Source organism: uncultured Thiodictyon sp., assembly GCF_903946935.1.
In the GTDB taxonomy this organism is placed as follows: domain Bacteria; phylum Pseudomonadota; class Gammaproteobacteria; order Chromatiales; family Chromatiaceae; genus Thiodictyon.
This window is the reverse complement of record NZ_CAJAXH010000071.1, coordinates 1-57,671: the sequence shown is the minus strand read 5'-3', so window position 1 is coordinate 57,671 and position 57,671 is coordinate 1. Positions and strand designations below refer to the sequence as shown.

The 57,671-nt window shown below is 65.6% G+C and carries 45 protein-coding genes, 1 pseudogene and 1 CRISPR repeat array; of the genes and pseudogenes, 29 read left to right on the top strand and 17 right to left on the bottom strand.

What is annotated here, in order from left to right; translation table 11 throughout:
- The first annotated feature begins 125 nt into the window (after positions 1-125).
- Positions 126-1,169 carry a peptidylprolyl isomerase gene (locus QZX93_RS06295; protein WP_295393135.1) on the top strand — a complete coding sequence of 348 codons (1,044 nt, stop codon included), beginning with the start codon at positions 126-128 and terminating at the stop codon, positions 1,167-1,169.
- A gap of 153 nt (positions 1,170-1,322) precedes the next feature.
- A complete protein-coding gene (gene clpB / locus QZX93_RS06290; protein WP_295393134.1) occupies positions 1,323-3,932 on the top strand; it encodes an ATP-dependent chaperone ClpB in 2,610 nt (869 codons plus the stop codon).
- Between the two features lie 115 nt (positions 3,933-4,047).
- Here clpB and QZX93_RS06285 read toward each other — a convergent pair whose 3' ends face one another.
- Both QZX93_RS06285 and QZX93_RS06280 read right to left on the bottom strand, forming a co-directional pair.
- Positions 4,048-4,623 carry a flavin reductase family protein gene (locus QZX93_RS06285; RefSeq protein ID WP_295393133.1) on the bottom strand — a complete coding sequence of 192 codons (576 nt, stop codon included), beginning with the start codon at positions 4,621-4,623 and terminating at the stop codon, positions 4,048-4,050.
- A 21-nt stretch (positions 4,624-4,644) separates the two neighbouring features.
- Positions 4,645-5,361 carry a transposase gene (locus QZX93_RS06280; protein ID WP_295393132.1) on the bottom strand — a complete coding sequence of 239 codons (717 nt, stop codon included), beginning with the start codon at positions 5,359-5,361 and terminating at the stop codon, positions 4,645-4,647.
- Positions 5,362-5,502: 141 nt separating this feature from the next.
- On the opposite strand from QZX93_RS06280, the gene prfB reads away from it, so the two are divergent.
- The 6 genes from prfB (at position 5,503) to QZX93_RS06250 (ending at position 15,604) form a co-directional block, all read left to right on the top strand.
- Positions 5,503-6,601, top strand: a protein-coding gene (gene prfB, locus QZX93_RS06275) for a peptide chain release factor 2 (RefSeq protein WP_295393131.1) whose coding sequence is annotated in 2 segments (ribosomal slippage) — positions 5,503-5,577 and positions 5,579-6,601 — 1,098 coding nt in all. Because the reading frame shifts where the segments join, the coding sequence is not laid out codon by codon here.
- Positions 6,602-6,620: 19 nt separating this feature from the next.
- Positions 6,621-8,156 (top strand): lysine--tRNA ligase, encoded by a 1,536-nt coding sequence (gene lysS / locus QZX93_RS06270; RefSeq protein WP_295393130.1) that lies wholly within the window; start codon positions 6,621-6,623, stop codon positions 8,154-8,156.
- Positions 8,157-8,360: 204 nt separating this feature from the next.
- A complete protein-coding gene (locus tag QZX93_RS06265; RefSeq protein WP_295393129.1) occupies positions 8,361-9,017 on the top strand; it encodes a histidine phosphatase family protein in 657 nt (218 codons plus the stop codon).
- Positions 9,018-9,168: 151 nt separating this feature from the next.
- On the top strand, positions 9,169-10,830 hold the full coding sequence (locus QZX93_RS06260; RefSeq protein WP_295393128.1) for a carboxylesterase family protein: 1,662 nt from the start codon (positions 9,169-9,171) through the stop codon (positions 10,828-10,830).
- Between the two features lie 23 nt (positions 10,831-10,853).
- Complete coding sequence (locus QZX93_RS06255) at positions 10,854-12,107, top strand: DNA repair exonuclease (protein ID WP_295393127.1); 1,254 nt, start codon at positions 10,854-10,856, stop codon at positions 12,105-12,107.
- Entirely contained in the window at positions 12,104-15,604 is a 3,501-nt protein-coding gene (locus QZX93_RS06250; protein ID WP_295393126.1) for a YhaN family protein, read from the top strand. The genes QZX93_RS06255 and QZX93_RS06250 overlap by 4 nt, the downstream gene beginning before the upstream one ends.
- A gap of 172 nt (positions 15,605-15,776) precedes the next feature.
- On the opposite strand, the gene QZX93_RS06245 is transcribed toward QZX93_RS06250, so the two are convergent.
- The 8 genes from QZX93_RS06245 to QZX93_RS06210 all read right to left on the bottom strand — a co-directional run bounded on the left by QZX93_RS06245 (position 15,777) and on the right by QZX93_RS06210 (position 23,199).
- Complete coding sequence (locus tag QZX93_RS06245; protein ID WP_295393125.1) at positions 15,777-16,805, bottom strand: HAD family hydrolase; 1,029 nt, start codon at positions 16,803-16,805, stop codon at positions 15,777-15,779.
- A gap of 80 nt (positions 16,806-16,885) precedes the next feature.
- A complete protein-coding gene (locus QZX93_RS06240; RefSeq protein ID WP_295393124.1) occupies positions 16,886-18,862 on the bottom strand; it encodes a sulfatase-like hydrolase/transferase in 1,977 nt (658 codons plus the stop codon).
- A gap of 111 nt (positions 18,863-18,973) precedes the next feature.
- Positions 18,974-19,633 (bottom strand): response regulator, encoded by a 660-nt coding sequence (locus QZX93_RS06235; RefSeq protein ID WP_295393123.1) that lies wholly within the window; start codon positions 19,631-19,633, stop codon positions 18,974-18,976.
- Positions 19,630-21,114 carry an ATP-binding protein gene (locus QZX93_RS06230; protein WP_295393122.1) on the bottom strand — a complete coding sequence of 495 codons (1,485 nt, stop codon included), beginning with the start codon at positions 21,112-21,114 and terminating at the stop codon, positions 19,630-19,632. Before QZX93_RS06230 ends, QZX93_RS06235 begins: the two co-directional genes overlap by 4 nt.
- A gap of 9 nt (positions 21,115-21,123) precedes the next feature.
- Positions 21,124-21,498 (bottom strand): response regulator, encoded by a 375-nt coding sequence (locus tag QZX93_RS06225; protein WP_295393121.1) that lies wholly within the window; start codon positions 21,496-21,498, stop codon positions 21,124-21,126.
- 280 nt (positions 21,499-21,778) lie between these two features.
- A complete protein-coding gene (locus tag QZX93_RS06220; RefSeq protein WP_295393120.1) occupies positions 21,779-22,027 on the bottom strand; it encodes a YfhL family 4Fe-4S dicluster ferredoxin in 249 nt (82 codons plus the stop codon).
- Positions 22,028-22,195: 168 nt separating this feature from the next.
- Positions 22,196-22,672: a pantetheine-phosphate adenylyltransferase gene (coaD, locus tag QZX93_RS06215; RefSeq protein ID WP_295393119.1), complete on the bottom strand. Its 477-nt coding sequence runs from the start codon at positions 22,670-22,672 to the stop codon at positions 22,196-22,198.
- 119 nt (positions 22,673-22,791) lie between these two features.
- Positions 22,792-23,199: a hypothetical protein gene (locus QZX93_RS06210; protein ID WP_295393118.1), complete on the bottom strand. Its 408-nt coding sequence runs from the start codon at positions 23,197-23,199 to the stop codon at positions 22,792-22,794.
- A gap of 76 nt (positions 23,200-23,275) precedes the next feature.
- Here QZX93_RS06210 and QZX93_RS06205 point away from each other — a divergent pair, with 76 nt between their 5' ends.
- The 8 genes from QZX93_RS06205 (at position 23,276) to QZX93_RS06170 (ending at position 32,052) form a co-directional block, all read left to right on the top strand.
- On the top strand, positions 23,276-24,457 hold the full coding sequence (locus tag QZX93_RS06205) for a glycosyltransferase (RefSeq protein ID WP_295393117.1): 1,182 nt from the start codon (positions 23,276-23,278) through the stop codon (positions 24,455-24,457).
- A gap of 114 nt (positions 24,458-24,571) precedes the next feature.
- Entirely contained in the window at positions 24,572-25,315 is a 744-nt protein-coding gene (locus QZX93_RS06200; protein ID WP_295393116.1) for a metallophosphoesterase, read from the top strand.
- 236 nt (positions 25,316-25,551) lie between these two features.
- On the top strand, positions 25,552-26,850 hold the full coding sequence (gene urtA / locus QZX93_RS06195) for an urea ABC transporter substrate-binding protein (protein ID WP_295393115.1): 1,299 nt from the start codon (positions 25,552-25,554) through the stop codon (positions 26,848-26,850).
- Between the two features lie 122 nt (positions 26,851-26,972).
- On the top strand, positions 26,973-28,589 hold the full coding sequence (gene urtB, locus QZX93_RS06190; protein WP_295393114.1) for an urea ABC transporter permease subunit UrtB: 1,617 nt from the start codon (positions 26,973-26,975) through the stop codon (positions 28,587-28,589).
- Between the two features lie 72 nt (positions 28,590-28,661).
- Positions 28,662-29,747 carry an urea ABC transporter permease subunit UrtC gene (gene urtC, locus QZX93_RS06185; protein ID WP_295393113.1) on the top strand — a complete coding sequence of 362 codons (1,086 nt, stop codon included), beginning with the start codon at positions 28,662-28,664 and terminating at the stop codon, positions 29,745-29,747.
- Positions 29,747-30,556, top strand: a complete 810-nt coding sequence (urtD, locus tag QZX93_RS06180) for an urea ABC transporter ATP-binding protein UrtD (protein ID WP_295393112.1) — start codon at positions 29,747-29,749, stop codon at positions 30,554-30,556. The genes urtC and urtD overlap by 1 nt, the downstream gene beginning before the upstream one ends.
- A gap of 4 nt (positions 30,557-30,560) precedes the next feature.
- On the top strand, positions 30,561-31,256 hold the full coding sequence (urtE, locus tag QZX93_RS06175; protein WP_295393111.1) for an urea ABC transporter ATP-binding subunit UrtE: 696 nt from the start codon (positions 30,561-30,563) through the stop codon (positions 31,254-31,256).
- 274 nt (positions 31,257-31,530) lie between these two features.
- On the top strand, positions 31,531-32,052 hold the full coding sequence (locus tag QZX93_RS06170) for a ferritin (protein ID WP_295393110.1): 522 nt from the start codon (positions 31,531-31,533) through the stop codon (positions 32,050-32,052).
- 100 nt (positions 32,053-32,152) lie between these two features.
- On the opposite strand, the gene QZX93_RS06165 is transcribed toward QZX93_RS06170, so the two are convergent.
- On the bottom strand, positions 32,153-32,719 hold the full coding sequence (locus QZX93_RS06165) for a Uma2 family endonuclease (protein WP_295393109.1): 567 nt from the start codon (positions 32,717-32,719) through the stop codon (positions 32,153-32,155).
- Between the two features lie 82 nt (positions 32,720-32,801).
- Here QZX93_RS06165 and QZX93_RS06160 point away from each other — a divergent pair, with 82 nt between their 5' ends.
- The 10 genes and pseudogenes from QZX93_RS06160 (at position 32,802) to QZX93_RS06115 (ending at position 44,084) form a co-directional block, all read left to right on the top strand.
- Complete coding sequence (locus QZX93_RS06160; protein ID WP_295393108.1) at positions 32,802-33,659, top strand: urease accessory protein UreD; 858 nt, start codon at positions 32,802-32,804, stop codon at positions 33,657-33,659.
- A 265-nt stretch (positions 33,660-33,924) separates the two neighbouring features.
- Entirely contained in the window at positions 33,925-34,227 is a 303-nt protein-coding gene (gene ureA / locus QZX93_RS06155) for an urease subunit gamma (RefSeq protein WP_295393107.1), read from the top strand.
- Positions 34,228-34,246: 19 nt separating this feature from the next.
- Positions 34,247-34,567 carry an urease subunit beta gene (locus QZX93_RS06150; RefSeq protein WP_295393106.1) on the top strand — a complete coding sequence of 107 codons (321 nt, stop codon included), beginning with the start codon at positions 34,247-34,249 and terminating at the stop codon, positions 34,565-34,567.
- Positions 34,564-36,267, top strand: coding sequence for an urease subunit alpha (gene ureC / locus QZX93_RS06145; protein WP_295393105.1), 1,704 nt, complete (start codon positions 34,564-34,566; stop codon positions 36,265-36,267). The genes QZX93_RS06150 and ureC overlap by 4 nt, the downstream gene beginning before the upstream one ends.
- Positions 36,268-36,270: 3 nt before the next feature.
- Positions 36,271-36,714: an urease accessory protein UreE gene (gene ureE, locus QZX93_RS06140; RefSeq protein ID WP_295393104.1), complete on the top strand. Its 444-nt coding sequence runs from the start codon at positions 36,271-36,273 to the stop codon at positions 36,712-36,714.
- Positions 36,704-37,378, top strand: a complete 675-nt coding sequence (locus QZX93_RS06135) for an urease accessory UreF family protein (RefSeq protein ID WP_295393103.1) — start codon at positions 36,704-36,706, stop codon at positions 37,376-37,378. Before ureE ends, QZX93_RS06135 begins: the two co-directional genes overlap by 11 nt.
- 18 nt (positions 37,379-37,396) lie before the next feature.
- Positions 37,397-38,032: an urease accessory protein UreG gene (ureG, locus tag QZX93_RS06130; RefSeq protein WP_295393102.1), complete on the top strand. Its 636-nt coding sequence runs from the start codon at positions 37,397-37,399 to the stop codon at positions 38,030-38,032.
- Positions 38,033-38,149: 117 nt separating this feature from the next.
- Positions 38,150-39,337 (top strand): annotated as a pseudogene (locus QZX93_RS06125) (CHAT domain-containing protein); the annotation flags it as partial.
- A 2,062-nt stretch (positions 39,338-41,399) separates the two neighbouring features.
- Entirely contained in the window at positions 41,400-42,476 is a 1,077-nt protein-coding gene (locus QZX93_RS06120) for an AI-2E family transporter (RefSeq protein WP_295393101.1), read from the top strand.
- A gap of 219 nt (positions 42,477-42,695) precedes the next feature.
- A complete protein-coding gene (locus QZX93_RS06115) occupies positions 42,696-44,084 on the top strand; it encodes a C1 family peptidase (protein ID WP_295393100.1) in 1,389 nt (462 codons plus the stop codon).
- A 76-nt stretch (positions 44,085-44,160) separates the two neighbouring features.
- On the opposite strand, the gene QZX93_RS06110 is transcribed toward QZX93_RS06115, so the two are convergent.
- The 4 genes from QZX93_RS06110 to QZX93_RS06095 form a co-directional block, all read right to left on the bottom strand.
- Positions 44,161-45,150 (bottom strand): 2OG-Fe(II) oxygenase, encoded by a 990-nt coding sequence (locus QZX93_RS06110; RefSeq protein WP_295393099.1) that lies wholly within the window; start codon positions 45,148-45,150, stop codon positions 44,161-44,163.
- 93 nt (positions 45,151-45,243) lie between these two features.
- Positions 45,244-46,812 carry a hypothetical protein gene (locus tag QZX93_RS06105; RefSeq protein ID WP_295393098.1) on the bottom strand — a complete coding sequence of 523 codons (1,569 nt, stop codon included), beginning with the start codon at positions 46,810-46,812 and terminating at the stop codon, positions 45,244-45,246.
- Between the two features lie 45 nt (positions 46,813-46,857).
- Positions 46,858-47,559, bottom strand: a complete 702-nt coding sequence (locus QZX93_RS06100; RefSeq protein WP_295393097.1) for a hypothetical protein — start codon at positions 47,557-47,559, stop codon at positions 46,858-46,860.
- Positions 47,556-48,206: a hypothetical protein gene (locus QZX93_RS06095; protein WP_295393096.1), complete on the bottom strand. Its 651-nt coding sequence runs from the start codon at positions 48,204-48,206 to the stop codon at positions 47,556-47,558. The genes QZX93_RS06100 and QZX93_RS06095 overlap by 4 nt, the downstream gene beginning before the upstream one ends.
- Before the next feature lie 19 nt (positions 48,207-48,225).
- Here QZX93_RS06095 and QZX93_RS06090 point away from each other — a divergent pair, with 19 nt between their 5' ends.
- Positions 48,226-48,474, top strand: a complete 249-nt coding sequence (locus QZX93_RS06090) for a hypothetical protein (RefSeq protein WP_295393095.1) — start codon at positions 48,226-48,228, stop codon at positions 48,472-48,474.
- A 28-nt stretch (positions 48,475-48,502) separates the two neighbouring features.
- Positions 48,503-52,588, top strand: a complete 4,086-nt coding sequence (locus QZX93_RS06085; RefSeq protein ID WP_295393094.1) for a translocation/assembly module TamB domain-containing protein — start codon at positions 48,503-48,505, stop codon at positions 52,586-52,588.
- Positions 52,589-52,603: 15 nt separating this feature from the next.
- Here QZX93_RS06085 and nadA read toward each other — a convergent pair whose 3' ends face one another.
- Positions 52,604-53,650, bottom strand: a complete 1,047-nt coding sequence (nadA, locus tag QZX93_RS06080; protein WP_295393093.1) for a quinolinate synthase NadA — start codon at positions 53,648-53,650, stop codon at positions 52,604-52,606.
- Between the two features lie 227 nt (positions 53,651-53,877).
- Between nadA and QZX93_RS06075 the strand changes: the two genes are divergently transcribed.
- Entirely contained in the window at positions 53,878-54,177 is a 300-nt protein-coding gene (locus QZX93_RS06075; RefSeq protein ID WP_295393092.1) for a hypothetical protein, read from the top strand.
- Positions 54,178-54,686: 509 nt separating this feature from the next.
- Here the strand turns inward: QZX93_RS06075 and QZX93_RS06070 are convergent.
- Entirely contained in the window at positions 54,687-55,307 is a 621-nt protein-coding gene (locus QZX93_RS06070; protein WP_295393091.1) for a hypothetical protein, read from the bottom strand.
- Between the two features lie 647 nt (positions 55,308-55,954).
- A CRISPR array of direct repeats spans positions 55,955-56,657; the repeat unit is 29 nt; unit sequence CGGTTCATCCCCGCGGGCGCGGGGAACGC.
- Positions 56,658-57,671: the final 1,014 nt, after the last annotated feature.

Sequence of the window (57,671 nt, the reverse complement as noted above, 5' to 3'; positions counted from 1 at the left end):
AAGCCTGTCAACGTGTTGGCGCCGCCGATGGGGATGACTGGGAATGAAAAAACAGCTTTCGCCCGGTCATCTAAGATTGTTATAGTTATGGTTTACCAATGCCCCTTGCCATGGAGATTTCCCGCATGCGTTCCACCACCGGATTGATTGCAGTGACCGCCTTGACGGCGACCCTGAGCGGCGCAGGCATCGCCGCTGCCGCCGATGCGCCGCCTAAGGAGGCGGTTGCGGCCCCTGCCGCGGCGCCTGCCGCACCCGCCGCGCCGGCGGCGCCTGCCGCTGACCCCGCCCAGGTCATAGTTACGGTCAACGGCGCGGCGATTACCCGAGCCGAACTGGACCGTGCCACCGAGGCGCTGCTGGGTCAGTCCCACACGCAGGCCCCCACAGACCCCGCCCAGAAAAAGAAGATGGAGGAGGCGGCGCTCAACCAGATGATCTCTGAGGAACTGCTGTATCAGGCGGCCAAGAAGGAGTCGCCCGCCGACCTCGACAAGAAGGTCGAGGATCAACTGGCGGCGGCCAAGGCCCAGTTCCCCAGCCCCGAAGAGTTTGATAAGGCACTCGTCGCCAACGGGATCACGGAGCAGGACCTCAAGGACTTTATGCAGCGCGATGTCGTGATCAGCTCATACATCGAGAAGGAGGTCTCTTCCAAGATCACGATCACCGAAGAGCAGGCGAAGAAGTTCTATGACGAGAATCTTGACAAGTTCAAGACGCCTGAATCAATCCATGCCAGCCATATACTAATCGGGGTCGATCCCAAGGCCACGCCCGAAGAGAAGCAGAAGGCGAAAGAGAAGGCCGAGGGTATCCTTAAGCAGGTCACTGGCGGTGCCGACTTTGCCGAACTGGCCAAGAAAGAGTCCAGTTGCCCCAGTGCCCCACAGGGTGGCGATTTGGGTGAGCTCGCTCGGGGCCAGACGGTCAAACCGTTCGAGGATGTCGCCTTTACCCTCAAGCCGGGTGAAGTGAGCGGTGTCGTTGAGACTCAGTTTGGCTATCACATCATCAAGACGACGGGTAAGACCGCGGCCGGTGTCCTGCCATTCGATCAGGTCAAGGGTAAGATCGAACAGTATCTGAAGGATGTGCAAACCAAGGAACAGGTCATGGCCAAGGTGCAGGAATTAAAGAAGACGGCCACGATCGAGACGCCCAAATAAGGGCCGCCCGGCCTGGAGCGTCGAGTCGGCACGCTCGACGCCCAGGCCGTCTCTTCGCGTTGATTCGCGTTGATTTGCGGACGTTTTTTTTGCGTTTTTTGCGTTCATTTGCGGACAGAGATTCTTTTCAGGTTAAAGCTCCGGAGACAGTCGATGCGCATGGATAAACTGACGGCGAAATTTCAGATGGCGCTGGCGGACGCCCAGAGCCTGGCGGTGGGGCGCGATCATCAGTTCATCGAGCCCATTCATCTGATGACGGCCCTGCTGGATCAGGAGGGCGGCACGGTACGCCACCTCCTGGTGCAGGCGGATGTGAACGCCAACCGGCTGCGCTCCACCCTGGGTGAGGCACTGGATCGGTTGGCGACGGTGCAGGGGGGGGCGGCTGGCGATGTCCATGTCGGCAACGATCTCAACCGGCTGCTCAATCACACCGACAAGCTGGCGCAGCAGCGCGGCGATCAATATATTTCATCCGAACTCTTCGTCCTGGCAGCCTTGGAGGATAAGGGCGTACTCGGCACTGCCCTGCGCGAGGCGGGTGCCAGCAAGGGGGCGATTGAGAAGGCAATTTCTGCGGTACGTGGCGGTCAGGCGGTCAATGACCCGAACGCCGAGGAGCAGCGCCAGGCGCTCGAAAAATACACCATCGACCTGACCGAGCGGGCCGAGCAGGGCAAGCTAGACCCGGTGATCGGTCGGGACGACGAGATCCGCCGGACTATTCAGGTGCTGGGACGGCGGACCAAGAACAACCCGGTGCTGATCGGCGAGCCCGGGGTGGGCAAGACGGCCATCGTGGAGGGGCTCGCGCAACGGATCGTCAACGGCGAGGTGCCCGAGGGGCTCAAGAATAAGCGCCTGCTGTCGCTCGATATGGCCGGTCTGATTGCCGGGGCCAAATTCCGGGGCGAGTTCGAGGAACGGCTCAAGGCCGTACTCAACGACGTCTCCCGCCAGGAAGGCAACATCATCCTCTTTATCGATGAATTGCATACCATGGTCGGCGCCGGTAAGGCCGAGGGCGCCATGGATGCGGGGAATATGCTCAAGCCCGCGCTGGCCCGCGGCGAATTGCATTGCATCGGCGCCACCACGCTCGATGAGTACCGCCAATATGTCGAGAAGGACGCCGCACTGGAGCGGCGCTTTCAAAAGGTCCTGGTGGAAGAGCCCAATGTCGAGGACACCATCGCCATTCTGCGAGGTCTTAAGGAACGCTATGAGGTCCACCACGCGGTGGAGATCACCGACCCCGCCATTGTGGCCGCGGCGACACTCTCGCACCGCTATATCGCGGATCGCCAGTTGCCGGATAAGGCGATCGACCTGATCGACGAGGCCGCCTCGCAGATACGCATGGAGATCGACTCCATGCCGGAGGAGATGGATAAGCTGGATCGTCGGCTGATCCAGCTAAAGATCGAGCGTGAGGCACTCAAGAAGGAGCATGACGAGGCCTCCAAGAAACGCCTGGCGGACCTGGAAGGCCAGGTCGAACGGCTGGAGCGTGAGTTCGCGGATCTGAATGAGATCTGGAAGTCCGAGAAGGCGGCGGTCCAGGGTAACGCCCATATCAAGGAAGAACTCGACCGGGCGCGTATCGAGATGGAGACGGCGCGTCGCGCCGGCGACCTGGCCCGCATGTCCGAACTGGCCTATGGGCGCATCCCTGAGCTGGAGAAGCAATTGGCCGGCGCCGCCGAGCTGGAACAGGCCGAGCAGGGTGAGCCCCGCTTGCTGCGCAATAAGGTCACCGAAGAGGAGGTCGCGGACATCGTCTCCAAATGGACCGGCATCCCGGTCTCGCGGATGCTGGAGGGTGAACGCGCCAAGCTCCTGCGCATGGAGGAGGAACTGGGCAAGCGGGTGGTGGGGCAGGGGGAGGCGGTGCGGGCGGTGAGCGATGCCATCCGTCGTTCCCGGGCCGGACTCTCGGACCCCAACCGGCCGATCGGTTCATTCCTGTTCCTGGGTCCGACGGGCGTGGGCAAGACCGAGCTGTGCAAGGCCCTGGCCACGTTCCTCTTCGACACCGAGGAGGCGATGGTGCGAATCGATATGTCCGAGTTCATGGAGAAGCACTCGGTGGCACGGCTCATCGGCGCACCGCCCGGCTATGTGGGCTATGAAGAGGGCGGCTATCTCACCGAGGCGGTGCGCCGCCGCCCCTATAGCGCCATCCTCTTGGATGAGGTGGAGAAGGCCCACCCGGATGTATTCAATGTGCTGTTGCAGGTGCTGGACGATGGGCGGCTGACCGACGGCCATGGTCGTACCGTGGATTTCCGCAATACGGTGATCGTGATGACCAGTAACCTGGGCTCCGACATCATCCAGCAGCGGGCGGGCGAGGCCAACTATGCCGGGATGAAGGAGGCGGTGATGGAGATCGTGCGTCACGCCTTTCGACCCGAGTTCATCAACCGGCTAGACGAGATCGTGGTCTTCCATTCACTGGACGCCACCCAGATCCGCGCGATTGCCGGGATTCAGGTCCAATATCTCCAGCACCGTCTGGCCGAGCGGGATATGAAGTTGAACTTCAGCGAGGCGGCCCTGGACCACCTGGGGGTGGCGGGGTTCGATCCCGTCTATGGTGCGCGCCCCCTGCGGCGCGCCATCCGCGACCAGTTGGAGAATCCCCTGGCGCAGGAGATCCTGGCCGGTAAATTCGGCCCCGGCGACCTGATCGAGGTCGGCTTTGCCGGCGGGGGCTTGACCTTCGAGCGGGTGCTTACGGGGCAGTTGGTCGATTGAGTCTAGTCGGCGAGATCATCGCGACCGTCGCGTAATCGACCGCTTCATGCCGGGCGCTCCCCCACCCCGCCCCACAAAAAAGCGGGGGGATTGGAGCGCGCTCCCGGCGCGACTCTCACGGTGATCCCTTGGCCTGGCGCCAGGCGCGGATGGCGGCGGCGTCGCTGGCGGCATCCACGGCATAGAGTCGATCGAGCGTTGCGCGCTGCGCTGGCGGGGCGGCGCGCAGCAGGTCCGCGACGCCAAGCACCGGTGCCTCGCCGCACACCTCGCCCCCGGTGACCTGGGCCAGATAGACGCTGCGGTCGCCGATCTCCAGACGCTCCTCCACCCGGCAGTCGAGCCAGGCCGCGCAACCGGGGTAGCGGGGGTTGCCGTCGGGCGTGTTGAGCGTCGGCAGGTCCGCGAACTTCTCGACCTGATGACCGCTCTGGAGACCGAAGCGCCAGACCGCGTCCAGATCGGACTCCGCCAGCAGATGCAGTGCAAAGCGCCCGCTGGCCTCGATGAGGCCCCAGGTGTGGTGCTGCCGGGCGATGGCGATCAGCATCCGCGGCAACTCGGCGACGATGGACGCGCGTACCGCCGAGGTGGCGATCAGACCGCCCCGGCGGCCGGCGTGACTGGCGGTAACCAGCCACAGGGGCACGTCATAGAGGTGGAAGACGGCGGCGATCGCCTCGGGTGTCATGACGCGGTTCCCCGGGCTCGCTCAGGCGCGCCCGGCGGCCTCCCGGTAAGCGGCGGAGCGCCGGTCGCCGCCGCGTGCCCGGGGGGTGGCGCGCCGGTTCAACCGCTCCTCCACCAGGTTGCAGAAGGCGGGATCGCCGAGCACCCAGGCCTTGTTGGTCGCGTCGCGGATGCGGGTCAATCTGGGCTCGTCCAGGGGTGTCTTGAACCCCTTGGCGTAGGCCGCCTGGCGCGTTTTCGGGCTGCGGCCCAAGCGCTCATAGGCGGCGTGTGGGGTTACCATGGGGTCCTCGGCGCCGTTGGCGTTGGCCGCGAAACTGGACCAGGGGTAGTCGGCGGGGTCGCTGACCAGTCCGGCGCGCACCGGGTTGTTCTCCACATACTGGCTGACCGGGATCAGCCAGTCGGCGGGGTCGAGCAGGGTGGCGCGATAGCGGCCCTCCCACAGGGTGCCCGTGCGGTCGTTGCCTTCGTTGAAATACTGGACATAGTAGCGCCCGACATACTGCATCATCTTGCCGATGCCGTCCTCGCTCAACGGGGTCAGGAGTAGATGAAAATGGTTGGGCATCAAGACATAGGCGTGAATTTTACAGTCAAATTTCGCCGCGGCAGTGCCGATCTTCTCCCGCAGAAACCAGTAGTCCTCCTCCTTGAACAGGATCTGCTGGCGATTGTTGCCGCGTTGGATCACGTTCTGGGGGAAGCCGGGTAGGACAAAGCGAGGTAGGCGTGCCATGATTAGGGTCGGATACGGTTGATTGGCATGGGACTGAGTATAGCCGACCGTGGCACTCTGTCGGTTTAGTGTTGGCGCTTTCCGTGGCGCGAAACCACTCGCTGCACGTATACTTAGCGGTTCGACCCACCGGAGTGAATCATGCTCGACATCAACCCGATCGCCCACCAGATCAATGACCTGAAGGGGCGCGTAGCGTCCCTTAGGGGGTATCTTTGACTACGCGGAACGCCAGGAGCGGCTGACTGAGGTCTTGGGCGAGCTCGCCGACCCCCAGGTCTGGAACGATCCCGAGCGCGCCCAGACCCTCGGCCGGGAGCGCGCAGCCCTGGAGGCGGTCGTGCTGACCGTGGACGACATGGAGGCCGCCCTAACCGATGCCGATGACCTGTTGGCCCTGGCCGCCGAGGAAGACGACGAGGCGACCGCGACCGACCTGCTCCGCGACCTGGACCGCTGTGAGGTGCGGGTGGCTGGCCTTGAGTTCCGTCGCATGTTCTCAAACCCCATGGATGACAAGAACGCCTATGTCGACATCCAGGCCGGCTCCGGCGGGACCGAGGCCCAGGACTGGGCCGAGATGCTGCTGCGTATGTACCTGCGTTGGGGCGAGCGGCGCGGCTTCAAGACTGAACTGCTGGAGGTTTCCGAGGGCGAGGTGGCCGGCATCAAGTCCGCCACCATCCACTTCCAAGGGGAGTATTGCTTCGGCTGGCTGCGGACCGAGATCGGCGTCCATCGTTTGGTGCGCAAGTCGCCCTTCGACTCCGGCAACCGCCGTCACACCTCCTTTGCGTCGGTGTTCGTCTCCCCGGAGATCGACGACACGGTGGAGGTGGAGATCAACCCGGCGGACCTGCGCATCGACGTCTACCGGGCAAGCGGGGCCGGCGGCCAGCACGTCAACCGCACCGAGTCCGCCGTACGCATCACCCACAACCCGACCAACATCGTGGTCCAGTGCCAAAACGAGCGCTCGCAGCACAAGAACAAGGACCAGGCCATGAAGCAGCTCAAGGCCAAGCTCTACGAGTTCGAGATGCAGAAGCGGCGCGCCGCCCAGCAGATCGTCGAGGACAGCAAGTCCGATATCGGCTGGGGTAGCCAGATCCGCTCCTATGTGCTGGATCAGTCCCGGATCAAGGACCTGCGCACCAATGTGGAGATTGCCAACACCCAAGGGGTGCTCGATGGCAATCTCGATCCCTTTATTGAAGCAAGCCTGAAGAGCGGCCTGTAACCGGACGGAGTGAGTGGCGATGCATGAGGAAATTGACGCAGCGGCAACCGCGGCGCTCGCGGCGGAGCACGGCCAGGACGACAACAAGCTGATCGCCCAGCGGCGCGAGAAGCTCACCGCGTTGCGGGCCAGCGGTGAGGCCTTCCCGAACGATTTTCGGCGCGATGCGCTGGCCGCTGATCTCCATGCCGAGTATGAGTATTGGCCGGCCGGGGCCGCGAATGATACGCCGGTGCGGGTCGCCGTGGCCGGTCGGCTGATGAGCCGCCGGGTGATGGGCAAGGCGAGTTTTTCGCACCTGCAGGATATGTCCGGGCGTATCCAGCTCTTCGTGACCCGTGAGGCGCTTGGCGAAGTGGCCTATGCCGGCTATAAGCACGAGCTCGACATCGGCGATATCGTCGGCTGTGAAGGCACCCTGTTCAAGACCAAGACCGGCGAGCTGTCGGTGCGTTGCGAATCCATTCGCCTGCTCACCAAGGCCCTGCGGCCGTTGCCTGAGAAGTGGCATGGGCTGGCGGATATGGAGACCCGCTACCGCCAGCGCTATGTCGACCTGATCGTCAATGAGTCCACCCGCGCTACCTTCCGCACCCGCATTGCTATCATCGCCTATATCCGCGGCTATCTCAATGAGCGTGCCTTCCTTGAGGTCGAGACGCCGATGATGCACGTGATCCCGGGTGGCGCCGTTGCGCGTCCCTTCGTCACCCATCACAACGCGCTCGACATGAAGCTGTATCTGCGGATTGCGCCGGAGTTGTATCTCAAGCGGCTGGTGGTCGGCGGTTTCGAGCGGGTCTATGAGATCAACCGCAACTTCCGCAATGAGGGGCTGTCGACCCGGCACAACCCCGAATTCACCATGCTGGAGTTCTATCAGGCCTATGCCGATTACCGCGACCTGATGGATCTCACCGAAGACCTGCTGCGCGGCATGGCCGAGACGGTCATCGGTAGCACCACCTTCAATTACCAGGGCACTGCCTTCGACTTCGGCCAGCCCTTCGAACGGCTGACGGTGCGCGAGGCGGTCCTGCGCTTCAACCCGCAGTTTACGCCGGCGGACATCGACGACCTGGACGCCGCTCGCCGCAGCGCCGCGACCTTAGGGATTAAGCCCAAGGACGACTGGGGGCTTGGCCGCATCCATATCGAGATCTTCGAGCAGACCGGCGAGCACCAGCTCATTGCCCCCACCTTCATCACCGAATATCCCACCGAGGTCTCACCGCTGGCGCGTCGTAATGACCAGAACCCGCTGGTAACCGACCGCTTCGAGTTCTTCATCGGCGGACGCGAGATCGCCAATGGCTTCTCCGAGCTGAACGACGCCGAGGACCAAGCCGAGCGCTTCCGCGAACAGGTGGCGCAAAAGGATGCCGGCGATGACGAGGCCATGTTCTATGACGCCGACTACATCCGCGCCCTGGAATATGGCCTGCCGCCCACGGCGGGGGAGGGCATCGGCATCGACCGGTTGGTGATGCTCTTTACCGACTCGCCCTCCATTCGCGATGTCCTGCTCTTCCCGCACATGCGGCCGGAGGATTAGTCGCCGCAAATCGTCCACCGTGGGAGCGGCTTCAGCCGCGACGCGCGGCAGTGCCGCGCCCCGTCGCGGCTGAAGCCGCTCCCACGAGGTCGCTGCGCGACCTGCATGCAACAGTCGAGGCTTCAGCCGGAGGGGGTGGCAACACTGCATGGCGGTCATAGCCGTCCGCCCAGCAAAGCCTTACACTTGCCCACCAAAATCGCCATGTCCACGCGGCCTTCCCAACCGGTCCCGACGCGTCTCTGCATCATCCGCCACGGTGAGACCGAGTGGAATGCGCAAGGGCGCATCCAGGGTCATACCGATATCCCGCTCAACGCCGCCGGGGGCGCGCAGGCCCAGGCGTTGGCCCTCAAGCTGGCGCACCAGCGCTTCCACGCGATCTACAGCAGCGACCTGGCCCGGGCGACCGAGACCGCGCAGGTGCTGGCGCACCGCGAAGGTCATGCCGTGCGGTTGCTGCCCCAATTGCGCGAGCGCCATTTCGGCATCTTCCAGGGCCTCACCGCAGCACAGGGGGCCGAGCGCTATCCGGGCGCCTATCTACACTACCTGGCGCGCGATCCCGAATACGACTTTGAGACCGGGGAGTCACTGTGCCGCTTCGCCGCGCGCGTGACCGCGGGGATCGACTGGCTGGTGCTGCAACACCGCGGGCAGACGGTCGCCGTGATGTGCCACAGCGGTGTGCTCGACGTGGTCTATCGCCGCGCCACCGGCCGGGTGTTGAGCGCGCCGCGCGATTTCAGGATTCCCAATGGGTCGCTCAATTGGTTCCATTGCGACGGCGAGGGTTGGCACCTCGAGACCTGGGGCGAGGGTGCAGGCCCGGGGTCAGTGCTCACGCAGCCACCGGAGTGAGGGGGGCGGTCGGCACGACCGTCCACCCGGGGATGCCCATGGCGGGGCAGCTTTTTTAACCCGCCACTACCAATCGCGCTGACCTTAGGGGCATTGTCTGTTGTCGTCGGCGTAGACTAGGCGGCAACTTCGATGCCCCAGGAGTCCCGATATGCATGACCCATCCGGTTTAAGTCGAGCGGCCCAGACGGCCTTGGCGGCGTGTTTGCTGTTGACTGGAATCCTCGGTGCGCATGCGCAAGACCCCGGCGCGGTCCCGGCGGACCCGTCGGTGGTCGTGACCGATACGGGCGCCGTGGCGGGGACCATCGGCGCCGGCGTCCGCGAATTCAAGGGTATCCCCTTCGCGGCACCCCCGGTGGGCGAGCGGCGGTGGGCGCCGCCGCAGGCGCTCGCGCCCTGGTCGGGCGTGCTCGACGCCACGCGCTATCGCGGGCTCTGTCCCCAGGCGGCGCGCTATGGCATTCCTGAGGACAGTACCGACGAGGACTGTCTGTATCTCAACGTCACGACGCCCGCGCCCGGCGGACAGGTCCCGGCGGGTCGACGGCCCGTCATCGTGTGGATTCACGGCGGCGCCTTCGTCGGCGGGTCCAGCGGGCTCTACGACCTCAGCGCACTGGCCAAGACGGGTGACGCGGTGGTGGTGTCGATGAACTACCGTCTCGGGGTCTTCGGTTTCATGCCCCACCCGGCATTCGATCCCGACACCGACGGGGCCTATGGTCTGTTGGATCAACGCGCCGCGTTGCGCTGGGTCCAACGCAACATTGCGGCCTTTGGGGGCGATCCGGACAATGTCACCATCGCCGGCGAATCCGCGGGCGCGTCCAGCGTGTGCATGCACTTGATGGCGCCGGAACAGACCCAGGGACTGTTTCACAAGGCGATTATCCAGAGCGGCGGTTGTACGCACCGGCTGCGTCACGTCGACGTGGCGGCCCAGAGCGTCGGCCGGCGGGTGGCTGAGATCCGCGGCTGTACGGGCGATGGTGTGCTCGCCTGCCTGCGCCAGCAGCCGGTGGCCGACCTGCTTGCGGCCGGGACCGCGGCGGCGGGCACTGACCTCTTGGCCTTCGCCCCCGTCTACGGGACCCGCTCGCAGCCACTGCAAGGGGACGAGGCGCTGGCCACCGGCCGGTTCGTCCGGGTGCCCATGATCCAGGGCGGCAATACCCAGGAGCAGCGACTGTATGTCGCCTATGAGCTGATCGCCGGCCAATTGACGACCCGCGACAATTTCGCCGCACGCCTGGCGCAGACCTATGGCGAGCGCAGCGAGCGCGTCGCTGCCCAATATCCATTGGACAATCGCGTGTCCGCGGCGTCCCAGCTCGGGTCCATGCAGTCCGACTTCAATCCGTCGGTTGGGCTCAACCACTGTATCTATCTGCGCACGGCGCAACTGGCCGCTCAATACGTCCCTGTCTATGAATACGAGTTTGCCGATCCCAATCCACCCGACGTGGTGGCCAACCCGGGGATTGCGATGGGCGCGGTGCATTCGTCCGAGTTGCCCTATCAGTTCCCCGGCTTCTCCAATACCATGAAACGCGACGCCGCCCCGCTGACTCAATCGCAGCAGGCGCTGGCTGCACAGATGATGGCCTATTGGACCAGCTTTGCCCGTACCGGAACCCCGTCGGCGGTCGGCGTCCCGCAGTGGACGCCCTTTGCAGACGCAGACGCGGTCTTGCGGCTGGAGCCCTATAAGACCGGCTGGTTCGACGCGGGCCAGGCGCACCGGTGCGGCTTCTGGCGGTCGGTCTATCCGGACCTGCTCGACCGAACCTATCCTCAGCCGGGCCATTAGGGGCTGGTGCTCAGGCTGAACCCATGCGCTTTATCCACGCCGCCGACCTCCACCTCGACAGCCCCTTGCGGGGCTTGACGCGCTATGCGGGCGCCCCGCTGGAGCGTCTGCGCACCGCCACCCGCGGCGCACTGGAGCGACTGATCGACCTGGCCCTGGCTGAACCGGTGGACTTTGTGTTGCTCGCCGGAGACATCTATGACGGCGATTGGCAGGACTTCCACACCGGGCTCTTTTTTCGCGAACAGCTCGTCCGATTGGATCGGGCCGGCATCCGGGTCTTCATGGTCCAGGGCAATCACGATGCCCAGGGAGTCATCTCGCGTCAACTGACGCTGCCGCCCAATGTGATGGTGTTTAAGAGTCGCGGCGCCCATACCGAGCGCCTGGACGCACTAGGGGTGGCGATCCACGGGCGCAGCTTCCGTGAGCGGGCCGAGGATGCGGACCTGGTGCCCAGCTATCCGGAGGCCGTGCCGGGGCTCTTCAACATCGGCCTGCTGCACACCAGCCTGAGCGGGCGGCCCGGCCACGACACCTATGCTCCCACCACCGTCGACACCCTGGTCGCCAAGGGCTACGACTACTGGGCCTTGGGCCATGTCCATTGCCGCGAGCAGGTGCTGGAAACCCCGCGGATCCTCTACCCCGGCAATCTCCAGGGGCGCCATGCGAATGAGACCGGCACCAAGGGCTGCGAGCTGGTGCGGGTGGAGGCGGGGCATATCGCCGCCGAATTCGTGCCGCTGGACCTGGTGCGCTGGCATCGGCTTACGCTGGACCTGACGGGCATGGAGGGGTTGGAGTCCGTGGGCGCAGCCTTCCGCGAGGCGCTGGCCCCCCGCTTGGCGGGCGCCGGTGACCTGCTGCATGCCGTGCGTGTGACGCTCACCGGCTGCACCGGGCTCTATGCGTTGGAGGCCGACCGCCCCGGCACCCTGGACGCCGCCATCCGGGCCGCCGCCCAGGACGTGGCCGCGGCCGAGGTCTGGATCGAACAGGTCCGCCTGGACCTGACCCCGCCCCTGGACCGCGACCGGATTGCCCGGCGGGAGGATGCGATGGGCGAATTGGTCCGGCTGGTCGATGCGCTGCATGCCGACCCGGCCGCACTGGCCGAGCTGGCGCAGGCGCAATTGGGCGGCCTACTCAATGCACTGCCGCCGGAGGTGACGGGCGAGGAGGTCCCGCGGCTCGATCGTGGCGCCGATCTGCACGAGCTGCTGCGCGCGGCCGAGGCAACCGTGTTGGCCCGGCTGGCGGGGGCGCAACCATGAGACTCGTGCAACTGCGGCTGCATGCCTTCGGCCCATTCACCGACTGCGTCATCGATTTCACCGGCACGCCCGCCAATCTGCACCTGATCTATGGCCCCAACGAGGCCGGCAAGTCCTCGGCGCTGCGCGCAATGACCGACCTGCGCTTCGGCATCCCGGCGCAAAGCCCGGACGGATTCATCCATCCATACAAGCAACTGCGTATCGCCGGGGTCTTTGTTGACGATGCCGGACGCACCCTTGGGCTGCTGCGCCGCAAGGGCAACCGTGCGACCCTGTCGCGTTTCGACCCTGCGGCCGATGCCCCGGGCGAGCCGGCCGAGGCCGGATCGGAACTGGAACTGGCGCTCACCGGCGGTCTCACCCGGGCCGACTTCGAGTCGATGTTCGGCCTCAACCACGAACGCCTGCGCGCCGGCGGCGACCGACTATTGAAGGGCGAGGGCGAATTGGGGGCGGCGCTGTTCGAGGCCAGCGCCGGCACCCGCGACATCAGGGCCGTCCTGGCTGGCCTGGAGGCGGACGCCAAGGAGTATTACAGCCCCCGCTCCGTGAACGCCGTCATGAACGAGGCGAAGCGGCAACTCGATGAGCAACGACATGCCTGGAAACAGGCGCTGACCAAGCCCGCCGACTGGCAGTCGCTCAAGCGTACGCACGATGGCGCGTGCGACTCCCTGGCCGCCATCGACCAGGCACTCTTGACCCAGCGTCGGCGCGAGAACACCCTGACCGAACTGCGCACCGTCGCCCCGCTGTTGCGCGACCACGACCGGGCGGCGGACGAACTGACCGCCCTGGGCCAGGTCCCCGACCTCCCCGAGCACGCCCGGGAGGAGCGCTTGGCCGCCGAGCAGGCGCTCGGGCGCGCCAGCGAGGACCTGCGGGGCGCCGAGCTTGAGCTCAAGCGCTGTGCCGATGCCCTGGCTGGCCTCAAGATCGAGGCGCCCCTGCTGGAACACGCCCAGGCCATCGAGCGCCTGGCCGCCCGGTTGGAGAGCACGGCGCAGGGCCGGGTCGAGGCGCGCCGACAGGGGGCGCGTGCGGCGCAGATCGCCCAGGAGCTCGCCGCGCGGGCCGAGCAGATTGCCCCGGGCGAGTCGCCGGCCGACCTGGTCAAGGCGGCGCCCGCGGCGGCCGACCGTATCACCCTGGACGGCCACCTGGGGGCCATTGCGCTCTTGGGCGAACGCCTGGCCAGCCTGCGCGAGCGGGCGGCCGAACTGGCGCAGGCCGGGCCACAGGAGCAGGGGCCGCCCCCGCCGGACGCCCAGACCCGCGAGGCGCTGGGGTTGGCCTTGCGCCAGGCCCAGGGGCTGGGTGACACGCATCGGCGCGGCGCCGATCTGGATCAGGGCATTGCCGGGCTCAGTGCCCACCTCACCCAGGCCCTGGCCGATCTCGGCGCGGGCAGCGTCGACGCCCTGCGGCAGGCCCGTCCGCAGCTCACGACCGCCATCGCGGCGGCCCGTGCGGAGCGGATCGGGCTCGACCAGGCGGAGTCCGCGCTGCGCGAGGAGGACCGCCGACTGATCCAGGATATGGACGTGCAGCGGCGGCGCCAAGCGACCCTGGCCGCCGCCGGTGAGGTGGTCACCGCCGCGACCCTGCGTCAGGCCCGCGAGCGCCGCGACCAGGGGTGGGGGCTGATCCGCCGCGCCTATATCGAGCGCAGCGCGCAGCCCGGCGTGCTGGGTCCGGTCTTCGACCCCGAGCGGCCGCTGCCGGAGGCCTTCGAGTCCGCCCAGGAGCAGGCCGACCGCCAGGCCGACCTGCTGCGCGCCGACGCGGCGCGTGCGGCGACCTATGAAGAATGCGTCGGGCGGCTCAGTGACATGCAGCAGCGGCGCCAGGCGATCGCCGCGGAACTGGGTGTGCTCGGCGGGCAGCGGCAGGCACTGCTCGCTGACTGGTCGGCACGCCTGGTGCGTGCCCAGTTGCCGGACCTGGACCCCGATGCACTGCTGGAGTGGCAGGCGATGCGCCAGAGCGCGCTGGAGGGTGCCGAGCGGCTGGCGCAGGCGCGCACCGAGCGCGCGCAGTGGCGAGCCGATCTGGACGGCGCCCGCACGGCCCTGGCCGCGGCCCTTCAGTCCGCTGGCGAGAGCGTCCTGGGTGCCGAGCTCGCTGCACTGATCCAGCGCGCCGCGGTCTGGGAGCGGGGCGCGACCAAGGCCGAGGCGCAGCACGAGAGTCGACTCAAGGCGGCACGCCAGCGCCAGTTGGAAGCGGACAAGGTGGCTGGGTCGATCCAACCGGCTGTGGCTGAACTCGCTGGGCACCTGGCGGCGGTGCAGGTCTGGTATGGACGGCTGCGACTGGCCCCGGGCAGTCCCCCCGCGGCGCTGAAGGCCCGGCTCGACGAGTTGGATGCCCTGGGGCGCCAGTCCGCCGAGCTCGCGGAGGCGCAGCGGCGCCAATCCGAACACTTAGCGCAGGTGGACGACTTCGCGGCCCAGGCGGCCGGACTGGCGGCCGTCTTGGGCGAGGCCGCGCCGGGGCTCCCGGAGGACACGGCCGAGCGCCTCAAACAGCGGCTCGCCGACTCCCGCACCCAGGACCAGCACAGGCTCACGCTCACCCGCGAGCGCGCCCGGGCACTGGAGACCCGGCAGCGGGCGGCCGCCGAACAGGATGCCCAGACCGCCGTTCTACAACGTCTGTGTAACCTGGCCGGCGCAGCGCAGGTCGCGCAACTGCCGGCGATCGAGGACAGCGCCGCGCGCAAACGCCTGGTGCGCGCTGCCCTGGAGCGTCAGCGCGAGCAATTGGCCCTGGCCTCACCGCGGCCCGAGGCAGCACTGCGTGCGGACCTGAACGACCAGGACGGCATGGCCATCGACGCGGAGCGCGAGCGTTGCCAGGGCGAGATTGCACGCCTGGAACGGGAGCAGGCCAAGGCCCGTCAGGCCGAGGTTGCGGCGCGCCAGGCGCTGGAGGCCATCGACGCCTCGGATCGGGCGGCGCGTGCGCGCGAGGCGATGGAGTCCGCCGCCGCCCGCTACCGCGGTGCCATCCGGCCGTGGGCGCAACTCAAGCTCGCCCACGCGCTGCTCGCGCAGGCCTTGGAGCAGTTCCGCGAGCGCGCCCAGGCGCCCATGGTCGCCTTGGCCTCGACCTATTTTTCACTCATGACTGGCGGCCGTTATGTCCGGTTGGTGGCGGACGAGGGCAGTGAGCGCGCGGTGCTGCGCGCCGTGCGGGACGATGCCGTCGCGCTGGGGGTGGAGGCACTGAGCGAGGGGACCGCCGATCAGCTCTATCTGGCCCTGCGCCTGGCGGCGCTGGAACTGCGGCGCGGCTCCCACCCCCAACTGCCGCTGATTCTGGACGATGTCCTGGTGACCTCGGACGACACGCGTGCCGCCCAGTGTCTGGCGGCGCTCGCCCGGTTCGCCGCGGGTGGCCAGGTGCTGCTCTTCACCCACCATCGGCACCTGTTGGACTTGGCGCACGACACCCTGGGCGAGCGGGGGCTCATGACCCACACACTCTGATCGTCTCGGCCAGCGTCGGCGCGGTCGAAAACAGCGCGCTCGCCAATACCGAACCCGCCAACCACCCAACTGTCGCTCTTGTGTATATTCGGTGTTATCGTCGATTGGGTCGTGTCCTTCGGATAGTAATGGCGCAATTGCTGGTAGGCCTGATATTGCTTGCCCCCCGGCGTTATTGATCAAAAACGAAGACGCGTTTCCAATCGTTCTTGATGCTGATGACCGTCCAGCCCGCCTGCGTCGCCTCGTCATACAGCGCCTGACTGAAGCTGCCGACCTTGGTATCAGGCAGCCCTTGCGCCGGGCCATAGGCATATTCGCGCGCGGCGTCGTCGTGCAACACGAGCATGGATAGCCGCGCCCCGTCACCGGCCTTGGTGTATTCCAGCATCTGGCGGTCGCCGGTGGAGTTGCCGAAGGCGGCATGGGGACGCTGGCCGATCATGAGATGAATGCCCTCGGGCTTGCCGGCATGGTCGTCGTTGAGCAGGAGCTTGGGCTCCTTGATCAGGAACGGCCTGCCGTCTTTGTCGTATTCGTATTTGGTCACACCGGCGCTGCCCACGACCTGTTCCGGAGGGATGCCGTAGACCGCATCGGAATAGACGCGCACAAAGTCCTGACCGCCGCCGGTGACGATGAAGGTCTTGTAGCCATGATCGCGCAGGTAGTGCAGAAGCTCCTGCATCGGCTGGTAGGTCAACGCGGTGAAGGGTCGATGCCAGCGTGGGTCGCGGGCCTTGGCGAGCCACGCCTTCACCTCGGCCTGGAACGCGTCGGTCGACATGCCGGTCAGCGTCGCGGCAAGAATCGTTTCGAGGTCCTTCATCGGGAGGCTCGCGATGGCCTCACGGTCGCCGGATAAGACGGTCTTGAACGGCTCGATCTCGCGCAACGGGGGTTTTTTCTCGACCAGCTTGGGGACTTGATCCAGGCAATACATCACCTGCGTGTAGATCGGGTGCGAGACCCACAGGGTGCCATCCTGGTCGAAGGTGGCGATGCGCTGCGCGGGCGACACGAACGTCGCACTCGACTGGTCGGTGGTCTCATTCACGAAGGCAACGATGGCCTGTTTAGCGGGGCCATCGTTCCACGAGGGTAGCGGATCGGTCGCCGCTTGGGCGCGGGCTGCCAGGAGGAGCAGAGCGCCCAATGCCAAGAGGCGCGTGAACGCGGCCAGGGTGGGTATGGGTTTCATCGGTGGTCTCTCCGCTATAGGTGACAGCGGGCGACCCGTGCGGGCCGCCCAATCCCCGAGGTGCCAGGCACTGCCTGCGACTATTCCCCCGCGTGGCTGATGTGCTTTGCCTCCTTCATCGCCTCGATCACCTGATCAAGGTTGTAGCTCGCCGGCGTTTGCAGCGGCGGAAACGCCCGGTAGGTCTCCAGTTCCTTCAGCCACATCAATTGCCCGATGGGCAGCAGGTTCCAGTCATAGATATAGGCCGTGCTCGGCGCGGCCAGGGCGCCCCCATAGCCCAGGAGGGTCTTCTGATCCTCGGCGACCGCCTGCTCGAAGGGATCGCGCTTGATGTTGTTGACCTGGGTCCAGTGATAGGTCACGACGCCCGTCAGGCCGCCGGTCGACGACGAGGGTGCCATCGTGTAGTAGAACTTCCAGTTCTTGTAGCGCACCGCGGACGGATGCACGCCGGTGTAATAGAAGAAGTAGTCGCGTGCCGAGTCGCCCTTGCCTTCCAGATAGTCGCGCTGGTCGACGCCGTCGAGCGTCGTCTTGACGATACCGGGGTACTTGCCGGCCTCGATCTGCTTTTTCAGTCCGTCCCCCTTGGGGCCGCCCGCGATATCCACGAAGGTCGGCAGCCAGTCGAGCGCGGAGACGATCTGGTCGTTGACCGTCCCGGGCTTGATGTGTCCCGGCCACCGCACCACGAGCGGGGCGCGCATTCCGCCTTCCCAGGTCGTGAGCTTACCGCCCCGGAAGGGCGTGACGCCGCCGTCCGGGTAGGTGATGGCCTCGGCACCGTTGTCGGTGGTGAAGACGACGATGGTGTTATCGAGCTCGCCCATCTCCTCTAGTTTCTTCAGGACATAGCCGATATTGTCGTCGAGTTGCTTCATGCCGACTTCGTTGATGCCCCAGTCCTTGCCGCCCTGCTCGCCCAGCATCGCCTCGTACTTGGGCGAGAGCATGGTGGTGATGTGCATACGCGCCGGGTTGTACCAGACGAAGAAGGGCTTCCCGGTCTTCTTGGGGTCGTTACGCTCCAGATAGTCGATCACCTTGGTCGAGATCTCCTCGTCGACGGTCTTCGATCGCTCCAGCGTCAGGGGCCCTTCATCCTTGCAGCTCTGGTTCTTTTCCGTTCCGTCGGACGACTTGCAGGCGATGATGGGCCGCGGCGGGGTCAGGCAGAGGGTGGTCCGCGGATCGACCGCGCCGGGCGGGTCGGCGAGCACGGGGACCGGGCTGTTCTTACAGGGCGGCACGACCGTCTGATCGGTTGGGGATTTGTTGATGTCGGGGAAGCTCACCCCCTGCATCGCATCCAAGTGATAGAGGTAGCCCCAGAACTCCTGGAAGCCATGCGCCGTCGGCAGCGAGGCCGTTTTGTCGCCTAAGTGATTCTTGCCGAACTCGCCGGTGTTGTACCCGAGATCGTGCAGGAATTTGGCCAGCGCCGGCGTGTCGGGCAGCAGGGAGCTCGTGGCACCCGGCAGTTGGGGCATCACCATGCCCGCCCGCAGCGGGTGCATGCCGGTGAAAAAGGCCGTGCGTCCAGCCGTGCAGCTCTGTTCCGCGTAATAGGTCTGGAACAGCGCGCCCTCCCGACCGATGCGGTCGATATTGGGCGTCTCTCCAACCATCAGCCCGCGGTGATAGGCGCCGACGTTCATAATGCCGATGTCGTCGCCCATGATGAAGAGGATGTTGGGCTTCTTCCCGTCGCCCGCGGTCGCGACGCTGTGCGCAACAGGGGCCGCCTCGGTGGCGGTGCCGATGACCAGCTTCTGCCCCTTCCTGACCGCGTCTGAAGACAGCTTGTTCTGCGCCTTCAGATCCGCGACCGGGATCTCGAAACGCTCGCTGATGACATCGATCTCGTCGCCGTCGACCACCGCGTAGGTGGCGGTGACAGTGTCGTAGGCGCCGCGGGCATGGCGGCGCGCGCCCTGGTCGGCGGCCTGGGCGCTGACGGCGCTCAGACAGACCGTCAAGGCAAGGACCGAGCACGCCGTCCTCAGCCCGGGGGTCAAGGCCGATTCAACGACCGATGGTTTCTTGCGTTGCATACACGCGTTCCTCAAACAGATGGAGTGGCATGGCCGTGAGAGTTTGCAGGCACGTTCAGCCGGTTCAGCCGGCGCCGCTCCTGGCAGCCTAGCCGCACGCCCGCGCTGCGACTACTGCCCTTTAGGGCAGGTCGGCGGGTGCTCCACTAATACACCCAACTCCTGGACCAGACGGGTCAGCTCGGCCACCGAGCGCAGCTGGAGCTTGGTCGTGATGGCCGTGCGATGTAGCTTGACGGTGCGCTCGCCGATCCCGAGGTCGGCCGCGATCTGCTTGTTCAGCCGTCCCCGCACGACGTGCTGTAGCACCTCGTGCTCGCGCAGGCTGAGGGTAGAGAGCCGGGCGCGCAGCGCGCGCAAACGGGCGCCTTCTGCACGCTGGCGGGCGTCGCGGGCGATCGCCCGGTCCACGGCGGCCAGCAGGTCCTCCTGAGGCGCTTGCTTGGTGAGGAAATCCTCGGCACCGTGGCGCATTGCACGCACACTCGTGGGGATATCACCTTCGCCGGTCAGAAAGATCACCGGCAGCGCATTCGCCTGCCGCAACAGCGCTTGCTGTAGGTCGAGGCCGTCCATCACCGGCATCCGCAGATCGGCGATGACACAACCCGCGGTGTCACCAAGCTGGGCGAGCAGCTCGGCGGCCGAGGCAAAGGTCCGCACCGTGCAGCCCGCCGCCCGCAGCAGGCGCCCGACGGCGACCAGAAAGGAGGCGTCGTCGTCAACGACATGGACCACCGGCCCGTGGTCTCTCGCGCTGGGGTCGTTCACGGTGCGGTTGATTCCTCCACCAACGGGAGCGTAAAGCGGAAGGTCGCGCCTGCCGAGGTGTTGTTCTCCGCCCAGATGCGCCCACCGTGGGCCTCGATGATGGTGCGTGAGATTGCGAGCCCGATGCCCATGCCATGCGGCTTGGTGGTAAAGAACGGCTCGAACAGTTGCCCGAGTTGCTCTGGCGCGATCCCGTGCCCGCCGTCACTGACGGTCATTTCAAGGTCGCGCTCGTCGCGGCGTTGCGCCCCCACCGTGACCTGCCGCCGCTCGGCGGGCAGGTGTCCCACGGCATCCATCGCGTTGAGCACGAGATTCAGCAGCACCTGCTGGATGTGTACGGCATCGCCCATGACCAGCGGCAACCCGGGGGCGGCCGCGATCTCCAGGCGGGTCTTGCGTGCCGTCGCATCGCCGCGCGTCAGTGCGGCAACAGTGCTCAACAGGTCGCCCACCGACAAGGCGCAGGGGGCGAGGCTGCGGCGTTTGAGCAAGCTGCGCAGCCGCTCGATCACGCCGCTGGCGCGCAGGTCGTCCTGGCGGATGTCGACCAGTATGGCACGCAGTTCATCCAGATCCGGCGGTTCCTGTGCCAGGAATAGTTCGGCAGCCTCGGCGTTGCGCAGGATGGCCCCGAGCGGCTGGTTCAGCTCGTGGGCGAGCGCGGAGGCGAGCTGTCCCAACAGCGAGACACGGCTGGCGTGGGCCAACTGACTGCGCAACCGTTGCAGAACCATCTCGCTGTCCTGCAATCGGGAGGCAAGCTGTGCCGCCGCCAACACGTCGGCGTGCAGTTCGCTGGCCATCGCCACCAGGATGGCGAGATAGGCCCAACTGATCAGGTAGGGCATCTGCACGGCCCCCGTTTCGATCAAGGCTGCCTGGCCGCCGCCCACCAGGAAGAACACCACGACGGCGCCCCCGACCACCGCCGCGCGCCAGCGCCCGCCGCGGCGCCACAATCGCGCGGAGGCATCCACCACGAACACGATCAGCACCAGGACCGCCAGATAGGGGAAGACATTCCAGGGGTTTGGCACACCCTCGGCCAGGTTGAAGGTGACCCCGCCGAAGGTCTCGACCGTTCTGAAACCGGTGATCTGCTGGTAGGTCATGCCCGACCCGGGCCCCGATCCGGACAAATAGTCGAACGCCAATCCGACGGCATAGAGGCCCGGTACGGCGAGCGCGAGCCACGTGTTGCCAGTGCCGAAATAGACCCAGATGAACGCGGTGAGCGAGACCATCATCACGCCGACCGCGATGTCCAGCCAACGCATCAACGGCCACCAGTCGGCCAAGCTGTCGGCGCGCGTCAACGCCAGCTCCAAACCGGCAATGCCGGCGACGGCAAAGGCGCTGAGCGCAAACAGCAGGCGGGCCGCACGCGGCGGTTGAGTCAGGCCGATGCGCAACTCGATCAGCCCCAGTGTGAGGCAGGCGGACGCTACCATCGGCCAGGCAATGGTGATCCAATTCATGGCGGAATATTAGACGACGCGCCGAATGGCGTCGAGTAGAGCGCTCCCGGCGTCCGTTTTGCGGAAAAACCCCGCGCACCCGCCGGCCATCGCCTCCTCCCGCGCCCGGGGATCGTCGTGAGCGGTGATAAAGAACACCGGCGTCGCCACGCCCTCCGCCGCCAGTTGCCGTTGCAGGTCGAGCCCGGACATGCCGAGCAACTGCACGTCGAGCAACAGGCACGCAAACCACGGTTGCGGCAGATCCGCGCGAAAGTCTTCGGCGGACGCATAGGTGGTCGGCTGCATCCCGGCCGCGCGCAACAGCCGCGCGAGCGAGCGTCGAGCGCTCTCGTCATCTTCGACGATCGCGACGCGTACTTTGCTCAAGCTGTTCTTGGCCATGGTGCGACAGCGTAGCGATGACAGCGCGGTGGGGGTACTGCCCATTGGGGAAGCCGTGGTCTTTCGTCTGCTTCGCCGCGCCGCCCGCGGTGCGACCTCGCGCTCGACCGCTCGACCCACTGCCCGCTTCGCGACCTCCAACTCCCGTCACGCCTGCATCTAAACCGCGCCCAGCGCGGGATACGTAATTTCTATGATAAAAAAAAGGGCGCCCGGCGGCGCCCCTGGTGCGAGACGGGCGCGGCGCGGGTCCCGCCGCGGGAACCCGCCGCCCGCTGCCTCAGCCCGCGCTGATGCGCTCGAACTTCGCCTTTAACTGCTCCGGGGTCTCTTCGTGGGCCGGGTCCTTGATGATGCAGTCCACCGGGCAGACCTCCTGGCACTGGGAGGTCTCGTAGTGGCCCACGCACTCGGTGCAGAGGTCAGGGTTGATCACATAGGTCTCGTCGCCTTGGGAGATGGCGTCGTTCGGGCACTCGGGCTCGCACACGTCACAGTTGATGCATTCGTCGGTGATCAGCAAAGCCATGAGAAAACTCCTCTCGTTCGGAAGCACGCAAAGCGCTTGATGGTGGTTGGTTGGGTAGTGCAAAAAATAATCGGTGCCGACGCTGGCGCCCTGGCAGTGGGTCGCGCGGGACACTTCGCCGACATTGGGTGTTGCCGCGGGGTCCGGCCGCGCTCCGATCCGCAGATGTTATCCAAATCGTTCGCGTAATGCAGCCTGAACGCTGGGGGCGACGAAGGGCGAGACATCGCCCCGCAGCCGGGCGATCTCACGCACCAGTGAGGACGAGATATAAGAATACTGTTCCGCCGGGGTCAGAAACAGGGTCTCGATGTCTGGGGCCATGCGGCGGTTCATGCCGGCCAGTTGGAACTCATACTCGAAGTCCGAGACGGCCCGCAGGCCGCGCATGATCACCCCGACGTCCATCTGGCGGGCGAAGTTGACCAGCAGCCCGCTGAAGGAGACGACCTCCACACGCGGGTCGCCGCCCAAGACGTCGTTGACCAGGGCGAGCCGCTCTGCGGTCGTGAAGGTCGGGGCCTTGCCGGTGTCCGCCGCGACCGCCACCACGACCCGGTCGAAGAGCCGGGCGGCCCGCATGATCAGGTCGGCGTGACCGTTGGTGATGGGATCGAAGGTCCCAGGATAGACCACACTGCGCACGACTCGTCAACTCCGGATGGATGGCCGGTGCGCCTCCGGGGCCGCAACCGCAAACTGGGGCGCACGATAGCACAGGCGGGCACTCCGGCGCATGGGGTGCCGCCGGGTCAAGCGGACGATTACTTGGGGGCCTTGCCCTTGGTCCGGCTCAGTGAACGGACCAGATTCATGGTGGCACTAAAGAAGTCGTCGCTGGGGCGGGCCTGGCAGCGGGCGCGGATGCTGTTGAGCGCGGCGTCCAGCTCGGCGCCGCTCAGGACGTCGGTGGCGGTCGCCAGGTTGAGTCCGGTGACGAGCCCGGCGAGCCACTCGCGATAGCGCAGATACTCGTTGCCGCCGACCGCGCTCGGCGCCGTGTCGCCGGGGGCGGCGGCCAGAAAGTCGCGGCAGGGCTTGACGCCATAGCCCCAGATGGTCGGGCCGGCGGCGGCGGCGGCAGTGGTCAGGCCGAGGGCCAGGGCCAAGGCGGCGCGGCTGGCGCCGCAGACGGGTTGGGACTTGACTGGAGGGGGCGGCACAGGGGTCATGTCATCATTCCTTCAAGACGGGAGCGGGGGCAAGACGATACCATTAGAAGTTTACCCATGATCGGGGCGTCCCTCCATGCGCGTGTTGATGATCTCCGACGTGTATTTCCCGCGAGTAAACGGGGTTTCGACCTCAATCCAGACCTTTGCCCGCGAGTTTGTGGAGCAGGGGCACGCGGTGACCCTGATCGCGCCGGACTACGGACGCTGCGCGCCCGAGCCATTCGAGGTCCTGCGCATCCCCTCGCGGGCGCTACCCCTGGACCCGGAGGATCGCCTCCTGCGGGTGCGCGCCTTGCGCCGACACCGGCTGGACCTGGCGAGTCGGGGTTTCGATCTGGTGCATATTCATACCCCCTTCATCGCCCACTATAGCGGGGTCGCCCTGGCGCGGCGGCTCGGCGTGCCGACGGTGGAAAGCTACCACACCTTCTTCGAGCAATACCTGGACAAGTATGTCCCCCTCATCCCCCCCGCCTGGCTGCGTTTTGCCGCCCGGCGCTTCTCCGCCGCCCAATGCAACGACGTGGACGCACTGGTGGTCCCGTCCCAGGCAATGCTCTCGATCCTGCAACGCTACGGGGTAACCACCCGCTGCGCCGTCATCCCCACCGGGATCGAGCTGGATCAATTCGGCCGGGGGGATAGGGCCGCGTTCCGCGCCCGCCACGGCATTCCCTTGCAGCGCCCGGTGCTGGTGCATGTGGGCCGACTCGCCTTCGAGAAGAATGTCGACTTTCTGCTGCGGGTGCTGGCACGGGTCAAGCAGGCAATTCCGGATGTCCTCCTGGTGGTGGCGGGCGAGGGTCCGGCGCGGCGTGAACTCCAGGACCAGGCGCAGGCCTTGGGGCTCGCACAGAACACCCTGTTCGTCGGCTATCTGGATCGTAATGGTGAGCTGGAGGACTGTTATCGGGCGGGTGACGCCTTCATATTCGCCTCTAACACCGAGACTCAGGGGCTGGTGCTGCTGGAGGCCCTGGCGCTGGGGGTACCGGTGGTCTCCACCGCAGTGATGGGAACCGCTGAGGTGTTGGTGGAGGGGGCCGGCTGCCTGATTGCCCCGGAAGAGGAGCAGGCGTTCGCCGACCAGGCGGCGCTGCTGCTGGCGGACCCGCAGCGGCGCGCGACCCTGGGTCGGGCAGGTACGGCCTACGCCCAATCCTGGTCCGCGCCGGCGATGGCAGAGCGGTTGCTCGCGTTCTATGCGACCATCGTCGCGGGCCGCCGGCTAGCTGGCCCAGGGCGCACCTCCTAGTCTGGACCGCGAGGGGGTTTCCGCTCAGATCCCACCCCAACGGTCCGCAACCTGATGCAGTGAAACCCCGTGTCGCCTGTCGTACGTCTTGATCTTGCTTCGCATCCTGGCCGCGTGTTCGTACTTGGCGACCTCCACGGGATGGCCCATGCCTGCGAATCGCTCTTGGAGCGCGCCGGCTTTGACCCGGGGTGCGATCTGGTCTGGTCCTTGGGCGACCTGATCGACCGCGGGCCCTACTCTGAGCGGTGTCTCGCACTCCTGGAGCAACCCTGGTTCCGGGCCCTTCGCGGCAACCACGAGCAGCTCATGCTCGATGCAGTCGAGGACCGTGGGGCTTGGCTGCAATGGATCATCAACGGCGGCGACTGGTCCGCCGGTTATCCCTGGGACTCCCCCCAGGTGCGCGCCCAGCTCGCCGCCCTGCCGTGGGCCTGCCAACTGACCACCGGGGTGGGGCGGATCGGCCTGGTTCATGCGGACGTGACCCCGGGCTATGACTGGGCGCAATGGCTCGCGGCCCTGGAGGACGATCGGGGTCAGGCCCGCCAAATCGCCCTCTGGTCGCGCACGAGCGCCAACCAGGCGATCCATGGCTTGCCGGGACGGCAGGTGCCCGGGGTCGACCTGGTCCTGGTCGGTCATAACATCATGAGTCATTGCATTCGCTGGGGCGACTTCTGGTTCCTGGACTCGGGTGCCGTGGTCAGCGACGACCCCAGCGCGGCACTCTCCATGCTGGAGGTCCATCCCCGTCTCAAGCTCTGGTCCCTGTCGACCAATCACGACCCCGTGGCCGATCGCTGGTGGTCCGGGCAACTGGAGCGGATGTCGGCGGTATTGGCGCGGCGGTCGTAAGGCGCATTGCAGCACCCGAACCGAGCGGTCGCACCAAAACAGGGCGACTGCCGCTTGTCCGCCGGACCATTATTCCCGCGAGCCGCTGCGCCTCACCCCAGTATTCCCCCACGAGGGGGGTAGGGTGCAAGCAGATCAGCGGTGTACGCCGATTGGCCCAAGATTTGCTAATTGACTTGGTGCGGGTCCAATTTGCGGCCCCTGTCTTCATCGCCACAACCGGGGGAGTCACATCGATGCGGAAACGCGATTTTATCAAGCGGCTGGTGCTGGGCGCGGGCCTGGCCCTGGGGTTGTCGAGCCTGGTCCCGGCGCAGGCCGCGGATGACACGATCAAGGTCGGGGTGCTGCACTCGCTCTCCGGCACCATGGCCATCAGCGAGACCACGCTCAAGGATACGGTCCTGATGTTGGTCGACGAACAGAATAAGAAGGGCGGTCTGTTGGGTAAGCAACTGGAGGCGGTGGTGGTGGACCCGGCCTCCAACTGGCCGTTGTTCGCCGAGAAGGCCCGCGAGCTGCTGGAGAAGGACAAGGTGGCGGTGGTCTTCGGCTGTTGGACCTCGGTGTCGCGCAAATCGGTCCTGCCGGTCTTCGAGGAGTTGAACGGGCTGCTGTTCTACCCCGTTCAGTACGAGGGCGAGGAGTCCTCCAAGAATGTCTTCTACACCGGTGCGGCGCCCAATCAGCAGGCGATCCCGGCGGTGGACTATTTGATGAGCCAGGGGGTCAAGCGCTGGGTCCTGGCGGGCACCGACTATGTCTACCCGCGCACCACCAATAAGATCCTGGAGGCCTATCTCAAGCAGAAGGGGGTGGCCGCCAAGGACATCATGATCAACTACACGCCCTTCGGTCATTCCGACTGGCAGTCTATCGTCTCGGAGATCAAGAAGTTCGGCTCCGCCGGCAAGAAGACCGCGGTCGTCTCGACAATCAACGGCGACGCCAATGTCCCATTCTATAAGGAGCTGGGTAATCAGGGCGTGTCGGCCGAGAAGATCCCGGTGGTGGCCTTCTCGGTCGGTGAAGAGGAACTCTCCGGCATCGATACCAAGCCGCTGGTCGGGCACCTCGCCGCCTGGAACTATTTCATGAGTGTGGATACGCCGGAGAATGCCGCCTTCATCAAGCAGTGGCATGAGTTCATCAAGGACCCCAAGCGGGTCACCAACGATCCGATGGAGGCCCATATGATCGGCTTCGACCTGTGGGTGAAGGCGGTGGAGAAGGCCGGCAGCACCGATCCGGACAAGGTGGCGGCGGCGATCATCGGGCTGGAAACACCGAATCTGACGGGCGGGATCGCCAAGATGCTGCCCAATCACCACATCACCAAGCCGGTGCTGATCGGCGAGATTCAGGATGACGGTCAGTTCGCCGTGGTATGGCAGACCAAGGGCACCGTCCCCGGCGACGCCTGGTCCAATTACCTGCCGGGCTCCAAGGACCTGGAGGCCGACTGGACCGCACCGATCAACTGCGGCAACTACAACACCAAGACCAAGACCTGTCTGGGGACCAAGGCGAAGTAGGGCGATGGGGCTCGCGCTGCGCGTCCCGTCGCCAGAGCGGACGCGCAGCGCCCGCACGGCATTCCCACGCTGGAGCGTGGGAACGAGAAAGAGCCATTGCGTTTCCCGATTTAGGTCATGCCATGCCACGCAGTCACTGCCGAATCAGTCGGGCCATCACGGCCATAGCCCTCCTTGGTCTGCTCTGGCTGGGTGCGGCGGCCGCCGACACACTGGAAGACGCCTTGCCGGGGTTGGCCGACCGTGCCTTGCCGGTGAAGAAGCAGGCGGTGGCGGCCATTGTTGCGGCCGGTGAGGTGCGGGCCCTCCCGATCCTCGAGGGTCTGCTGGTAGGCGACCTCTATGCCAGGGAGGGCGATCCGCCCGTCGTCCTGGTGCGTTCAGCGGGGTCTGTTGTTCGGTCGATCCACCCCATCACCGGGGCGGACCTGGGAGAGGTCGACCGCGCCTCAATCAAAAAGATTACGCTGACCAACGCGCTGCGCACCGAGCTGCGCGGTGCCATCGCCGCACTAAGCCTGGGCAGTCCCGATCCGCAGGTGCGGCTGCATTCGGCGCGGGCGCTGATGCAGGACCCTAACCCGGCGGCGGTGGCGGCCCTGCGCGCCCGCCTGGGGCAGGAGCGGGACACGCGGGTGCGTGCAACGCTCGACCTGGCGATGGCGGTGGCAGACCTCCAGGTCGGCACCGCCGAGTCTCAACGCGCGGCCATCGCCCACCTGGACGGCAGCCTCTATCCCGAGGCGCGCAATGCATTGGCGACCCTGCTCGCGACCGACGCGCTCGACCCCGCGGTGGCGGTCGCCGCCCGTCAGGCGCTGGCCGGCATCGATGCGCGGGTAGCCTGGAACGCTCGGGCTGAGACCCTCTTCTTCGGCTTGAGCCTGGGGTCGGTCCTGGTCCTGGCGGCCATCGGGCTGGCCATCACCTTCGGCGTCATGGGTGTGATCAATATGGCCCATGGTGAATTGATGATGCTCGGGGCCTATACCACCTATCTGGTCCAGCAGGCGATGCCGGGGCTGCTCGATTATTCGCTGTTCATCGCCATCCCGGCCGCCTTCATCGTCGCCGGACTCTTCGGCGTCGCCATTGAGCGGACCGTCATCCGCTTCCTCTATGGTCGCCCGTTGGAGACGCTGCTGGCCACCTTCGGCATCAGTCTGATCCTCCAACAACTGGTCCGCACTACCGTGTCGGCGCAAAACGTGACGGTGGAGAATCCCTCCTGGATGAGCGGCTCCTGGCAACTCAACCCGGGGCTGGCCCTGACCTTCAACCGGCTCTATATCCTGGTGTTTGCCATGCTGGTCTTCCTGGCATTGCTGCTGATCCTCAAGCGCACCGCGCTGGGGCTCCAGGTGCGGGCGGTGTCGCAGAATCGGGCCATGGCCCGCGCCATGGGGGTGCGCTCCGCGCGGGTCGACGCCCTCACCTTTGGGCTCGGCGCCGGGATCGCAGGGGTTGCCGGGGTGGCCCTGTCACAGCTCACCAACGTGGGTCCCAACATGGGGCAGGCCTACATCATCGACTCCTTTATGGTAGTAGTCTTCGGCGGGGTGGGTAACCTGTGGGGAACCCTGATCGGCGGCACCGTGCTGGGGGTTGCCAATAAGTTCATGGAGCCCTGGGCCGGCGCCGTGCTGGCCAAGATCCTGGTGCTGGTCTTCATTATCCTGTTTATTCAGAAGCGACCCCGCGGGCTCTTCCCCCAACGCGGTCGGGCGGCGGAGGGGTGAACAGAATGATGGTCCGCAAATGAACGCGAATGAACGCAAATTCTTCATCCCAAGCGCTTCGAGTATACCGGCATGAGGATAGTCAAGGCATTGAGAGGCGATACGGGCGGTCAGGTCATGCTCGCCGTACTCTTGGCGGTGGGTATCCTGGTCCCCATCCTGAGCCTGGCGGTCCCGGCGGCGAGCCCCTGGCATGTCTCCACCTATACGGTGACACTGCTCGGCAAGTACCTCACCTATGCCTTGCTCGCGGTGGCCGTCGACTTGGTGTGGGGCTATCTGGGGATCCTGAGCCTGGGTCATGGGGCCTTCTTTGCCCTAGGCGGCTATGCGATGGGCATGTATCTGATGCGCCAGGTGGGGGATCGTGGGGTCTATGGCAATCCGACCCTGCCCGACTTTATGGTGTTTCTCAACTGGCCGGAGTTGCCCTGGTTCTGGCATGGCTTCGATCGGTTCTGGTTCGCCGCCCTGATGGCCATCCTGGTGCCCGGGGTCCTGGCCTACTGCTTTGGCTATCTCGCCTTCCGCTCGCGGGTTACCGGGGTCTATCTCTCGATCATCACCCAGGCACTCACCTATGCTTTGATGCTCGCCTTCTTTCGCAATGAGATGGGCTTCGGAGGCAATAATGGCCTGACCGATTTCAAGGATATCCTGGGTGTCAGCCTCCAGGCGGATGGCACCCGTGCCGGGCTCTTCATCGCCTCCGCCCTGGCCTTGGCACTGGGCTATCTGGCGAGCCGCTACATCGTCAGTTCACGCCTGGGACGGGTGGCGGTGGCCATTCGCGATGCCGAGTCGCGGACCCGCTTCATCGGTTACCGGGTGGAGCGGGCCAAGGCTGCCATCTTCACCTTCTCCGCCATGCTGGCGGGGGTGGCCGGGGCGCTCTATGTGCCGCAGGTGGGCATCATCAATCCCGGCGAATTCTCGCCATTGAACTCGATCGAGCTGGTCATCTGGGTTGCGGTCGGCGGGCGCGCCACGCTCTACGGGGCGGTGGCCGGGGCCTTGTTGGTGAATTATGGCAAGACCGTCTTCACCGGTATCTTTCCCGATGCCTGGCTGTTTGCGCTGGGCGGGCTGTTTGTGTTGGTCACGCTCTTTCTGCCACGTGGCATCGCGGGTCTGATGACCCTGCGGAGGGCCGGCTGATGGGCGGACAGGTGGAGCGTTGGCAATATCTCAATCCGGGCAAGACGCTGGCCGAGACCCTGGATATCTCGCACCAGACCCTGCTCTATGTGGAAGGGGTCACGGTCAGTTTCGATGGCTTTCGCGCCCTCAACGACCTGTCATTCTATGTCGACGTGGGCGAGTTGCGCTGTGTGATCGGACCCAATGGGGCCGGCAAGACCACCATGATGGACGTGGTAACCGGCAAGACCAAGCCGGATCGGGGCTTTGTCTTTTTCGGTCAGTCGATCAATCTGTTGGAATTGGACGAGCCGCGTATCGCCCAGGCCGGTATCGGCCGCAAGTTTCAGAAACCGACGGTCTTTGAGCAGCATCGGGTGATTGAGAACCTGGAGCTCGCCATGGCCGGCGACAAGCGGGTCTGGCCCACACTCTTCGCCCGACTCTCGGGCGAAGAGCGCGACCGTATCGACGAGGTATTGACCATCATCGGCCTCAACGAGCACGCCGGACGCCCAGCCGGCGCACTCTCCCACGGCCAGAAGCAGTGGCTGGAGATCGGCATGTTGTTGATGCAGGATCCGCTCCTGTTGCTGGTCGACGAACCGGTGGCCGGCATGACCCACCAGGAGATGGAGCGCACCGCGCAGTTGCTCCTGTCACTGGAGGGCAAGCACTCGGTGGTCGTTGTGGAGCACGACATGGACTTCGTGCGCTCCATCGCCAAGCGGGTGACGGTGCTGAATCAGGGGGCCGTGCTCGCCGAGGGCTCGATGGACGAGGTCCAGCATGACCCGCGGGTGGTCGAGGTCTATCTTGGTGAGTGACCCGATGCTGAACATCCAAGGGCTGAACCAGTTCTATGGCGAGAGTCACACCCTCTGGGACCTGGGTTTCGCGGTGCCGGCCGGTGAGTGTACCTGTGTCATGGGCCGCAACGGGGTGGGTAAGACCACCCTGATGGAGTGCATCATGGGGCTGCTGCCGGTGCGCTCCGGGGCGCTGCTCTACCAGGGGCAGGACCTGGCCCGGCTGCCGGCCGAGCGGCGCGCCGGCTTGGGTCTGGGCTATGTCCCTCAGGGCCGGCAGATCTTCCCGTTGCTGACGGTCGAGGAGAACCTGCGCATCGGGCTGCCGGCCAGACGGGATGGCCAGCGCCAGGTGCCGGCCTTCATCTACGAGCTCTTTCCGGTCCTCAAACAGATGCTCGGGCGCCGCGGCGGCGACCTCTCCGGCGGTCAGCAGCAGCAACTGGCGATCGGGCGCGCGCTGGTCATCGACCCCAAGTTACTGATCCTGGACGAGCCCACCGAGGGCATCCAGCCCAATATCGTGGCCGAGATCGGCGACATCATACGGCGTCTGATCGACGAGTTGGGTCTTACAGTGATCCTGGTGGAGCAGAAACTCCCGTTCGCCCGCCGCGTTGCCGACCGCTTTGTCATCCTCGACCGCGGCCGGCTGATGGCGAGCGGGGCGATGGCCGAGCTTGGCGACGATCTGGTGCGGCAGTATCTGAACGTCTAGCTTGAAAAGGCGGCACCCGAGGGCATCTTCATACGTGAAGGTTTAGACCTGGAAAGAGCGGTTGTCACGCCAAGGCGCCAAGCTCGCCAAGGTTTTCCAGTGCGTTATCTGTGCTGGGCGATTCACCCGGCGGTTGATCTGGATGCTGGGTCTACCCCATCTATATTTCTTGGCGGGCTTGGCGCCTTGGCGTGAGCAATTCCCGGATTTGGGTTGAATGTGGCACCCAGACCCGTTGCGTTATACACCACGATTTTTGAGCAGGACCACCCCGATGATTTCACAAGACATGGCCGCGCTGATCGGCGCACAGATCAATCGCGAGTTCTATTCAGCCTATTTTTATCTGGCGCTGTCGGCGCGGGCTGAAACCATGAACCTCAAGGGGACTGCCGCCTGGTTCATGGCCAAGCATGGCGAAGAGTTGACCCATGCCTTGAAAATGTACCGGTATCTCATCGATCAGAATGCCGCGGTCGTCCTGACGGGGGTCGCGGCACCGGAGACGGGGACTGACGGTGTGCTGCGTATCTTCGAGCGCACCCTCGAACACGAGCGCGCAGTGACCAGCGCCATCAATACCATACTGGATCATGCGCTGAGCGAGAAGGACCATGCGACCGCGATCTTTCTACAGTGGTTCGTCACCGAGCAGATCGAGGAGGAAGCGACGGTCAACGACATCATCGGTCGCCTGCGGCTCTTCGGCGACCAAGGCTATGGCCTGTTGATGATCGACAACGAACTCGCGGCATTGGCCAAGCAGGTGGGCACGACGACCGGCGCCGCGCCATGAGCAAGAAATCCGATAAATGCTGTAAGAAGTACAAAGAAGGCAAACGCTGCAAGGATTGCCCGAAAAAGCCCGGCTGACCAGCAAGGCACTTTGATCTGGTTTACTCCGACTCCCCGAAGAGGTAACCCAGGTCGATGTCAATCGAATCGAAGGGCGGGATACGCGCCCGATTCGGGGTCTCCGGCGGCCGATAGGCGACCGACCAACACAAGCGGTAGGCGTCGCCATCCAGTGCATAGACGATGAGGGTGCGGTCCTCCGGCGACAGAATCCAATAGTGTGGCACGGCGGCGCGCTGGAGCAGTAGCAGGTGATGGACGGTGTCCTTGCGCTCATGGCCCGGTGAGAGGATCTCACACACCCAGTCCGGGGACAGGGTCATGATACCGCTGGGGCGTTCCGGCACCCGCTCCTTGCGCCAGCCGGCAAGGTCGTGAGAGGGGCATTGATGCTCGCTGTAGCGGACGCTGATTTCGGTGACAATCCACCAGCCGCCCGGGCCGGATCGGCGCTTGAACACCTGGACCTCATCGTACACGGCCAGTTGGGCGAGTCCATGCTCGAAGCGTGCCATGGGGCGGTAGACGATCTCCCCGTCGATCAACTCGACGCGCTCGTCGTCCGCCTGGAACAGGTCATCGACTGTTTGCAGTTTCAGGGCTTCCATCGTCTGATCGCTCGCGGTGGCTGATTGGCTCGCCCATCTTACCCCAACGTCTCGCGCCATTCGCCAAGGAGATCCAGCGTCTTTGTCCAGCCTCCTTGACCCCGGCCAGACCGCAATCCCCACGGAAACCCCCGGCTGGCAAGCCAGCCTCGAGCTTGGCCTGGCCGAGCGCGGCGGTCGTACCGTCCTGGCCCACAAGCGCCAGTTCGGCCCGCTCACCGTCCAGCGCCCTTTCTACCCCGAGGGTGGCCCCTGTCACATCTATCTATTGCACCCGCCCGGTGGCGTGGTGGGTGGCGACCGGTTAGATGTTGCGGTTGACGTCGGGGAGGGCGCCCATACGCTGTTCACCACCCCGGGGGCCACCAAGTTCTATCGCAGCGCCGGTCCATGCGCACAGCTGACCCAGCGTCTGAGCGTGGCCGCGGGCGGGGTGCTGGAATGGTTCCCGCAGGAGAACATCCTGTTCCCGGGGGCGAACCTGCGGCTCAACACCCAGGTCGAACTGACGGCGGACGCGCGCTTTCTGGGCTGGGAGGTCCATAGCCTGGGGCGGCCGGCGGTGGGGGAGCGCTTCGAGAGCGGCTGTGCGGACCTGCGCCTGTCGCTGCGACGCGCGGGCGTCCCCTTGCTCCTGGAGCGGTTGTGGATCGGCGACGGGGTTGGGCTTGATGGACCCACCGGGCTTCGCGGCCATCCGGTCACCGGCACCCTGCTGGCTACCGGTGCCGCTGCGCCAGACCTGGCCGCCGTGCGCACCCAGGCGGTGCCGCCGACCGACCTGCTCTGGGGCGCGACCCTGGTGGGCGACCTGCTGATTGCCCGGTGTCTGGCCATTGGGACCGAGCCGGTCAATCGCCTTTTCACCCTGCTTTGGGGCATACTTCGGCCCAGACTGCTCGGGCGCCCGGCCTGCCCGCCACGCATCTGGTGTACCTGACGGATCGGGTGCCCGGGCCTGCTCGCTCGGAGCCCTTATGCTAGAAAGAATGTCTTGCCGCAAATGAACGCAAACGAACGCAAACGAACGCAAATGAATATAAGGTTATCCATAGTCTGTTGAAGCGACCCGTTCACTCGGCGGGCGAGCCACGCATTTTCATGGTCAATCAATAGTCCATGGTTTATTTTGCGTCGATTTGCGTTCATGTGCGGCTTAACTGCTTTTTTGTTTGCTAGCCACTGATTCCGTCCCGGAGGCGGCCATGGAACTCACCCCCAGAGAGAAAGACAAACTCCTGTTGTTCACCGCCGGCCTGGTCGCTGAACGGCGCAAGGCGCGCGGGGTCAAGCTCAACTACCCGGAGGCCGTGGCCTATATCAGTTGTGCCATCCTGGAGGGCGCCCGCGATGGCCGCTCGGTCGCCGCGTTGATGGATTATGGCCGGACCCTGCTCACGCGCGAGGACCTGATGGATGGCATCCCGGAGATGATCCACGAGGTCCAGGTGGAGGCCACTTTTCCGGACGGCACCAAGCTGGTGACGGTCCACGACCCCATCGTCTGATGGTTGCTGGAGACTCTACATGATTCCAGGCGAAATCCTCACCGCCCCCGGTGAGATCGAGCTCAATGCCGGGCGACCGGCGTTGACCGTGGCGGTCGCCAATACCGGCGACCGGCCCATCCAGGTCGGCTCGCATTATCATTTTTATGAGACCAATAGCGCGCTGCGCTTCGACCGGGAACCCACCCGTGGCCAGCGCCTCGACATCCCGGCCGGCACCGCAGTGCGATTCGAGCCGGGCCAGACCCGCACCGTCGACCTGGTACCCTATGCCGGAGACCGTCAGGTCTATGGCTTCAATGCCCGGATCATGGGCGCAGTGGACGGAGTGAAACCATGAGTCGCATCCCTCGCACCGCCTATGCCGCACTCTATGGTCCCACCACCGGCGACCGGGTCCGCCTGGGTGACTCTGAACTGATCATCCAGGTCGAGGCGGACCGCACCGTCTATGGCGATGAGGTCACCTTCGGCGGCGGCAAGGTGATTCGCGATGGGATGGGTCAATGCCAACGCCATGCCGCCGACGTGGCTGACCTGGTCATCACGAACGCATTGATACTGGACCACTGGGGCATCGTCAAGGCCGATGTCGGTATCAAGCATGGGCGCATTGCAGCCATCGGCAAGGCGGGCAATCCGGACACCCAGGCCGGGGTCGATATCCTGATTGGCCCGGCGACCGAGATCATTGCCGGTGAGGGTCAGATACTCACCGCCGGCGCGATCGACAGCCACATCCATTTTATCTGCCCCCAGCAGGTGGAGGACGCACTGATGTCGGGGGTGACGACCATGATCGGCGGCGGCACCGGTCCGGCCACCGGCACCAATGCCACCACCTGTACCCCGGGGCCCTGGAATATCCACCGGATGTTGCAGGCGGCCGAGGGCTTGCCGGTCAATCTGGGCTTCCTGGGCAAGGGTAACGGCAGCCAGCCGTGCCCCCTGGAGGAGCAGCTACGCGCCGGGGCCATGGGGCTCAAACTCCATGAGGACTGGGGTACCACCCCGGCGGCCATCGATTGCTGCCTGGGGGTGGCGGATCGCTATGACGTACAGGTCGCCATCCATACCGACACCCTGAATGAGTCCGGGTTTGTAGAGGACACGATTGCCGCCTTCAAGGACCGCACCATCCATACCTATCATACCGAGGGTGCCGGCGGCGGCCATGCCCCGGATATCATCAAGGCGGCCGGGCTGCCCAATGTGCTGCCCTCATCGACCAATCCCACCCGACCCTATACGGTGAATACTGTGGATGAGCATCTCGACATGCTGATGGTCTGCCATCACCTGTCGCCGTCCATCCCGGAGGACGTGGCCTTTGCCGAGTCGCGTATCCGACGCGAGACTATCGCCGCGGAGGACATACTGCACGACCTGGGCGCCTTCAGCATGATCTCGTCGGACTCCCAGGCGATGGGCCGGGTGGGCGAGTCGATCACCCGCACCTGGCAGACCGCCCACAAGATGAAGGTGCAGCGCGGCGCGCTGGCCGGCGACCCGGCGACGCATGACAATGCGCGGGCCAAGCGCTATGTGGCCAAGTACACCATCAATCCGGCCATCGCCCATGGCGTTGCGCATGAGGTGGGATCGGTGGCGGTGGGTAAGCTCGCCGACCTGGTGTTGTGGCGTCCCGCCTTCTTTGCCACCAAGCCGAGCCTGATCGTCAAGGGTGGGCTGATTGCCGCCGCCCCCATGGGCGACCCCAATGCCTCCATTCCGACGCCTCAGCCGGTCCATTATCGCCCCATGTTCGGCGCCTTCGGCAGGGCGCTCCAGGCCACGTGCATGACCTTCCTCTCGGGTTGGGCCGCCGACGCCGATGTCGCCCGCGAATTGGGGCTGCGGCGCCTGATCGGCACCGTGCGAGGGACCCGTACACTGCGCAAGTCCGACATGATCCACAACGACTGGCAACCCGCCATCGAGGTCGACCCCCAGACCTACCAGGTCCGCGCCGACGGCCAGTTACTCACCTGCGAACCAGCGGCGGTGCTGCCCTTTGCGCAGCGGTATTTTCTTTTCTGAGCCATGATCCAATTCACCCGCAAGACCGACTCAGCGCCCGCCGGCGCCCCCAGGGTCACACTCACCCTCGACCAACGCCGGCGCAGCCGGCTGGTGGTGGTATTGGACGACGGACGGGAGGCGGGCATCCGGCTGCCGCGGGGCACCACCCTGCGCGATGGCGACTGCCTGGCGAGCGAGGACGGTCAGTCGGTGCTGGTTCGAGCCGCGCCGGAGTGCCTCTCCCGGGTGGAGTGCGGTGACGCACTGGCGCTGGCGCGCGCCTGTTATCACCTGGGCAATCGCCATGTGGCCCTCCAGATCGAGCCGGGGCGGCTCTCCTATCTGCACGACCATGTGCTCGACGACCTGGTGCTGGGTCTGGGACTACCAGTCCGGGTCGACGACGGCCCCTTCGAGCCGGAACCCGGCGCCTACGGTGGCCAGGGCCACGGGCATGACCACTGACCTGCCACTGTTGCGGCTGCTGCAACTGGCAAGCCCATCCTTGCCGGTCGGCGGCTTCACCTATTCGCAGGGCATCGAGTGGGCGGTGGATGCCGGTTGGCTGCGCACCGCGGCGGACCTGGAGGCCTGGGTCGGCGACCAACTGGGCGCCGCACTGGCGCGGGTCGACCTGCCGCTGCTGGTGCGGATGCAGGCCGCGGCCGGGGCGCTGGACCCGGCGGCCATGGCCAGCCTGATCGACCGCCTGATCGCCAGTCGCGAGACCGCCGAATTGCGCCTAGAGGAGGCCAACCGCGGGCGCGCACTGGCGGACCTGCTGATTGCCTGGGACCTGCCCGGGGCACGCGACTGGCGGGGATTGCTGGGCCGAAGCGGCACGGCAGGGCTCGCCTTTGCGGCGTCCGCCTGGCAGATCGAACCGCGGAGTGTCGCCGCCGGCTATGCCTGGTCCTGGATCGAGACCCTGGTGCTGGCGGGTGTCAAGTGTGTCCCACTGGGTCAGACCCAGGGTCAACAGGCGCTGGCGCGACTCGCGGCCCTGATCCCGGGCACGGTGGCGGCGGCGCTGGCCCTGCCCGATGAAGACATCGGCGCCTCCTGCGCGGCGCTGGCCATTGCCAGCAGCGCCCACGAGACCCAATACACGCGCCTGTTCAGATCCTGAAACCAAGACGAGGTTCCTATGCCCGATTCAACCCCCCTGCGCGTCGGCGTCGGCGGACCCGTGGGGTCCGGCAAGACGGCGCTGCTCGATGCGCTCTGCAAGCACCTGCGCGACCGCTATGAGATCGCGGTGGTCACCAATGACATCTATACCCGGGAGGACGCCGAGTTCCTGATTCGCTCCCAGGCCCTGGCGGCGGAGCGCATCATTGGGGTGGAGACCGGCGGCTGTCCCCATACCGCCATTCGCGAGGACGCCAGTATGAACCTGGCGGCGGTGGAGGACCTGCAGGCGCGCTTCCCGGACCTGGATCTCATCTTTATCGAGAGCGGCGGTGACAACCTGGCCGCCACCTTCAGCCCCGAGTTGGCCGATCTCACACTCTATGTCATTGACGTGGCCGGGGGCGAGAAGATCCCGCGCAAGGGCGGCCCCGGTATCACGCGCTCGGACCTGTTGGTGATCAACAAAATCGACCTGGCGCCCGCGGTGGGCGCGTCATTGGCGGTGATGGACCGCGATGCCCGGCGGATGCGCGGCGAGCGTCCATTCTTCTTCACCAATCTGCGGGTGGGGCAGGGGGTGGAAGAGATCGCCGCCTTTATCGTGCAACAGGGGATGTTGGCGCCGAGCGCGGCCCACGGCAGCCCGTAGGGTCCGCTGCGCGGACCGCTCGCCGCCGCGACGCGCGGCCATCGTGCCCCTTGCCGCCTTCCGGTAGAATGCCCAGCGTGATCGAATCGAAACCCCCAGAGGATCAGGAGTGAGAGGATGTCCGCCACCCTGCGCATTCGCCAACGGCCGCCGGTCGACGGCCGGTTTCCGATTCAATTGCGCCTGCTGCGCCCCGATCAGCCGGAGATCGAGGCCGAGGCGACCATCGCCTTTGCCTTCACCGACCAGGAGCAGGCGGAACTGCGCTGGTATCTGGAGGACTATCTCCAGCACGCCGCAGCGACCGAGGCCGTCCAGGTCGAGCAGATCGAACACCTGATGAAGGCCAAGGGCGAGGCGCTTTATGACCTGGTCCTCGCCGCCAACCGCAACACCCAGGCCATCTGGTTTGCCATCCGTGACCAGCTCGAGGACCTGCGCATCGAGATCAGCACCGGCATCGCCCAGGCCGCCAGCATCCCCTGGGAGCTGATGCGCGACCCGGAGTCCGATTCGGCCATCGCGCTGCGGGTGCGCGCCTTCGTCCGCGTCCAGTCCGACCCCAACATCGGCTTCGTCCCGGTGCCGCCGGTGGACGACGGCCGCATCCGGCTGCTCTATGTGGTCTGCCGCCCCAACGGTACCGACGACGTGGGCCTGCGCGCGGTGGCCAACCGCCTGCTGCAAGGCCTGGGCGACAACCGCCAGCGCGTCGCCATCACGGCGCTCCGCCCGCCGACCTATGAGCAACTCCAGCAGGTGCTGACCGACGCCAAGGAGGCCGGCCGCCCCTTCCACTGCGTCCACTTCGACGGGCACGGCGTCTATGCCGATCAGGCCCTGCTGACCGAGCTGGGCCTGGCTGACCTTTCAGCCCTCACGCTCGGCGCCAACGGCACCGGCAAGCACGGCTATCTGCTCTTCGAGCACCCGACGGCCAAGCGCAAGATGCGCCCGGTCCCGGGTGCCGCACTCGGCCAACTGCTGCACGACACCGGCGTCCCGGTCCTGGTACTCAACGCCTGCCAGTCCGCCATGCACGAGGCGACCGAAAGCCCCACCGATACGGCCACCGTCCACGATGAGGTCCGCGCCATCGGCTCGCTCGCCCAAGCCGTGGTCGACCAGGGTATCCCCGCCGTACTCGGCATGCGCTACAGCGTCTTTGTCGTCACCGCCGCCCAGTATGTCGGCGAGCTCTATGCTGCGCTCGCCAAGGGCCGCGGCTTCGGCCAGGCGGCGAGCGAGGCGCGCAAGCACCTGCACCGCAACCCCGAGCGCTGGGTCGGGCTGCAACCGCGCCCGCTGCAAGACTGGTTCGTCCCGGTGGTCTACGAGGCGCTCGACCGCCCGCTGCTCCCGGCCGACCAGCCGCTGGCCCTTGGCGAGCACCCGGAACTCGACCCGGTCCAGCGCAACCCGGACCTGCTGCGCTATGTCCCGGACCAGGGCTTCATCGGCCGGGACGAGACCCTGCTGCTGCTCGACCGTGCCTTCGACTCGGCGAAAGTTGTGCTGCTGCACGCCTATGCCGGCCAGGGCAAGACCAGCACCGCGGTCGAGTTCGCCCGCTGGTACGCCCAGACCGGCGGGCTGGGCGATGCGCAGCTGGTCCTCCTGACCTCCTTTGAGACCCACACCGATCTCACCGACGCGCTCAACCAGCTCGGTCGCCACGTCGCCCCACTGTTGCAGGCCAACGGCATCGAGTGGCACGCCGTCAACGACCCCGACCAGCGCCGCCGCTTGATCCTGCAAGTGCTGCGGCAGGTCCCGGTGCTCTGGGTCTGGGACAACCTGGAACAGGTCGCCGGCTTCCCCGCCGGCACCGAGTCCGCCTGGACTGACGCCGAGCAGGCCGAGCTCGCCGCCTTCCTCAAGCAGGTCGCGCTGGACCCGGCGACCAAGGCCCGGCTGCTCCTGACCTCCCGACGCGACGAGCAGGGCTGGCTCGGCGGCATCCCGCGGCGCATCCCCATGCCGCGCATGACCGGCCCGGACGCCGCCGCCCTGACCCTGACGCTCGGCCAGGACCGGGGACTCAACCGCGCCGAGCTGGCCGACTGGCAGCCGCTGCTGGACTACTGCGCCGGCAACCCGCTGACGCTGCGGGTCCTCATCGGCCAGGCGATCCGCCAGGGGCTGCGCGGTCGGGGGCCGATCGCCGTGTTCATCCAGGCCATCCGCGACGGCGAGCAGCGCATCCAGGACGCCGACGCGGCCCAGGGCCGCGACCGCTCGCTGGGGGCCTCGCTGGACTATGGCTTTCGGCATGCCTTCACGGCGGAGGAACTTCCGGTCATCGCGCTGCTGCATTTGTTTCAGGGGGTGGTGGATGTTCGCGCACTGCGCATGATGGGCGAAGGCGACCACGCCCTGCCGGAACTGCAAGGCCAGGACGAGGCCCGCCTCACCGGCCTCTTGAGCCGCGCCGCCGAGACCGGCCTGCTGACCCCGCTGGGCGGCACCTGGTACGGCATCCACCCGGCCCTGCCCTGGTTCCTGCGGCAGGTCTTCGGGCGGCACTATGACGGTGAGGGCGGGCGCTCCGGCACCGAGGCCGCCCAGCGCGCCTGGGTCGACGCGGTTGGGGCCTTGGGCGATTACTACCATAGGCAGCACAACGAAGGTAACCGGGAGGTGATCAAGCCCCTGGCACTTGAGGAGTCCAACCTGCTGCACGCCCGCTGGCTGGCCCGGCGGCTGGGCTGGTGGTCGCCGGTCACCTCCGCCATGCAGGGGTTGTGGGCGCTCTATGGCTACCAGGGACGAGGGGTGCTGCTCTGCCACGCCCAGGGCGGCGGAGGCGCAGTATCGGCAGGCGTTGTACCTCTGCCCGGCCGACGCCATCACAGACCTCGGGCCGATGCACCAAACGTTGGGCGTCTTATATGCGGCAGTCGGCCAGACCGAGCCCGCCCGCGGCCACTGCGAGCAGGCCGCTCACCTGTTCGAGCAGACCGGCAACCGCTACAACGCCGGGAAGACGCGCGGCAACCTGTCCCTCCTGTATCTCAACGCCTCCGAACACGAACAATCCCAACCCCGCCGCCGCGACCTGCTGCGCCGCGCCCAGGCCTACGCCCAGGCCGCCCTGCGCGACTACCGCCACTACCAGGGCCGCGCCGCCGCCGACGAGGCCCGCACGCAGCAACTCATCGACACCATCGCCCAGGCACTGGCCGCCGTGTAAGCCCCCGCGTCCCCACGCGCAACCCCCTCGTCCCCACGCGCCGCGTGGGGATGCCGCCGCACCGCGGCGCTGTGCGCCGTCGCCGACAAATGTCGGCGTTCCCATGCGCGGCGCGCGTCGCCGGGCTAAACTGGGCGCCCCTGACATGCACTGACACCACGAGGATGCAACGCCATGGCGCCAGAGACCCCAGCCGACCGACAGTTTATGGACCGGGCGATCGAGACCTTCATCCGCCTCGCCCTGATCGCGATGTTGGCGGCCTGGTGCTTCGATATTGTGCGACCCTTCATCGTCCCCTCCCTGTGGGGCATGATCATCGCCATCGGGCTGCACCCGCTCCACGGGCGGCTACTCGACCTCTTGGGCGCCCGGCCCGGGCTGGCCGCCACCCTGCTGTCCTTGCTGGCGTTCGCGACCCTGATGGTGCCGGCGGTGCTCCTCAGCGGATCGGTGGTGGATGGCATCCACGCGCTGATGCGTGACTATGGCGAGGGCGAGCTCCAGGTGCCGCTGCCGCCGGATTGGGTGGCGGGCCTGCCCGTGGTGGGCGGAACCGTCGACAGCTTCTGGCGCGAGGCCTCGCACAATCTGGTGGACTCCATGCGTCGGGCCTTGCCTGAGATCAAGATGGTCCTACATTGGCTGGGCCGGATGGCGGCCGGGGCGGGGATGGGCATCGTGCAATTCATCTTTGCCATCGCCATCGCCGGTGTGATGCTGGCCCACGAGGGCGCCGCGCGGCGGGCCACCCAGACCATCGCCCATCGGCTGGCCGGGGAGCGGGGGGTGGAGTTTGCCGCGCTCGCCACCGCCACCGTGCGTAGTGTCACCCGCGGCATCCTGGGCGTGGCACTCATCCAGTCGCTCCTGGCGGGTCTTGGCTGGCTGGCAGTCGGGGTCCCGCTCGCGGGGGTCTGGGCGCTGTTGGCCTTGCTGTTGAGTGTGGTGCAGATCGGGATACTTCCGGTGGCCCTGCCGATCCTGGTTTATGTCTTTTTCCATACGAGCACCCTGACCTTTGTGGCCTTCCTGGTCTGGACCGTCTTTGTCGGCACCATCGACAACATCCTCAAGCCCATCCTGCTCGGGCGCGGGGTGGAGGTGCCGATGGCAGTGATCTTTGTCGGGGCTATCGGCGGGTTCCTCAGCGGCGGCATCATCGGACTCTTTGTCGGTGCCGTGGTGCTGGTGCTGGGATACAAACTGTTCCTGGCCTGGTTGGATGAACGCCCGGAGCCGGTGGCCTGACATGAACTGTTCGTCCGCAAATAAACGCAAATGAACGCAAATGAAAGGCAATAACTATTCAGTTGGACCAGGCCACCAAGTCTCCTCGCGGGTGATGGTGCGGCTGAGGTAAAGAGCCTGATCTTATTTGCGTTTTTTGCGTTCATTTGCGGACAATGATTCTTTCCAGGATTACCGGCCCAGCGCCGCACCTTTCCCTATAGACGAGGCCTCATCGCGATGGGAATCTTATCCGAGATGTTCAAACTGGTGGCGGCCGATGGCGCAGAGCGCGTCATCAAGGGCTACCAACGCTCCCAGCCCAAGGCCGGAATCCAGACCTACAACAAGCACAGCGCCGGGCTGAGTACCCTGCCGGCCAAGGTGGACCTGCGGCCGCAGATGACCAGCGTCGAGGATCAGGGCCAGACCAATAGCTGTACCGCCAACGCCACGGCCGGCGCCTTCGAGTATCTATTCAAGCGCCATCAGGGTGTCGCGCAGGACGTCAGCCGGCTCTATATCTATTACAATGCGCGCTATGTTGCGGACCCGGATGAGATCGACGATGAAGGCGCGACTATCTCGGATGTGATCGATGGGCTCAAACAATACGGGGCCTGTACCGAGACGACCTGGGTCTTCGACGAGTCGGCAGTCAATACTGAGCCGGAAGCGGATGCCTATGACGAAGGCGCCTGCTTCGTGGTCGAAAACGCCCGGCTCGTGCCGGTCGAACTCGCGGCATGGAAGACCGCCCTGGCCGCCGGCAATCCGATCATTTTCGGGCTCGAGCTCTTCGATTCATTCGACAAACACCGCAAGCCCGGCCTGGTGCCCACACCGTCCGGGGCCGAGGTGGCACGGGGGACCCACGCCGGCCATGCGATGCTCTGCGTGGGTTATTCCGATCCCGATGAGGTCTTTATCGTACGCAATTCCTGGGGGACGGCGTGGGGCGATCAGGGCTACTGCTATATCCCCTATCGCTACCTGATGAGCCCGGAATACAACGATGGCGATTGCTGGATCATCGAGCGGGTCGACGAATTGCCACGGGACGAGGCGACCTGGAGCGACGACGATGAGTCCGTGCTCGAGGAGGCGGCGCACGCGCTCGCGGCGATGGATGAGGAAACCTACGGGAACTTCCTCGAGGCGATGGGCCAGTGCCCGTTCGAGCAGCGGCTGGCGCTGATCTTCCTCACCGCGGTCGGTGCGGACGGTGAGGTAAGCGACGATGAACTGGAGGTGGTCAAGCAATACCTGGAGCCAGTGATCGAGTTCACCGGCGGTAACCGCAATGCCGCCGGCATCCTCAAGCAGGCGCGGCGCCTGCTTGCTGACGAGGACCTGCTGGATGAGTCCATCGATCTGATCTGGGAATGGTTCGACTACGACGTACTCGCGGGTATCGCTCACCAGATCGAGGAGGCCGCCGCGGCCGATGGACTCGAGCGGGCCGAGCGCAAATTCATCGACTCACTCATTGAGCGCTGGCAGGCCCCGGCGGACAGTGAAGAGACCGATGAGGATGAGGATGAGGATGATGATGATGATGAGGAGGAGGAGGAGGAGGAGGACGAAGAAGAGGACGACGAGGATGAGGACGAAGACGACAAGAAATAGTCCGCTGCCCCCGCTAGTTCTGCAACCGGAGGTCGAGGCTTTAGCCGGTGGCGGCTCCTGACATATCCAATAGATATCAGTGGCGCCTGCGGGCCGGACCGGCTAAAGCCTCGACCTCCATTGGCCGGAGTCCCGGGAATGCGATCTGACTAAAGGCCGCGAGCGGCGACCGATGGGTCGCTGGGGGCGCCGCCAGCGCGAGGCTCAATCGTTGCCATTGTGTCAGATCGAAGTCCTCGACATAGAGTTGTGCGGCCCACTGGGCCAGGGCAATCGCCACCCCGTCGGCGCAGTCCGTGGCCGGTGCTGCCTGGAGACCCGTCGCAGCCCGATAGCCGCCGCGTATGACCGCTTCCGGCAGGCCCCAGCGCTGGAGTGCGGTGGCGACGGCCAGCGCCCGGTAGGTCTGCTCTTCGGGGAGTGATTCTTCGGCCGCAACGCGATCCGGGTCCAATAGCCCTGGGAGTGCGCCGAACTGCATTGCGGCGAACAAGGTCTTTACCGCGTCCGCCAGTTCCTGGGAATTGCCTGCATGCCAGAAATTGAATACGAAGGTCCGTCGTGGCCGCGTCGTTTCAGTTACCGAGTGGTAGGAGCCCTGGTGCATGCCGAAGCCGAATGCGCTATTGAACCGCGGGGGCGCACTGGCACAGACCCGGGTGCCGGCCTCGTCATCATGCGCCTGTAGGAGACCGCCATCCGCCGGCTGCCAACCGCGATTGAATTGCACCACGAGCCGGGCGGCCTCCCATCCCACCAAGGGCCGGTCGGTGTGGACGCCGATGCGCGCACCGGGCGCCATGGTCTGCGCGGTGGCGGCGATCCGGTCGGTGAGCGGCAGGCCGGTCAGGGTCCGCATGCGCCGCGCCAGTGCGGCGAGAAACTCCGGGGCCAAGCGGTCGGTCGCGTCGCAATTGCGGACCTCGTAGAACGAGCCCCCATGCGCCAGCCAGGGCAGGTCCTGCTCGAAAATCCCCTCCAGATGGGCGCAGTCTATCGTGGAAAAGGCCGGCTCGACGCTGAAGAAGGGGTAGGGGTGTTCATGATGGATGGGATTGGCGAGCAAGGAACTCTCTTCATAGGGCGTTGTTAAGTCAAATGCAGCAAGCAGGCGCCGCGGACAGCCGATGGTGAGACGGCTATCCGCGGCCGTACCCTTTCAAGTCGGGTCAACCAAGCCCTTGGCGATCATTCGCAAGGCCGTCATGCTTGGCACAAAGAAATAGTCTCCGCCACGCGTTTCCACCAGCCGCGGAATCTTGGACAGAAAATACGGTGGGTCGTCGCCGTTCGGGTCCACCTGGATCACGGCCTTGCTGGCGAAGCGTTCGTCCGCGCTGTGGTTGCCCAGCAGAATCTCCTTGTCGTTGGCGGCCTTGAAGTCGTTTCCGTAGTTGATCCACTGCTGCTGCACAAACTCGAACTGGCGGTTGATGTCGACGTTCAATATCATGATGATGATACCATGATTACCATCGTCGCGGGTGGGGTCCTTGACCTCACCGTAGGGTAGGCCGCGGCGTAGGATGCGGCGCCGGTTGGTCAACGCACCGGGCGTGTCGAACGCGTCCTTGCTGACCTTCAATGAGCCGGGTACATCCGTTGGGTCGCGCGTGAACTCCAATGAGGCACGCGGGTTGATGCGCCGAATATGCGCGCTGAATGGGCAGCGGCCGCCGCTCATGTCATCGTCATAAGTGAAGCTGCTCAACAGCGCGTCCTGGCCTTGCGGGTCGGCGGCGGCCAGTTGGGCGTCGAACGCCGCCTTGCTGGCCTGGTCCGGCGCCTTGACCAGCGGTGCGCCGTTGTCGCGCCAGCGCCCCACAAACTTGGCCGCCAGCAGTTCCTTGCCGCCGGGGAAGTGCTTGGCGTGCTCGTCCAGATAGGCGTTGAAGGTGCCCACGTTCTCATGCAGCTTACGGTAGACCATATAGGTGCCGTTGCGCGACAGCAGGATGGGATTGGGGGCGGGGGGATACTCCTGCGCCTCGTCGATGTGGCCCAGCAGAAACTCGCCGACGGCCAGCGGCGCCCAACTGCCATCTGCCATTTGTTTGCCGCGCCCCAGCACCGACGCCGAACCGCGCGGCAGACCCTCGAACACCGGGTCGCCAATGCCGTCGGTGTAGCCGAAATGTTCTTTGGCCGAGGGCTGACCGTTCTCCATCACGGCCTGGCCGTCCTGGTAGTCCATGACCGCGTGGTTGTCGCCCAGATGGCCACTGAGCAAGACCACGCCGCCTTGCGTTGCCTCAATAACACCTTTCAACCACGCATAGCCGTCTTCCAGCAGGCCCTTAGTGTGTGCGTTGAGCGAGATAAAGACATGCACGTCTTGCTCGCGCGTTTCGCGGTTCTCACGCCAGATTGGGTCCCAGTACTGCGGCGAGCTGGGACCGTCATCGCCCAGAATGTCCTTGCGGCCCTTCATTCCCGCGACGAACTCGGGCGAGAAGCCGATCAGCGAGGTCCTGGGCAGTTCCAGTTCCTTCAAGCCTTGGTAGGTGAAGGCAATATTGACCGTCCAGTCGGGTTGCGGGACCTGGTCCGGGCCCGGACCCCAATTGGCGGAGGTGGTTACCCGCCCGGTCACCGCGCCGACAAATGCGCGGCCTTTGGCCGAGTCTCTCAGGTTCAAGAAGACATAGCGCGCCACCGGGTAGCGAAAGCGTCCGTATACCCGCAGCACATTGCCCTGAATATCGAGCAGATCCAGTTCTTTGGTCACGATCATTGACTCCTGACGGGTGGTTGACTGAGCCGCGATGCGCCGCTATAGCCGGTACTGGCCGGGCTCCCAGGTCGGGCCGCTCAGATTGGTTGGCGCCACGCGCGCGATGAAGGCTTGGTAGTTTGCCCTCAAGACGGCCGCCTCCAACCCCTGATTCGCGACCGCAAACCTGGCGAATTCCTGCTTGAGATAGAGCGCCTTCAACTGCGCCGGCAGCGGTTCGTCGTTGGCGCCGACAAAGAACAGCGTGACAGGCAGTTGGCACTTTTTCATGTAGCTGACAAAGGTGGCGGCATCGCGTACCTGATCGAAGCCGTAGCAATAGCCCCATAGGTCCTTGATGTGCTCGCCGATGGCATTCCACATGCCGCGCAGGTAGCCGTCCACATCGCCCTGAGGGCCGCCATAAAAATTGCTGGAAAACACCAGATACCGCGATTTCAGGCGATCCTCTTTGGGCAAGATGCGGCGACGCACCCCGTCCGGGACCACCGGCAGCACATCGGCAAAGGTGTCCATCACGCTGGCGCCGGGCAGCGACTCGGTGTACACATCGTCCAACACAAAGAAGCGGCACAAATAGGTCTGGGGCACCTGCGTCATGGGGCTGTTGGGTAACAGGTTCCAGCTCTCCAACAGGTCTCTGACCTTGTCCGCATATTCGATTTCCTCGCCCTTCACCACGCCCGTCCTGATCGGGGAGAGGATGGTCAAGGCGTACGCATTACCGCTGATATTGGTCATGATTGCTGCACTCGATCGGCTGTAAGGGCGCTCAACTGACTGGCGTGCCACCGTGTGCGTTTTTCCACCTGGTAGGCCGCCATGCTGACGATGGGTGTGGGATACATGTCGCCCAGGTCGTGCTGCAAACCGCGCAACAGTGTGTGATAGCGTTTGATAAATTCGGCGTCGGTCCCTTGGTCCGCGGTCTGGTCGAAGGCGATCAATGCGTCCCTCACCGCGCTGGCACTCTTCACGTCGTTGGAGGTGGCTAGCGGATAGCCGTTGTAGTAGTGCAGGGTTTCGATCTGGTTGTACTGGATGTATTTGTGGAACGGCGTGAGCGCCACGGATTTCGGGTAGCGGATATTCCACTTCCAAAACATATCAAGCCCGGAGGGGATGGCAAAGGTGAATGAGTCGACATACTGGTCCCAACTGCCGTTGAAATTGCTGAAGAACAGCATGTAGCAGTAGCTCAAGTCTTCCTTCGGCTGCTCCGGCGCCAGGTGCGGAAATTGGTTCTTCCCGATGATGACCCAGCGCGCATAATGGATCAGCGACAGCGTGATCAGGCCTTTCAAGGTGCTGGGAAGCTTGAGGGCCGCCCAGAAGATGACCTTATTGACCCAGACCAAATAGGGTCGTACGGGTGTGATCACATTCATTGCATAGGCTTTGCCGGCTATGTTTGACATCGACATCCCCGAGAAGTTGATTGATTTGGTCGAATATGGAACGGCGCCGTGGGTTGTCAAGCCCGAAATACCCGTAAAGTTTTCAAGTAAAATTCCGAGAGGGCGTTGCCCTGGGTTGGTATGTCGCGCCCCTTCGGGGCTTGTGCGGGTCGCAAAACAAGGTCATCTGTTATCCTTTATTCCGACGAGCGGCTCCGGCTTGCCGACCGGCCCCGCCGCACGCATCCGCTGCAACTGACTCTTGATCACTGACCACGGCGCCACCGATGACCCAGGACACTGAGGAACCCGTCGACTCAGCCCCACCGCCGGCCGAAGCGGCGGCGGCCGACACCGCCACCCCGCCCGGTCGGCGCCGTCGCCATCCAGTTATCCGCGTCCTGCGGTGGCTCGGCCTGTTCACCTTTGAATTGCTGTTGCTGGCGGTCGTGCTGCTGGGGTTCTTCCTCGGCACCCAGACCGGACTGCGCACGGCGTTGGCGCTGGCGGCGGAGCTGGCCCCCGGGGTAATCGAGGTGGGCCAGGCGGATGGGCGGGTCCTGGGACCGCTGCATCTGGAGTCCGTGGCGATCAAGTTGGTCGACATGGACCTGCACCTGGGCCGCGTGGACCTTGATTGGTCGCCGCTGGCCGCAGTCACCGGGACATTGCGCATCGCGCGGATCGCGGCCAGCGATATCGAGGTGGTGACGACCCCCAGCCAGGCCGCCGAGTTCACCCTCATCACCTTGCCGCAGATCGCGCTACCCCTGGAGGTCGAGCTCGGGGAGGCGGTGGTGGAGAACCTGCGCGTGCTGCAACGCGGGGCCGCGCAGCCACTGTTCGTGTTGGAGCGGGGCACCCTGGCGGCGCGATTGAAGGGCAGCGAACTCGACGTGGCGGCACTGGAGTTGGTCCTGCCGGAGTCGCGGCTGACGGCCAAGGTGGTGGGCCAGGCCCAACTGACTGACCAATATCCGCTGGACCTGACGCTGGACTGGACCCTGACGCAATTGCCGAAGGTTCGGATAGACGGCGGGGGACACCTTAAAGGGGACCTGGCCCGGCTTACCGTCGCGTCCGACCTGACCGGCTCGGTCGAGCTCGGGTTGGCGGCCCATCTCGATGACATACTGGGGCGCCCGCGCTGGGACGCGGTGGTGCAGGTCAAAGGGGTACGGGTGCCGGACTTTCAGGCGGACGCACCGGAGATCGCGGTGCGCGGGCGGCTCGAGACCCATGGCGATCTCGACGCGTCCACCCTCACCGGCAACCTGGACGGTACGGCCCCGAACCGCGCGGACTTCGGCCACCTCCAGGTGGCCCTGGATGCCGGCTGGCAGGACCAGCGGCTCGATTTGCGTACCCTGACCTTGACCGAGTCGGTCTCCGGGGCGCGGTTCAATGCCAAGGGCGGTCTCGACCTCAAGGCCAGCCCCGGCACCTTCCAGATGGCGGGCGACTGGGAGCGGCTGCGTTGGCCGCTAACCGGCGACCTGGTCGCCACGGCACCCCAGGGGCGGTTCGACGCCTCCGGGACCTTCGATGCCTATGACTATAACCTTGCATGGGCGGTGGCGGGTCCCGCCTTTCCGACGGTTGACCTGACGCTGAAGGGCCAGGGGGATGCCAAGGGGACGCGGATCGCGGCGCTGAAGCTGGTTACCCTGGATGGGGCCGTGGAGGCGTCCGGGGCGCTCAACTGGGCGCCGGACCTGGCCTGGGACTTCAAGGTGCGGGGCCAGGACCTGAACCCGGCCAACCTCGCGCCCGGCGTGACCGATCGGATCTTTCTCAAGCTGGACACCAAGGGAGGGCTCGCCGGCTTCGGCTATGACCTGATGCTGAGTTCTCAGGGGCCCGGCCTGCCCCCGGCCCGGCTGGCGGTGGGAGGGAAGGGCGATGCGCAGGGGACCGACGTCCAGTCGCTGCGTCTGGATATCTTCAAGGGCCGGATCGAGGGGCGCGGCCGCGCGACTTGGGCACCAACGGTGACTTGGGAGACGGACCTGACAGCGACCGGTCTCGACCCCGGGTCCTATGCACCCGCTTGGCCGGGCCGGATCGACGGTCGCGTGACGAGCCGCGGCACCCTGGAGGCTAAGGGACCGAATCTGACCGCGGTGCTTGCGGGTTTGCAGGGCACCCTGCGCGGCTATCCCATCGCCGCCGCCGGCCAAGTCCGGATGGCGGAGGGGACGATCCGGATCGAGGGGTTCAACGCCTCCTCCGGCCCCAGCACCGCGCGGGTGGATGGCGTGATCGCCGAGCGACTGGATGTGCGCTTTGACCTGGCCTCGCCGAACCTCGCAAGTCTCTTGCCGGGGGCCAAGGGGAGCTTCCAGGCCAAGGGCCAGGTGCAAGGGGCGGTCAAGGCGCCGAGCTTGAGCCTGGAGCTCAAGGCCAAGGACGCGGAGTTCAACGGCCAGGGGATCGCTGACTTGAGCGGCTCGCTGAACCTGGCGCTCGGCCCCAGTGGACCCTTGCGGATCCAATTGGACGGCCAGGGGTTGGCGGCCGGGGGTCTGCGCTGGGACCGGTTGCAGGTGCGCGGCGATGGCAGCCTGCCGAGCCATCGTCTTAGCGTTGCGGCCACCGGCCAACCGCTGACGATCCGCCTGGAGGCGACCGGCGGGCTCAAGGAGACGGTCTATCAGGGGAGTCTGAGCCGGCTGGAACTGGACAGCCAGTCCTATGGCAACTGGCGTCTCCAGAAGCCGATGCCGGTGCGCCTGGCGGGAGCCCAGATGGCGGCTGGCCCCTTGTGTCTGCGCGACGGCCAGGGCTCCGGTGGCTGTGTCGGCTTTGAGCAGACGCAGGCCGGTCAGTGGTCGGCGAACATCGATCTTGACCCACTGCGGGCCGAGTTGGTCCAGGGGCTGCTGCCGCCGACGCTGGCCGCGCAGGGCAGCGCCCGGGTCAAGGGGCGCTTTGCGGCCAAGGGTCCAGTGCTCACCGGCCGCCTGGTGGCCGAGGTCCCGCAGGGACTGCTGCGGCTCGCGATGGCCGGCGGCCGCTCCGAAGACCTGGATTTTTCGCGCACCCGTCTCACCGTGGACGCGGGCGCCCGGGGGCTCGGGGCCCGGCTCGACCTGCCGCTCGCCGGCCTGGGCCAACTCGGCGGCACGGTGGACCTGCCGGGCTGGCGGCTGGACGCCCCGGCGCGCCCGAATCAGCCGCTGGGCGGCCGGGTCCAGGGGAACATCGGCGGGCTCGCGCGGATCGCCAACCTGGTACCGGACCTGACCGGGGTAACTGGCACCCTGGCACTCGACTTCGCCCTCGGCGGCACCCTGGGTCGGCCCGGCGTCAAGGGCCGGGGCAGTCTGCACGGCTTCGGCGCCGAGCTGCCATTGACCGGGACCAAGATCGCCAACCTGGACGTGACGGTCATCGCGCCGAACCTGGAGCACCTGACCATCCAGGGCCAGGGTGGCATCGGCGGGCGTCCACTCACGCTGACCGGCGAGGCCCACACCGCCGCCAGTGGCGTGAGCGGCCAGCTAAAGATCACGGGCAACCGGCTCAGGGTGGCCGATACCAAAGAATATTTTGTCCTGGTCTCGCCCGCCATCGAGGTCAACCTGAGCCCGACGGGCGCCGAGGTGCGGGGCGAGATCGCCGTCCCTGAGGCGCGCATCCGGCCGCGTAAGATCCCGGCGGGGACCCTCACGCCCTCCCCGGACGTGGTATTGGTCGACCAGGCCGGGGCCGGCAAGCCCCCCTTTCCGCTGGATCTCAACCTGCGCCTGGTCTTGGGCGACAACGTGACCATCGACGCCTTCGGGGTGCGCGGGCGGCTGGTCGGCGACCTGCGGGTCCTCCAGGCCCCAGGCCAGGAGATGTTGGGCGACGGTCAACTAGGGATCGTGGACGGGAGTTACCGGTTCTCCCCCGGGGCCGCACTGGGCACCGACCTGATCCCGCTGTTGAGCGGCTTGGGCGCCGATCTGGGCGTGCCGCTCACCATCACCCAGGGGCGGCTGGTCTATGCCAAGAGCCCCATCGGCAACCCCGGGCTCCTGCTGATGGCCCAGCGCGAGAGCGGTAGCCTCACGGCCGGGGTCCGGGTGGTCGGGACCCTGCGTCGCTCCAAACTTGCCTTCTTCTCCGACAGCGACCCGGGGATGAATCAGGCAGACATCACCAAATATCTGTTGACCGGGGTCGCACCCAGCGGTGACGCGGGGGGGGGGCAATCACTCTCGGTGGGGACCTATGTGGCGCCCAAGATCTATATGGAATATGTGAGCGGCATCGGCGACAGCAAAGACTCGGTCAAGTTGCGCTATGACTTGAGCCACAGCATCGAACTCCAGACCGAGACCGGCGATACCCCCGGCGGGGATATTTTCTATAAATTCGAGCGCTGACCGGTGGGAGCGGTCTCAGCCCCGCGTGGCCTGCGCGCGCGCAAAATCCAGCATGCGTTGGATCGGCAGCACGGCACGCTGGCGCACCGATTCTTCGATATGCACCTCCTGATCCTGTCGGAGCAACACCTGCTCCAGACTTTGCAGCGCATTCATGGCCATCCAGGGGCAGTGGGCGCAGCTCTCGCAGGTTGCGCCCTCGCCGGCGGTGGGGGCCGCGATCAGGGTCTTGTGGGGGGCGAGCTGGTGCATCTTCCAGAAGATGCCCGCGTCGGTGGCGACGATGAATTCCTGGTTAGGCAGGTCGACCACGGCCCGGATCAACTGGGTAGTGGAGCCCACCACGTCGGCCTGATCGACCACCGCATCCGGGGCCTCCGGGTGGACCAACACCGCCGCCGTGGGGTGCAACCGGCGCACCCGCTCCAGGGCGAATGACTTAAACTCCTCGTGGACGACACAGGCGCCGTCCCACAGCAGCATGTCCGCCCCGGTCATGCGCTCGACGTAGTGCCCCAGATGCTTGTCCGGCGCCCACAGGATTTTTTCGCCCTGCGCTTTCAGGTGTTTGACGATCGGCAGCGCGATGCTGGAGGTGACCACCCAGTCGGCGCGGGCCTTTACCTGGGCGCTGGTGTTGGCATAGACCACTACCGTGTGGTCCGGGTGGGCGTCGCAGAATGCACTGAAGCGGTCCGCCGGACACCCCTCGTCCAAGGAGCAGGTGGCCTTGAGATCGGGCATCAGCACGCGTTTTTCGGGGTTCAGGATCTTCGCCGTCTCGCCCATAAAGCGCACCCCGCACACCACCAGGGTGCGGGCGTCGCTCGCCGCGCCGAAGCGGGCCATCTCCAGCGAATCGGCCACGCAGCCGCCGGTCTCCTCGGCCAGGGACTGGAGGTCGGCGTCGGTGTAATAGTGGGCGACCAGGACCGCCTGCTGTTCGGCCAGCAGCGCCTTGATTCGCGTCGTCAACTGCGCCTTTGCGTCCGCGGTCAAGGCCGGCCACTGCGGGTGGGGCGGGACCTGGACCTGGGGGGTGGGTGTGGGGGAGGTGCTCATGTTCGTGCTCCGTGTGTGCCGGGGTGCCGGTATTGGTATCTGCACATTATGCACCGATATTAGGGTACGACTCAGCCCCTAGCCGGGGGGGCTATCCCGACCGTCAGCGGTTCGGGCCGCGGGGCGATCGACCGCCGACCCGGCGTGGGCGGATATAATGGGCCCCCGGCCGCGGCGCGGCCTTGGGTGTCCCGATCCGCATTTCTATCTTAAGAGGAGCTAAGATCATGCTGACTAAAGAAGAATATCTGGCGAAGATGAAGGCCCAGCTCGACGAGTGGCAGGTCGACCTGGAGGCCCTGGGCAGCAAGGCGTCGGAGGCCTCGGAAGAGGCCAAGGTCAAGGTCCAGGAGCAGATTACCGAGCTGCGCGCCAAGTGGGACGAGGGCCACGCGCGGCGCGAGGAGATCAAGAACGAAGCCGACGAGAAGTGGGAGGAGCTCAAAGACGAGGCCGAGGTGAAGTGGGAGGAACTCAAGGTTGGCGTCAAAGACTCCATCGAGCGGGTCAAGTCCTACTTTAGTTGATCGTTGCGGCCTGCGGCTAGCGTGCCCGACTCTCGTGACACCGCTCGGGCGGTGTCACGCCTGTGTCCGGCGCTCCGCGCCGGGAGCGTATGATCAAGGCCCCACGGGGCCTTGATCGTCATTCCGGCCAGCGACCACCTTCTGGAGTCCAAGGCTTCAGCCTTGGCCCTGTCTAGGTCATGGCAATTTAAGCAGACATGCTTGGCCGTGAGCGCCGGGTTGACATTGGCCCGCAGATATTTTGCGCAGTCCGCTGGGCTGATCACCATCAGTTCTTGAGTCGGATTGCAATTCAACTCCGTAAACGAAGGGCTATTGCAATTCACGCCTGTTCGCGAGTTGCCCAACTGCGGCAGACTGGCGCATGAACCTCGATCGTTCGCGTCGCAAGGCTCAATGCCTAGCGACTGGATTAAAGCGGCGCGCGTGAAACAAAGGGTAATGACCCGATGCCCGAGCCATTACCCTATTCTGATTGACTGGCGATGCAAGCGATCAATCACCTGCTTCTAGGGCGCACAATTGATCACGAGGTCATCGCTGAATATGCCGACTTGTTTGTCCTTCAGCATATATACCGCGGTATAGCGGCGCAGCTCGGGCTTGCCGACCTGGAGCAAGGGCCGTTGATCGATGTAAGGCGAGGCGACGGCCCGGCCCATCAAGACCCAATCGGGATCGCCTTCGCGTTGGCCATAGATATTGATGCCGTCGCTCTTATACAGGGTGAAGGTCAAGCTGACCACACCCCCGGTCTGATCGACCCCGGCCAAGTCCGGTTTGGCGGTAGCGAGATCGACAGTGTATTCAGGCCCTTCGATCCCGAGTGCATCACCCTGCTTCTTGGTATAGCCGCGATGCGACTTGATTTGCCGGACCAGTCTGCGCAGCTCCGCCTCAAGCTGGTGACGAGTCTCATTCTTGTCGGTCGTCGCCTCTTTGGCCGCGGCGGCGGCATCGCTGGCATGGTCGATCTTGGCCTGAAACGCATCGCTCAATCCACTCACGATGGCCAAATCTTCCGGCGTCGCACCGAAAACCGCCACCTCAGGCGCCAGTCTTGAGACAAAATGGCGGGTAAAGACCGTCAGATCATGATCTGCATTGGGAACAAAATCGGATTTTGCCATGATGGCGTTCCTCCTGACAGACTGTGCTGGGACACTGCGGCGCTCCCTCGCCCCTGTCGGGGATCGCGGCGGGCCGTCCGGCCTTGGCGGCGCACCATTCCAGAACCGGGCCGTCTCCTTCCAAGGCGCACTGGTGTCATTCTAAGGCTCACTGGCGCCAGTGGAACACTCAGCCGTACCATTCCAGGACTCAGCCGCACGGTTGCAACGCAACACCGTGTGGACGCCGCCTAAGAACATAAAATACTTTGTCTTTTGGCCATACGGCTGAACCTTGGAATGGTGCGGCTGAGGCTTGGAATGGTACGGCGGGAGGACTCAGCCACACGGTTCCAACGTCCACTGGTCCCAGTGCGTCTTGCGTCAGTCCTCACCCGGTCTGCACCTGGACCGACGCGCCTCCCATTGGTCCGATTCCAGTCTCGCCTGGGCCCTGGCGGACCCCCGACGGTGCGGTTCCTGCGCTTTTCCCGCCAAGCTCAGGCTGGCCGATGGGGCGCCTTGCCACTTCAACCCCTCAAAGGCCTCTCAACTTGGTGCCTCCATGGCTGGCCTTAAGTGGGCTCGCCCATCGCGATACCTCAAGTATAGTTCAGAGTTGATTGTTGTGGAACAATAAAGCAATTCTCACTATATGCGGGTGCGGCATCGGCATCCCCGCGGGCGCGGGGAACACGGCCGCTGGCATTGTCAGGCGCCGGACGGTGTCGGTTCATCCCCGCGGGCGCGGGGAACGCGTTGGCTGAGGCGATGAACCGCCGGCAGATGGCCGGTTCATCCCCGCGGGCGCGGGGAACGCTCCCCCGTTTCGATTGGTATTGGTTTCGCTGTCGGTTCATCCCCGCGGGCGCGGGGAACGCAGACCCAAACACGCGACCGACGACGGTCGCCGACGGTTCATCCCCGCGGGCGCGGGGAACGCGTTCCTAAATTCCCGGAGATAAAATCCTATGACGGTTCATCCCCGCGGGCGCGGGGAACGCCCTCCAACCCCGTCGCCAACATCTCACACGCCCGGTTCATCCCCGCGGGCGCGGGGAACGCTGGCTCGCGCGCCAGCTACTCATCCGCTCCCACGGTTCATCCCCGCGGGCGCGGGGAACGCGCTCAGGGGGTTGCGCAACCGTTGCGCAACGCCGGTTCATCCCCGCCGGCGCGGGGAACGCGCCGCGATTGTCGGCCTTCACCTCGCGACCGTGCGGTTCATCCCCGCGGGCGCGGGGAACGCCCAGATGGCACGGGTCTTCCTTCTTCTGGCGACGGTTCATCCCCGCGGGCGCGGGGAACGCCTCCCCCCCCCGCCGGGTGTCAGGAACTGATTCGGTTCATCCCCGCGGGCGCGGGGAACGCTAAACAGATTCGGCATGTCGATGGCTACCTAAACCCGCCTATAGTTTGTGAATGACGTGGGTAATCGCCAACGAGGGTGGTGAAGAGCGGTCGGGTCGCTGGGGGACATAGGGAGGCTGGTAGCCGGGGGGAAGGGGGAGTATCTGGCCCTGCGGCGGCGTGGCTGCGGCTTTGCGCCGGGTCCGTCCCCGGCGGAGCGAAGCGCAGCCGGGGACGGACCCGGCGCAAAGCCGACGCGGCCCACGCGCCTGGTCGCAGACGGTGCCGCGCGGGCGAGCGGCAGCGCGCGGGAGGTGACAAGGGCCGCGCCATGGTCTACAGCATCAGTGCCGTTGAGACAGGTACGGCACTGGTCGCGACCGCCACAGTCTTACCCAGTGCCGTACCCCGGAGCGTGCGTGGCACGTACCGTGGGTAAGTATCGCCCGCTGGTGGGCGACGATCCAGGATTCATCGGCAGGGGTTGTCGATGCTGGACACTGCCCGGTTGTTCAACTGCGCCCATTGCGGTCGTCAGGTGGCGATCTGTCGCCACTGCGATCACGGCAATCGTTACTGCGACCGGGACTGTGCCCAGGCGGCGCGGCGGGCGTCGCGCCGTGCCGCCGGGGCGCGTTATCAAGGCGGCCGCCGCGGGCGCATGAAGCACGCCCAACGCCAGCGTCGCTACCGCAACCGGCGGCAGAAAGTGACGCATCAGGGTTCACTCGCCCCGCCCCTGGATGTTTCACTGCCCCCCGAGTCGCGTGCCTGGGCACCGCCCCCTGAGCCTGCTCCAACGCCTGCCCCTGAGGGTCTGCGCTGTCATTTCTGCGGGCGCAGGTGTTCGGCATTTGTCCGTCTGGGGTTCTTGCGCCAGCGCCGCGATGGGCCAGTAATGCAATGGCCACCCCGTGCGCGGGCGCAGAGCCCCTGAGTCCCGCGGGCGTGGCCCGGACGAGGAGTCGACCGTGACCATCTCCCAGGAACTCGAAGCAAAGATCCTGCGCTACTTCCATGTTGAGAAGTGGCCGG

Excerpts from the sequence above, each read along its gene's own strand:
- QZX93_RS06295 (WP_295393135.1), top strand. The coding sequence starts at position 126 with ATGCGTTCCACCACCGGATTGATTGCAGTGACCGCCTTGACGGCGACC.
- clpB (WP_295393134.1), top strand. The coding sequence starts at position 1,323 with ATGCGCATGGATAAACTGACGGCGAAATTTCAGATGGCGCTGGCGGAC.
- QZX93_RS06285 (WP_295393133.1), bottom strand. The coding sequence starts at position 4,623 with ATGACACCCGAGGCGATCGCCGCCGTCTTCCACCTCTATGACGTGCCC.
- QZX93_RS06280 (WP_295393132.1), bottom strand. The coding sequence starts at position 5,361 with ATGGCACGCCTACCTCGCTTTGTCCTACCCGGCTTCCCCCAGAACGTG.
- lysS (WP_295393130.1), top strand. The coding sequence starts at position 6,621 with ATGCATGAGGAAATTGACGCAGCGGCAACCGCGGCGCTCGCGGCGGAG.
- QZX93_RS06265 (WP_295393129.1), top strand. The coding sequence starts at position 8,361 with ATGTCCACGCGGCCTTCCCAACCGGTCCCGACGCGTCTCTGCATCATC.
- QZX93_RS06260 (WP_295393128.1), top strand. The coding sequence starts at position 9,169 with ATGCATGACCCATCCGGTTTAAGTCGAGCGGCCCAGACGGCCTTGGCG.
- QZX93_RS06255 (WP_295393127.1), top strand. The coding sequence starts at position 10,854 with ATGCGCTTTATCCACGCCGCCGACCTCCACCTCGACAGCCCCTTGCGG.
- QZX93_RS06250 (WP_295393126.1), top strand. The coding sequence starts at position 12,104 with ATGAGACTCGTGCAACTGCGGCTGCATGCCTTCGGCCCATTCACCGAC.
- QZX93_RS06245 (WP_295393125.1), bottom strand. The coding sequence starts at position 16,805 with ATGAAACCCATACCCACCCTGGCCGCGTTCACGCGCCTCTTGGCATTG.
- QZX93_RS06240 (WP_295393124.1), bottom strand. The coding sequence starts at position 18,862 with ATGCAACGCAAGAAACCATCGGTCGTTGAATCGGCCTTGACCCCCGGG.
- QZX93_RS06230 (WP_295393122.1), bottom strand. The coding sequence starts at position 21,114 with ATGAATTGGATCACCATTGCCTGGCCGATGGTAGCGTCCGCCTGCCTC.
- QZX93_RS06225 (WP_295393121.1), bottom strand. The coding sequence starts at position 21,498 with ATGGCCAAGAACAGCTTGAGCAAAGTACGCGTCGCGATCGTCGAAGAT.
- QZX93_RS06220 (WP_295393120.1), bottom strand. The coding sequence starts at position 22,027 with ATGGCTTTGCTGATCACCGACGAATGCATCAACTGTGACGTGTGCGAG.
- QZX93_RS06210 (WP_295393118.1), bottom strand. The coding sequence starts at position 23,199 with ATGACCCCTGTGCCGCCCCCTCCAGTCAAGTCCCAACCCGTCTGCGGC.
- QZX93_RS06205 (WP_295393117.1), top strand. The coding sequence starts at position 23,276 with ATGCGCGTGTTGATGATCTCCGACGTGTATTTCCCGCGAGTAAACGGG.
- urtA (WP_295393115.1), top strand. The coding sequence starts at position 25,552 with ATGCGGAAACGCGATTTTATCAAGCGGCTGGTGCTGGGCGCGGGCCTG.
- urtB (WP_295393114.1), top strand. The coding sequence starts at position 26,973 with ATGCCACGCAGTCACTGCCGAATCAGTCGGGCCATCACGGCCATAGCC.
- urtC (WP_295393113.1), top strand. The coding sequence starts at position 28,662 with ATGAGGATAGTCAAGGCATTGAGAGGCGATACGGGCGGTCAGGTCATG.
- urtD (WP_295393112.1), top strand. The coding sequence starts at position 29,747 with ATGGGCGGACAGGTGGAGCGTTGGCAATATCTCAATCCGGGCAAGACG.
- urtE (WP_295393111.1), top strand. The coding sequence starts at position 30,561 with ATGCTGAACATCCAAGGGCTGAACCAGTTCTATGGCGAGAGTCACACC.
- QZX93_RS06170 (WP_295393110.1), top strand. The coding sequence starts at position 31,531 with ATGATTTCACAAGACATGGCCGCGCTGATCGGCGCACAGATCAATCGC.
- QZX93_RS06165 (WP_295393109.1), bottom strand. The coding sequence starts at position 32,719 with ATGGAAGCCCTGAAACTGCAAACAGTCGATGACCTGTTCCAGGCGGAC.
- ureA (WP_295393107.1), top strand. The coding sequence starts at position 33,925 with ATGGAACTCACCCCCAGAGAGAAAGACAAACTCCTGTTGTTCACCGCC.
- QZX93_RS06150 (WP_295393106.1), top strand. The coding sequence starts at position 34,247 with ATGATTCCAGGCGAAATCCTCACCGCCCCCGGTGAGATCGAGCTCAAT.
- ureC (WP_295393105.1), top strand. The coding sequence starts at position 34,564 with ATGAGTCGCATCCCTCGCACCGCCTATGCCGCACTCTATGGTCCCACC.
- ureE (WP_295393104.1), top strand. The coding sequence starts at position 36,271 with ATGATCCAATTCACCCGCAAGACCGACTCAGCGCCCGCCGGCGCCCCC.
- QZX93_RS06135 (WP_295393103.1), top strand. The coding sequence starts at position 36,704 with ATGACCACTGACCTGCCACTGTTGCGGCTGCTGCAACTGGCAAGCCCA.
- ureG (WP_295393102.1), top strand. The coding sequence starts at position 37,397 with ATGCCCGATTCAACCCCCCTGCGCGTCGGCGTCGGCGGACCCGTGGGG.
- QZX93_RS06120 (WP_295393101.1), top strand. The coding sequence starts at position 41,400 with ATGGCGCCAGAGACCCCAGCCGACCGACAGTTTATGGACCGGGCGATC.
- QZX93_RS06115 (WP_295393100.1), top strand. The coding sequence starts at position 42,696 with ATGGGAATCTTATCCGAGATGTTCAAACTGGTGGCGGCCGATGGCGCA.
- QZX93_RS06100 (WP_295393097.1), bottom strand. The coding sequence starts at position 47,559 with ATGACCAATATCAGCGGTAATGCGTACGCCTTGACCATCCTCTCCCCG.
- QZX93_RS06095 (WP_295393096.1), bottom strand. The coding sequence starts at position 48,206 with ATGAATGTGATCACACCCGTACGACCCTATTTGGTCTGGGTCAATAAG.
- QZX93_RS06090 (WP_295393095.1), top strand. The coding sequence starts at position 48,226 with ATGTTTGACATCGACATCCCCGAGAAGTTGATTGATTTGGTCGAATAT.
- QZX93_RS06085 (WP_295393094.1), top strand. The coding sequence starts at position 48,503 with ATGACCCAGGACACTGAGGAACCCGTCGACTCAGCCCCACCGCCGGCC.
- nadA (WP_295393093.1), bottom strand. The coding sequence starts at position 53,650 with ATGAGCACCTCCCCCACACCCACCCCCCAGGTCCAGGTCCCGCCCCAC.
- QZX93_RS06075 (WP_295393092.1), top strand. The coding sequence starts at position 53,878 with ATGCTGACTAAAGAAGAATATCTGGCGAAGATGAAGGCCCAGCTCGAC.
- QZX93_RS06070 (WP_295393091.1), bottom strand. The coding sequence starts at position 55,307 with ATGGCAAAATCCGATTTTGTTCCCAATGCAGATCATGATCTGACGGTC.